The sequence below is a fragment of the Aurantiacibacter luteus genome (genome assembly GCF_001010945.1).
Taxonomy (GTDB): Bacteria; Pseudomonadota; Alphaproteobacteria; order Sphingomonadales; family Sphingomonadaceae; genus Alteraurantiacibacter; species Alteraurantiacibacter luteus.
Genome location: NZ_LBHB01000001.1, coordinates 555,696 through 613,137, shown reverse-complemented (window position 1 = coordinate 613,137; position 57,442 = coordinate 555,696). Strand labels below are relative to the sequence as shown.

The 57,442-nt window shown below is 68.5% G+C and carries 47 protein-coding genes and 1 tRNA gene (3 of these 48 cut by a window edge); 18 read left to right on the top strand and 30 right to left on the bottom strand.

What is annotated here, in order from left to right; all coding sequences use genetic code 11:
* The 4 genes from AAW00_RS02970 to AAW00_RS02955 form a co-directional block, all read right to left on the bottom strand.
* On the bottom strand, positions 1–456 hold the start of the coding sequence (locus AAW00_RS02970) for an XrtA system polysaccharide chain length determinant (protein ID WP_047002814.1). It extends 1,065 nt beyond the left edge of the window; the window shows 456 of its 1,521 coding nt (coding positions 1–456); it begins with the start codon at positions 454–456; its stop codon lies off the left edge, out of view.
* 15 nt (positions 457–471) lie between these two features.
* Complete coding sequence (locus AAW00_RS02965) at positions 472–1,116, bottom strand: XrtA/PEP-CTERM system exopolysaccharide export protein (RefSeq protein WP_047002813.1); 645 nt, start codon at positions 1,114–1,116, stop codon at positions 472–474.
* 199 nt (positions 1,117–1,315) lie between these two features.
* Complete coding sequence (locus AAW00_RS02960; RefSeq protein WP_047002812.1) at positions 1,316–2,542, bottom strand: pyridoxal-dependent decarboxylase, exosortase A system-associated; 1,227 nt, start codon at positions 2,540–2,542, stop codon at positions 1,316–1,318.
* Positions 2,539–4,041 (bottom strand): acyl-CoA ligase (AMP-forming), exosortase A system-associated, encoded by a 1,503-nt coding sequence (locus AAW00_RS02955; RefSeq protein ID WP_047002811.1) that lies wholly within the window; start codon positions 4,039–4,041, stop codon positions 2,539–2,541. Before AAW00_RS02955 ends, AAW00_RS02960 begins: the two co-directional genes overlap by 4 nt.
* Between AAW00_RS02955 and AAW00_RS02950 the strand changes: the two genes are divergently transcribed.
* From AAW00_RS02950 to AAW00_RS02935, 4 genes are read left to right on the top strand one after another with little or no spacing between them, the layout of a single operon-like run.
* Positions 4,040–5,044 carry a GNAT family N-acetyltransferase gene (locus AAW00_RS02950; RefSeq protein ID WP_063359793.1) on the top strand — a complete coding sequence of 335 codons (1,005 nt, stop codon included), beginning with the start codon at positions 4,040–4,042 and terminating at the stop codon, positions 5,042–5,044. The two genes, AAW00_RS02955 and AAW00_RS02950, sit on opposite strands and share 2 nt — an antisense overlap.
* Before the next feature lie 25 nt (positions 5,045–5,069).
* Positions 5,070–5,366, top strand: coding sequence for an acyl carrier protein (locus AAW00_RS02945; RefSeq protein ID WP_047002810.1), 297 nt, complete (start codon positions 5,070–5,072; stop codon positions 5,364–5,366).
* A 42-nt stretch (positions 5,367–5,408) separates the two neighbouring features.
* On the top strand, positions 5,409–6,032 hold the full coding sequence (locus AAW00_RS02940) for a hypothetical protein (protein WP_241461614.1): 624 nt from the start codon (positions 5,409–5,411) through the stop codon (positions 6,030–6,032).
* On the top strand, positions 6,029–6,823 hold the full coding sequence (locus tag AAW00_RS02935) for a hydrolase 1, exosortase A system-associated (protein ID WP_047002808.1): 795 nt from the start codon (positions 6,029–6,031) through the stop codon (positions 6,821–6,823). Before AAW00_RS02940 ends, AAW00_RS02935 begins: the two co-directional genes overlap by 4 nt.
* Here the strand turns inward: AAW00_RS02935 and AAW00_RS02930 are convergent.
* From AAW00_RS02930 to AAW00_RS02900, 7 genes are all read right to left on the bottom strand, one after another.
* The gene (locus tag AAW00_RS02930) at positions 6,820–8,016 is read right to left on the bottom strand and encodes a class I SAM-dependent RNA methyltransferase (RefSeq protein ID WP_047002807.1); all 1,197 of its coding nucleotides are present in this window, start codon (positions 8,014–8,016) and stop codon (positions 6,820–6,822) included. The two genes, AAW00_RS02935 and AAW00_RS02930, sit on opposite strands and share 4 nt — an antisense overlap.
* Positions 8,013–9,398, bottom strand: coding sequence for an NAD(P)H-hydrate dehydratase (locus AAW00_RS02925; RefSeq protein ID WP_082124892.1), 1,386 nt, complete (start codon positions 9,396–9,398; stop codon positions 8,013–8,015). The genes AAW00_RS02930 and AAW00_RS02925 overlap by 4 nt, the downstream gene beginning before the upstream one ends.
* 1 nt (position 9,399) lies before the next feature.
* A complete protein-coding gene (locus AAW00_RS02920; protein WP_047002806.1) occupies positions 9,400–9,723 on the bottom strand; it encodes a hypothetical protein in 324 nt (107 codons plus the stop codon).
* Complete coding sequence (ilvD, locus tag AAW00_RS02915; protein WP_047002805.1) at positions 9,720–11,558, bottom strand: dihydroxy-acid dehydratase; 1,839 nt, start codon at positions 11,556–11,558, stop codon at positions 9,720–9,722. The genes AAW00_RS02920 and ilvD overlap by 4 nt, the downstream gene beginning before the upstream one ends.
* Positions 11,559–11,631: 73 nt before the next feature.
* A complete protein-coding gene (locus AAW00_RS02910) occupies positions 11,632–12,357 on the bottom strand; it encodes an N-formylglutamate amidohydrolase (RefSeq protein ID WP_047002804.1) in 726 nt (241 codons plus the stop codon).
* A 136-nt stretch (positions 12,358–12,493) separates the two neighbouring features.
* On the bottom strand, positions 12,494–13,297 hold the full coding sequence (locus AAW00_RS02905) for a 4-(cytidine 5'-diphospho)-2-C-methyl-D-erythritol kinase (protein WP_047002803.1): 804 nt from the start codon (positions 13,295–13,297) through the stop codon (positions 12,494–12,496).
* Between the two features lie 240 nt (positions 13,298–13,537).
* A complete protein-coding gene (locus AAW00_RS02900; protein WP_047002802.1) occupies positions 13,538–15,184 on the bottom strand; it encodes an electron transfer flavoprotein-ubiquinone oxidoreductase in 1,647 nt (548 codons plus the stop codon).
* A gap of 58 nt (positions 15,185–15,242) precedes the next feature.
* Here AAW00_RS02900 and AAW00_RS02895 point away from each other — a divergent pair, with 58 nt between their 5' ends.
* The 3 genes from AAW00_RS02895 to moaB are packed head-to-tail and all read left to right on the top strand — an operon-like array spanning position 15,243 to position 18,273.
* Positions 15,243–15,986 carry a uracil-DNA glycosylase family protein gene (locus AAW00_RS02895; protein ID WP_052761734.1) on the top strand — a complete coding sequence of 248 codons (744 nt, stop codon included), beginning with the start codon at positions 15,243–15,245 and terminating at the stop codon, positions 15,984–15,986.
* Positions 15,986–17,743, top strand: a complete 1,758-nt coding sequence (locus AAW00_RS02890; protein ID WP_156169905.1) for a transglycosylase SLT domain-containing protein — start codon at positions 15,986–15,988, stop codon at positions 17,741–17,743. The genes AAW00_RS02895 and AAW00_RS02890 overlap by 1 nt, the downstream gene beginning before the upstream one ends.
* Before the next feature lie 2 nt (positions 17,744–17,745).
* Entirely contained in the window at positions 17,746–18,273 is a 528-nt protein-coding gene (gene moaB, locus AAW00_RS02885) for a molybdenum cofactor biosynthesis protein B (protein WP_047002800.1), read from the top strand.
* A 3-nt stretch (positions 18,274–18,276) separates the two neighbouring features.
* Here the strand turns inward: moaB and AAW00_RS02880 are convergent, their stop codons facing one another.
* A complete protein-coding gene (locus AAW00_RS02880) occupies positions 18,277–18,621 on the bottom strand; it encodes a VOC family protein (protein ID WP_047002799.1) in 345 nt (114 codons plus the stop codon).
* Between the two features lie 52 nt (positions 18,622–18,673).
* On the opposite strand from AAW00_RS02880, the gene AAW00_RS02875 reads away from it, so the two are divergent.
* Positions 18,674–19,753: a PA0069 family radical SAM protein gene (locus AAW00_RS02875; RefSeq protein WP_047002798.1), complete on the top strand. Its 1,080-nt coding sequence runs from the start codon at positions 18,674–18,676 to the stop codon at positions 19,751–19,753.
* Between the two features lie 112 nt (positions 19,754–19,865).
* Positions 19,866–20,990 (top strand): OmpA family protein, encoded by a 1,125-nt coding sequence (locus tag AAW00_RS02870; RefSeq protein WP_047002797.1) that lies wholly within the window; start codon positions 19,866–19,868, stop codon positions 20,988–20,990.
* A gap of 88 nt (positions 20,991–21,078) precedes the next feature.
* Here the strand turns inward: AAW00_RS02870 and AAW00_RS14175 are convergent, their stop codons facing one another.
* The 8 genes from AAW00_RS14175 to recG all read right to left on the bottom strand — a co-directional run bounded on the left by AAW00_RS14175 (position 21,079) and on the right by recG (position 32,175).
* The gene (locus AAW00_RS14175; protein WP_052761733.1) at positions 21,079–21,894 is read right to left on the bottom strand and encodes a helix-turn-helix domain-containing protein; all 816 of its coding nucleotides are present in this window, start codon (positions 21,892–21,894) and stop codon (positions 21,079–21,081) included.
* The gene (gene dnaE / locus AAW00_RS02860) at positions 21,891–25,355 is read right to left on the bottom strand and encodes a DNA polymerase III subunit alpha (protein ID WP_047002796.1); all 3,465 of its coding nucleotides are present in this window, start codon (positions 25,353–25,355) and stop codon (positions 21,891–21,893) included. The genes AAW00_RS14175 and dnaE overlap by 4 nt, the downstream gene beginning before the upstream one ends.
* 39 nt (positions 25,356–25,394) lie before the next feature.
* The gene (locus tag AAW00_RS02855) at positions 25,395–25,733 is read right to left on the bottom strand and encodes a hypothetical protein (RefSeq protein ID WP_047002795.1); all 339 of its coding nucleotides are present in this window, start codon (positions 25,731–25,733) and stop codon (positions 25,395–25,397) included.
* Positions 25,733–26,011 carry a hypothetical protein gene (locus tag AAW00_RS02850; RefSeq protein ID WP_047002794.1) on the bottom strand — a complete coding sequence of 93 codons (279 nt, stop codon included), beginning with the start codon at positions 26,009–26,011 and terminating at the stop codon, positions 25,733–25,735. Before AAW00_RS02850 ends, AAW00_RS02855 begins: the two co-directional genes overlap by 1 nt.
* A gap of 35 nt (positions 26,012–26,046) precedes the next feature.
* Positions 26,047–26,745 (bottom strand): ABC transporter ATP-binding protein, encoded by a 699-nt coding sequence (locus AAW00_RS02845; protein WP_047002793.1) that lies wholly within the window; start codon positions 26,743–26,745, stop codon positions 26,047–26,049.
* Positions 26,738–27,979 carry a lipoprotein-releasing ABC transporter permease subunit gene (locus tag AAW00_RS02840; protein ID WP_047002792.1) on the bottom strand — a complete coding sequence of 414 codons (1,242 nt, stop codon included), beginning with the start codon at positions 27,977–27,979 and terminating at the stop codon, positions 26,738–26,740. The genes AAW00_RS02845 and AAW00_RS02840 overlap by 8 nt, the downstream gene beginning before the upstream one ends.
* 292 nt (positions 27,980–28,271) lie before the next feature.
* On the bottom strand, positions 28,272–30,044 hold the full coding sequence (locus tag AAW00_RS02835) for a DUF885 domain-containing protein (protein WP_047002791.1): 1,773 nt from the start codon (positions 30,042–30,044) through the stop codon (positions 28,272–28,274).
* A 61-nt stretch (positions 30,045–30,105) separates the two neighbouring features.
* Entirely contained in the window at positions 30,106–32,175 is a 2,070-nt protein-coding gene (gene recG / locus AAW00_RS02830; protein WP_047002790.1) for an ATP-dependent DNA helicase RecG, read from the bottom strand.
* Between the two features lie 47 nt (positions 32,176–32,222).
* Here recG and AAW00_RS02825 point away from each other — a divergent pair, with 47 nt between their 5' ends.
* The 4 genes from AAW00_RS02825 to AAW00_RS02810 all read left to right on the top strand — a co-directional run bounded on the left by AAW00_RS02825 (position 32,223) and on the right by AAW00_RS02810 (position 39,594).
* Entirely contained in the window at positions 32,223–32,492 is a 270-nt protein-coding gene (locus AAW00_RS02825) for an FAD assembly factor SdhE (RefSeq protein ID WP_047002789.1), read from the top strand.
* Between the two features lie 79 nt (positions 32,493–32,571).
* On the top strand, positions 32,572–36,069 hold the full coding sequence (gene mfd, locus AAW00_RS02820; protein ID WP_047002788.1) for a transcription-repair coupling factor: 3,498 nt from the start codon (positions 32,572–32,574) through the stop codon (positions 36,067–36,069).
* A gap of 55 nt (positions 36,070–36,124) precedes the next feature.
* Positions 36,125–38,554, top strand: a complete 2,430-nt coding sequence (locus tag AAW00_RS02815; protein WP_047002787.1) for a S9 family peptidase — start codon at positions 36,125–36,127, stop codon at positions 38,552–38,554.
* 17 nt (positions 38,555–38,571) lie between these two features.
* Complete coding sequence (locus tag AAW00_RS02810; protein WP_206539312.1) at positions 38,572–39,594, top strand: NADP-dependent oxidoreductase; 1,023 nt, start codon at positions 38,572–38,574, stop codon at positions 39,592–39,594.
* Here AAW00_RS02810 and AAW00_RS02805 read toward each other — a convergent pair whose 3' ends face one another.
* Positions 39,595–40,404 (bottom strand): EAL domain-containing protein, encoded by an 810-nt coding sequence (locus tag AAW00_RS02805; RefSeq protein WP_052761732.1) that lies wholly within the window; start codon positions 40,402–40,404, stop codon positions 39,595–39,597. It abuts the gene before it with no gap.
* 110 nt (positions 40,405–40,514) lie between these two features.
* On the opposite strand from AAW00_RS02805, the gene AAW00_RS02800 reads away from it, so the two are divergent.
* From AAW00_RS02800 to AAW00_RS02790, 3 genes are all read left to right on the top strand, one after another.
* A complete protein-coding gene (locus tag AAW00_RS02800; RefSeq protein WP_047002786.1) occupies positions 40,515–41,303 on the top strand; it encodes an NAD kinase in 789 nt (262 codons plus the stop codon).
* A 76-nt stretch (positions 41,304–41,379) separates the two neighbouring features.
* Positions 41,380–41,454, top strand: a tRNA-Asn gene (locus tag AAW00_RS02795).
* An 86-nt stretch (positions 41,455–41,540) separates the two neighbouring features.
* Positions 41,541–42,527, top strand: a complete 987-nt coding sequence (locus AAW00_RS02790) for a phosphatase PAP2 family protein (RefSeq protein WP_047002785.1) — start codon at positions 41,541–41,543, stop codon at positions 42,525–42,527.
* Here AAW00_RS02790 and AAW00_RS02785 read toward each other — a convergent pair.
* The 3 genes from AAW00_RS02785 to AAW00_RS02775 form a co-directional block, all read right to left on the bottom strand.
* The gene (locus AAW00_RS02785; RefSeq protein ID WP_156169904.1) at positions 42,517–43,260 is read right to left on the bottom strand and encodes a class I SAM-dependent methyltransferase; all 744 of its coding nucleotides are present in this window, start codon (positions 43,258–43,260) and stop codon (positions 42,517–42,519) included. The two genes, AAW00_RS02790 and AAW00_RS02785, sit on opposite strands and share 11 nt — an antisense overlap.
* Before the next feature lie 64 nt (positions 43,261–43,324).
* On the bottom strand, positions 43,325–46,138 hold the full coding sequence (secA, locus tag AAW00_RS02780) for a preprotein translocase subunit SecA (RefSeq protein ID WP_047002784.1): 2,814 nt from the start codon (positions 46,136–46,138) through the stop codon (positions 43,325–43,327).
* 90 nt (positions 46,139–46,228) lie between these two features.
* On the bottom strand, positions 46,229–46,528 hold the full coding sequence (locus tag AAW00_RS02775; RefSeq protein WP_156169903.1) for a hypothetical protein: 300 nt from the start codon (positions 46,526–46,528) through the stop codon (positions 46,229–46,231).
* A gap of 369 nt (positions 46,529–46,897) precedes the next feature.
* Here AAW00_RS02775 and argJ point away from each other — a divergent pair, with 369 nt between their 5' ends.
* Both argJ and AAW00_RS02765 read left to right on the top strand, forming a co-directional pair.
* Positions 46,898–48,124 (top strand): bifunctional glutamate N-acetyltransferase/amino-acid acetyltransferase ArgJ, encoded by a 1,227-nt coding sequence (argJ, locus tag AAW00_RS02770; protein WP_047002782.1) that lies wholly within the window; start codon positions 46,898–46,900, stop codon positions 48,122–48,124.
* On the top strand, positions 48,121–48,921 hold the full coding sequence (locus AAW00_RS02765; RefSeq protein ID WP_241461613.1) for an inositol monophosphatase family protein: 801 nt from the start codon (positions 48,121–48,123) through the stop codon (positions 48,919–48,921). Before argJ ends, AAW00_RS02765 begins: the two co-directional genes overlap by 4 nt.
* Here the strand turns inward: AAW00_RS02765 and trxA are convergent.
* A complete protein-coding gene (gene trxA / locus AAW00_RS02760; protein ID WP_047002781.1) occupies positions 48,918–49,238 on the bottom strand; it encodes a thioredoxin in 321 nt (106 codons plus the stop codon). The two genes, AAW00_RS02765 and trxA, sit on opposite strands and share 4 nt — an antisense overlap.
* 80 nt (positions 49,239–49,318) lie before the next feature.
* Positions 49,319–52,783 (bottom strand): double-strand break repair helicase AddA, encoded by a 3,465-nt coding sequence (gene addA / locus AAW00_RS02755; protein WP_047002780.1) that lies wholly within the window; start codon positions 52,781–52,783, stop codon positions 49,319–49,321.
* Positions 52,780–55,758, bottom strand: a complete 2,979-nt coding sequence (locus AAW00_RS02750; protein WP_047002779.1) for a PD-(D/E)XK nuclease family protein — start codon at positions 55,756–55,758, stop codon at positions 52,780–52,782. The genes addA and AAW00_RS02750 overlap by 4 nt, the downstream gene beginning before the upstream one ends.
* On the bottom strand, positions 55,751–56,467 hold the full coding sequence (locus AAW00_RS02745) for a nucleotidyltransferase family protein (RefSeq protein ID WP_047002778.1): 717 nt from the start codon (positions 56,465–56,467) through the stop codon (positions 55,751–55,753). Before AAW00_RS02745 ends, AAW00_RS02750 begins: the two co-directional genes overlap by 8 nt.
* Positions 56,464–57,442, bottom strand: partial view of an aminoglycoside phosphotransferase family protein gene (locus AAW00_RS02740; RefSeq protein WP_047002777.1) — the 3' portion only. The gene runs 2 nt beyond the window's last position; only the last 979 of its 981 coding nucleotides appear in the window; only part of the start codon is in view: it crosses the right edge, with 1 base visible at position 57,442; the stop codon is at positions 56,464–56,466. Before AAW00_RS02740 ends, AAW00_RS02745 begins: the two co-directional genes overlap by 4 nt.
* Positions 57,441–57,442, bottom strand: a 2-nt sliver of a protein-coding gene (tsaE, locus tag AAW00_RS02735) for a tRNA (adenosine(37)-N6)-threonylcarbamoyltransferase complex ATPase subunit type 1 TsaE (protein WP_047002776.1). Its footprint extends 436 nt past the window's final position; a 2-nt sliver of its 438-nt coding sequence is all that appears in the window; its start codon lies off the right edge, out of view; the stop codon is cut by the window's right edge — 2 of its three bases fall inside, at positions 57,441–57,442. Before tsaE ends, AAW00_RS02740 begins: the two co-directional genes overlap by 4 nt.

The following is a 57,442-nucleotide window of genomic DNA, read 5'->3' as shown; positions in this document are numbered from 1 at the left end:
GCGCTGGGCGATGGCCTGCGCCAGCTCGGCGTTCTCGCCGTCGGACAGTTCGCTGCGGCCGCTCTTCGCAGTGATCTCGAAGATGTTCTCGCCCTCGGAAACGACGGTCACGTCCTTGGCGAGGCGGGCGATGGCCGTTTCCAACTCGGTGTCGGAGGTGACTGTATCGCCGATGCGCGTGGAGCGCACGACCGTTTCCAGGTTGACCGAGCTTACCAGCGTCTGGCGGATGCGGTCGATGTCGCGGCTGCGGGCGTTGGCGGCGATCCCGATCTGCTCGGCCAGCACGTCGTCGAGCTGCACGAAGATGCGCGTCTCGCTTTCGTAGGTGTTGGGGATGAAGGCCACCACCACCCAGCCCAGCAGGGCGACGCCCCAGGCGATGCCCAGCGCCAGCCAACGGCGGTTCCAGACCGCCCAGGCTCCGGCCCGCAATTCCTCGAGAAGCTGGTTCACGCTGCCATCGCCCCCTTAGAACATGCTTTCGGGGATGATGATGACGTCGCCAGGCATCAGCATGACGTTGGCGTCGCTGTCGCCGCGGCGCAGCAGGTCGGCGAGGCGCACGGTATATTCGCGCTGCTCGCCGCTCTGGCGGTCGAAGCGGATCAGGGTGGAGCGGTTGCCCGCCGCGTATTCGGAAAGACCGCCGACCGCAATCATCGCGTCGAGCAGCGTCATGTTGGCGCGGTACGGGATGCTGGCAGGCTCTGCCGTCGCGCCGACGATGCGGATCTGCTGGCTGAAGGTGCCGGCGAACTCGTTGACGATCACCGTGACGATAGGCTCCTCGATATACTGCGAGAGCTGCAGGCGAATGTCCTCGGCCAGCATCGTCGGCGTCTTGCCCACGGCGGGCATGTCGCTGACGAGCGGCGTGGTGATGCGCCCGTCGGGACGCACCTGCACCTCGGCACCCAGCTCGTCGTTGCGCCAGACGTGGATGGTCAGCTTGTCGAGCGGCCCGATGACGTATTCCTCGCCCGGCCCCTCCTGCATGGAAACGAAGCGCGCGGGCTCCAGCTCGGGGCCGGAGCCGCCCGTCGCACAGGCGGAGAGCGCCAGCCCGAGGGCGATGGTGGAAAGCAGGGTCTTGCCCGGCACTGTGATACGCATCGAATGCGTCCTTCGCGAATGTCCGGCGATCGGCTGACGCTTGCAGAATGGCAGGCGCACGCTTCTCGCCCCTTGGGGATCCGTCAGGCGTTCTGGCGGAAAAGGGTGAACATTCGGTTAGTCATGAGCCCCGGCAACGGCGGAAATCCGTGCTTTCTGAGCACCGTCCCGAAAAGAGACGCAAGTTCAGGGTCTTTTGCTAGACCAGCATTTCCCTTGCCGGGCCCTGGCCGAGGAAACTCGCGGGGCTGGCGCTGGCGCCGTAGGCACCCGCGCAGAAGACCGCGACGAGGTCGCCGACATCGGCCCGCGGCAGCATCGCCTGGTCGGCCAGGCGGTCGAGCGGCGTGCACAGGCACCCGACGACGTTCACCTCTTCCTCGGCCTCCGCGGCAAATTTGTTCGCGATCGCAACGGGATAATTGCGCCTCACCACGGTGCCGAAGTTGCCGCTGGCGGCAAGCTGGTGGTGCAGGCCACCATCGCAGACGAGGAAGGTGGCGCCGTGGCTTTCCTTCCTGTCGACGATCCTCGTTAGATAGACCCCTGCCTCGCCGACGAGATAGCGGCCGAGCTCTATGGCGAACTGCGTCTCCGCGAGGACCGGCGGCAATTCGGCAAACCGCTCCGCCAGCGCCGCGCCGATGGCAGAAATATTCAGAGGGCGATCCTTGTCGAAATAGGGAATGCCGAAGCCGCCGCCCATGTTGAGGTGCGGCACCTCGACCGCTGCCTCCTGCGCCAGGCGGGCGGCGGTATCGAGCACCTGCCCCTGCGTTTCTATGATCGCCTCGGCATCCAGCGCCTGGCTGCCGGTGTAGATGTGGAAGCCACGCCACATCGCGCCTGCATCGACGATCTGCCGCGCGAGCGCGGGCACGCGATCCTCGTCCACGCCGAAGGGCTTGGCCCCGCCGCCCATCTTCATGCCCGATCCGCGCATCTCGAAGCTGGGGTTGACCCGGATCGCGAGCCGCGGGGCGACGCCGAGTGCGCGGCCGATGTCGAGCGCGCGCTCCGCCTCGTTCTCGCTTTCGAGGTTCAGGGTGACGCCTGCACGGATGGCCGCCGTCAGCTCGCCGTCGCGCTTTCCCGGTCCGGCGAAACTGATCTCGCGCGGCAGGTATCCGGCCTCCCGCGCCAGGTCCAGTTCTCCGCCCGAAGCGATGTCGAGCCCGTCGACGAGGTCTGCCATGAATTCGAGGAGCGGACCGTAAGGGTTTGCCTTCATTGCGTAATGAATGGCCAGCCGCTCAGGCATCGCTGCCCGCAGGGCCTCCATCCGCGCGGCGATGGCGGCGCGGGAATAGACGAACAGCGGCGTGCCGCCCGCCTCCCTCACCAGCGCGCTCGCCTTGCGGCCACCGACGGCGAGTTCGCCTTCGATGGCTTCGAACTGCGGTGGAACGGGTCCGAGCGGCTTCATTGCGCTTCCCTCCTCAGCAGCGCGCGGTCGATCTTGCCGTTGGCGTTGAGCGGCATGGCGTTTAACCAGCGCACCGTGGCAGGCTGCATGAAGTTCGGCAGATCGCGTTTCAGCCCTTCGCGCAGCGCCGCCCCGTCGCCGCTGCCGCGCACGACGAGGTGGATCGCCTGGCCCAGCCGCGCATCTGGCAGGCCGAAGGCGACCGCCTCCTCGGCATGGCCGGTGGCGACGGCGGCGTCCTCGATTTCCTGCGGGCTGATACGGTTGCCCGCGCTCTTGATCATCGCATCCTCGCGGCCGAGAAAATAGAGCAGCCCGGCATCATCGCGGCGAACGGTGTCGCCCGACCAGACCGCGGTGCCGCCGTAGTGCGACACTTTCGGCGCGGGCCGGAAGCGCAGCGCCGTGCGTTCCGCGTCCTGCCAGTAGCCTTGCGCCACCAGCGGCCCGCAATGCACCAGTTCGCCCTCGCCCGCGATCTCCCCAGCCTCGTTCACCACGAGGATCTCGGCAAAGGGTATTGCCCGGCCCATCGAGGTCGGATGGTCGTCCACCAGCGCCGGGTCGAGGTAGGTCGAGCGAAAGGCCTCGGTCAGCCCGTACATGGGAAACAGCCGCGCCTCGGGGAATAGCGCGCGCAGACTCCGCACCAGCTCCTCTCCCAGCGCGCCGCCGCTGTTGGTCAAACGGCGCAACGGAGCAACGGCCTCGGCGGGCCAGTCCTGCTCCACCAGTTGCACCCACAGCGGTGGCACTGCAGCAAGCGTGGTCACGCCGTGCCGGGCGCAGGCCTTGATAACGTCGCGCGGCGTCAGGTAGTCGAGCGGCACCACGCTGCCGCCTGCATACCAGGTGGAGAAGAGCTGGTTCTGCCCATAGTCGAAGCTGAGCGGCAGCACCGCCAGCGTCACATCGTCCGCCGCCAGCCCGAGGTAATGCGCCACGCTGACCGCGCCCAGCCACAGGTTGGCGTGGCTCAGCATCACCCCCTTGGGATTGCCGGTGGAGCCGCTGGTGTAGAGAATGGCGGCGAGCGCGTCGGGATCGGCATCGGAGGGATCGAGCGTGCCCTCGCCTTCGTGCCATTCGCTGGCCGAGACCTTCTCCGCGAGCGCCTCGCACCCCTTCGGCACGTCGCCGGCCTCCAGCGAGGCGAGGCGCGCCTCGGTGGCAATCAGCAAGGTTGCCGAACAATCCGAAAGGATGTGCTTGACCTGCGCGCGCTTGAGCAGCGGATTGATGGGCACGTGGACCAGCCCCGCGCGCGCCGCGGCGAGCGGCATGAGGCATGTGAGCTCGCCCTTCGCCGCCCAAGTCGCCACCCGCGCGCCGGGCTGCGGCATCTGGCCCTGCAACCACGCCGCCATGCGCGCGACACGGCTTCTTAAGTCCTTCCAGCTAAGCGTTTCGCCGCGCAGGACCAGCGCCGCATCCGTATCCGCCCCGCGCATCGCGAGGTGGTCGAGCGGACGGGGCACGGGATCGGGCGCGGTGGACATGGGGCCTTTCGGAGCACGCGGGCGGGTGACGGCGATCAGCTATCACGACACGGTTAACGATCTGCAAGACCGCGCATGGTCGGGCAAGGGCCCCTTTACCAAGGCGGGCTGGTTCGCGCTGCTCGAGCAGGCGGGCCACAGGCCCATGCTGGCGGTGGCCGAAGACGCCTTGGGAGCCGTATGCTTGCTGCTGGAGCACGGCGACAAGGGCCTGCAATCGCTGACGAACTGGTATGCCTTTTCCTGGCCCGTCCTCACCTTCGGGGAACCCGACCGCGCACGGTTGCTGAGTGCCCTCGCCCGCGACCTGGCCGGGCAGGCGCGCCGTGTCGCGCTGGCAAAATTGCATACCGCCGATGCCGACCTGCTGGTCGAGGCCTTCCGCGCGGCGGGCTGGCGCGTCGAGGCCGAAGCCGTCGATACCAATCATCACGTCCTCGTTCCGCCTGCCGAAACCGGCGCCTTTGCCGCTTACCTCGCCGCGCGCCCGGGCAGGTTGCGGACCACGCTGAAGCGCAAGGCGAAAAAGGTCGAGGTCGCCCTCGCGACCCGGTTTTGCGCCGACGACTGGTCCGACTACGAAGCGATCTACGCCGAAAGCTGGAAGCCCGCCGAGGGCGATCCCGCCCTGCTGCGCCGCTTCGCCGAGGCCGAGAGCGCCGCGGGGCATTACCGCTTCGCCCTCGCCCGCCACGATGGCCGCGCCGTGGCCGCGCAGTTCTGGTCGGTGGAGGACGGGACCGCTTACATCCACAAGCTCGCCCATCGGCCCGATGCCGATCACCTCTCTCCCGGCACCACGCTGACCGCCGCGCTGATGGAGCACGTGATCGATGTCGACCGCGTCGGCGAAGTCGACTTCGGCACCGGCGACGATGCCTACAAGCGCGACTGGATGGATGCCGCACGCCCGCTTCACAGCCTCATTGCCCTGCGCCCCGCCGACCCTCGCAACTGGGCCGCGCTCGGCAAGGCCGCCATACGCGATCTTGTCAGGCGATGACGGGCTGGCTAGGGCGCGAAGGGAGATGGCCAGCAATCTTCCCATTCCCGTCGCGGATGCCGGCGGAGACGCCGACCTGGTGCTGCGGCAGGTGCTGCAGGACGTGCTCGGTCTTTCGCCCGAGCAGGTCGCTGCGATGGACGCCGACAGCGGTCTCTTCGGCCACCTGCCCGAACTCGATTCGATGGCTGTCGCGGGCCTGCTCACCGAGATCGAGGACCGTCTGGACATCATCGTGGAGGACGACGAGGTCGATGGCGAAATGCTCGAGACCTATGGCGGCCTCCTCGCCTTCGTCTGCGCGAAGCGCGCGGAAGGCTGACCTCCCGTGTTGAGGGCCGCCACCTGGCAGGGGCCCTCCGGTTTGACCGAATACGCCGTCACTTGCGAAACTGGCAACGCGCGCCGCGTATTGATCGTCCCGCCGCTGTTCGACGAGCACAACAAGCTGCGGCATTTCCTTGCCGAGACCATGCGCGCGCTGGCGACCCACGCAACTGACAGCGTGCTGCCCGACCTCCCCGGCACGAACGAGAGCCTCGCGCCGCTCGAAGCCCAGACCCTCGCCGGGTGGCGTCAGGCCGTGGCGAGTGCCGCCAGCCAGCTCGGCGCGACGCACCTGCTCGCGGTTCGCGGCGGGGCGCTGGTGCTGCCCGGCGAGCTGCCCGCGCTGGCCTGTGCGCCGGTATCGGGGCCTGCGATCCTGCGCGGCATGATCCGCGCGCGCGTCATCGCCGACCGCGAGGCGGGGCGCGAAAGCGAGCGCGAGGCCTTGCTGGCAATGGGGCGCAGCGAGGGCATCGAACTCGCCGGCTATCGCCTTGGCGCGGGGCTGCTGCGCGAGCTGGAAAGTGCCGAGCCTGCGGAGGCCCCCGCCATCGCGCAGGCCGACCTAGGCGGCGCGGGCTTGTGGTTGCGCGCCGAACCCGCGCACGACCCGGCGCAGTCGCTCGCCCTCGCAAGGATTGTGGCGGAACGGCTGGCATGACGCGGCGGCACCTCACCCTCGCCTGCGAGGGCGACATGCTGTTCGGCACGATCGACGAGGCCGATGGACCATCCGGCCTGCTGATTGTCAGCGGCGGCAACGAAATCCGCAGCGGTGCCTTTGCCGGGCAGGCCGCTCTGGCCGCTCGTGTGGCCGACGCGGGCTATCCCGTCTTCCGCTTCGATCGCCGCGGCGTGGGGGACAGCGAGGGCGAGAACCGCGGTTTTCGCCACAGCGGCGCAGACATTCGCGCCGCCGCGTTGGCCTTTCGCGCCGAATGCCCGGGGATGCGCCGGCTCGTTGCCCTCGGCAACTGCGACGCCGCCAGCGCGCTGATCGTGTCGGGCGGCCCGATGTGCGACGCACTGATCGCGAGCAATCCGTGGACGCTGGACGAGCATGATGTGGAAGAGGAGCATGAGGCCGCCCTTCCGCCTGCCGGGGCCATTCGCGCACGCTATCTCGCCAAGCTGCGCCAGCCCGCGGAGCTTGCCCGGCTGCTGCGCGGCGGAGTGGACCTCCGAAAGCTCGCGAAGGGGCTGAAGGGGGCCGCCGCCTCAGCTCCATCGCCGTCCGGACTGGCGCGAGAACTGGCGCAGTGTCTCGACGCAAGCGGCAAGCACTCGACGATCCTGCTGGCGGAGAACGACCGCACCGCGCAGGCCTTTGCCGCCTCGGTCGATGTCCGCCAATTCGACGTACGCCGGTGCCCCGGCGCAAGCCACGCCTTCGTCGAGCCGCACGCGCGCGAATGGCTCGAGGCGCAGGTGCTGGAGGTGCTCGCCCGTTAGCGGACGAACAGGCTGGCCAGTTCGACGTGGGTGGACCAGCGGAATTGCCCGACCGGGCGCAATTCCTCGAGCCGATAGTCCGCCGCCGTCAGCAGCGCCGCATCGCGCGACCAGCTCGACGGGTTGCAGCTGATGTAGACGACCCGCGAAACGTCGCTCGCGGCGAGCTGCTCCACCTGCGCGCGGGCCCCGGCGCGCGGCGGATCGAGAACCACGCCGTCGAAGCCGACGAGTTCTTCGGGGCGCAGCGGGTTGCGGAACAGGTCGCGGTGCTGGACCTCGACCGGCAGCCGCGCGGCCCCGGCGGCGGTGCGACAGGCCAGCATGGCGGCACGGTCGGCCTCCACTGCGGTGACCTTGCGCCCGTCCGCCAGCGACAGCGCGAAGGTCCCCAGCCCCGCGAACAGGTCCGCCACCTGCGAGGCTTCTCCGAGCCACTCGCGCGCCGCGTCCACGAGCGCCGCCTCGCCGTGCGCGGTCGCTTGCAGGAAAGCACCGGGCGGCAGCGCGACGAAAATGCCGCCGAGCGTGACGGTCACCGGCTCCGGCTCCCAGAACCCTTCCGCGCCGTAGCCGTGGTCGAGCGTCAGGCGTGCGAGGCCGTTCTCGCGGCAGAAGTCGAGCAATTCTTCGGTCTGTTCGAGGCCTTCGGGCATGAATCCCGACAGGCCGACATCGACACCCTGGTCGGCCAGCGTCAGTTCGATGCCGATGGTATATTTTCCTCGCAACCTGCTAAAATAGCGACGCAATGAATCGACGATGGCGAAGAGGTCGGGCAGCAGGACATGGCATTCGCGCAAGTCGACGACCTTGTGCGATCCGGCCTCGGTAAAGCCGATCAGCGGCCGCCCGCCGCCGTTGATGGCCCTGAGGCTCGCGCGGCGGCGGCTGCGCGGGGGCGACATCTCCGGCGGAAGGACATGGGCCGGGTCCAGTCCCTGCCCTTCCGCTGCGAACACCACGCGATCGTGCACGAAACGGGCGAGTGTCTCCTCGTCGAGGTGCTGCAACTGGCAGCCGCCGCACTTGCCGAAATAGCGGCATGGCGGGTCTACGTGATGGGGGCCGCGCTCCAGTGTGCCGTCGGCCAGCAACACGTCGCCGGGGGCGGCGAAGGCCTTGTGACGGCCCGACGCGGTGACGCCGTCGCCCTTGGCGGCGACGCGCAGGATTTCTTCGGGATTGCTCACAGGAAGCGCGCGTAGGCCGCCCGCACGGCACCGACAAGCTCGCCCGCGCTGAAAACCGGGCCAAGCTGCCGCGCAGCCTCGGAATGCAAGACGACCGCCGCCCCCCCCGCCGCCATCGGCGTATCGCCCGTCGCCATGCGGCTGGCGGCAAGCCCGGCGAGCACGTCGCCCGTGCCCGCCGTGCTCAGCCAGCGCGGAGCGGGCGGAAACAACAGCGCATGCTCAGGGCTCGCGAGCACATTGTCCGGTCCCTTCGCAAGCACGGTCATGCCCGTCACCTGCGCCAATTCGCGAGCCAGCTCCAGCTTAGGGCCATCCGTGATGGCAAAAGCCTCGCACAGCTTCGCCAGTTCGCCCGCATGCGGGGTGACGAGGATATGCGAGCAGTCGGACGGCAGCATCGCGGGGGTCAGCAACACCAGCGCATCGGCATCGAGCACGCATGGTACGCCGCGCTGCAAGACCGCTTCGAGCGCCCGGCGCGCCGCATCGCCGCGCCCCAGCCCCGGACCGATGAGCACCGCGCGCACACGCTCGTCCGCCAGCGCCTCTGCGGGATCGCCGTCGTCATGCACGAGGTCGGCGGGCAGCGCGGGATGCGAGTGCTCGCTCAGCAGCTTGACGTAGCCTGCCCCGGCGTGCTGCGCGGCGCGGGCGGCGAGGAGCGCGGCGCCGACCATCTTCCCGCCCACGACCAGCAGCAGCCCGCGCGAATACTTGTGCGCGTCCATAGCCGGCGGCGATAGGCTGGGCGGCGTGGCCAAGGCGACGCCGCTGCCCGCATCGCCGACCCCGATCTCCACCAGCCGCCGCTCGCCCATGCGCTCGCTCGCCGGCATCAGCCAGTGCGCCCGCTTCCACGCGCCGAGCGCCACGGTCACATCGTACTGCGGCAGGCCGTCATTCAGCAGCGCGCCGGTGTCGCTGTCCACGCCGCTGGGCAGATCGACGGCGATGCGCTGTTCGTGCGCGGCGGCGAGCTCCTCCATTAGTCGCGCGTGCTCGTCCGAAAGGGGGCGAGAAAGGCCGGTGCCCAGCAGGCAATCGACCAAGACATCGCCTTTAGCGGTGGCGACCGGTCGGCCGCCCCACGCGGCGCGGGCCTTGCGCGCCGCATCGGTCGCGGGGTCGAGCGGCGCGACGACTGAGACCGCAGACCCGCGCGCTTCGAGTTCGCGGGCGATCACATAGCCGTCGCCGCCGTTGTTGCCCGGTCCGCACAGGACGGTGACGGAGCGTCCCCCTGACAGCCGCCACACCCAGTCCGCCGCGCCCTGGCCGGCGCGCTCCATCAGGCTCTCGGCGCTCTCGCCGCCTTCGATGAGCGCGGCTTCCGCAGCCCGCATCTCGGCGGCGGTGAGCACCTGCTGCGATGCGAGCACGCTACTCTCCGACAGCGAGGCGATAGCGGTCCGCGCCCACACGCACCTCGATAAAGCCCTCGCCGCGCTCGACCACGGCGCTGTCCGCACCGTCGGCGGTGATCAGACCTTGCCCCGGAACCCCGAGCAGGAAGCGGCGGAAGCTGCCGTCGGGATGGCGGACGACGAGCAGGTTTTCACCCTCCCGCGTGGCGCGCTCCATCGTGCAGTCGGACGCGAAACCCGCCGCTCCGCCCAGCGCACATTCGACGGGCGAGCCAGCAGGCAGCGCCTCGCCCGAACCGCAACCGGCGAGAACGAGCACGGCCGGGACAAGAAGCTTCACCGCTCGACCTGCGACACGTCGCGCACGGCCCCGTGCGCGGCGCTGGTGGTCATCGCGGCATAGGCGCGCAGCGCGGCGCTGACCTTGCGCGGTCGTTCGGCAGCAGGCTTGAAAACTTCAATAGCGGCACGGCGGGCGGCGAGCACGTCGTCGGCCACCTGCAAGTCGATCGTGCGCCCCGGAATATCGATGGCGATCATGTCGCCCTCCTCCACCAGCGCGATGGTGCCGCCTTCCGCTGCCTCGGGCGAGACGTGGCCGATGGAGAGCCCGCTGGTGCCGCCCGAAAACCGCCCGTCGGTCAGTAGCGCGCAGGCCGCGCCCAAACCTTTCGATTTGAGATAGCTCGTCGGGTAGAGCATTTCCTGCATCCCCGGCCCGCCCTTGGGCCCCTCGTAACGGATGACGACCACGTCGCCCGCCCCGATCCGGTCGGCGAGGATGGCCTCGACCGCGTCGTCTTGGCTCTCGAACACGCGCGCGGGACCGGTGAAACGAAGGATGCTCTCGTCGACGCCCGCGGTCTTCACGATACAGCCATCGCGGGCGATGTTGCCATAGAGCACCGCGAGCCCGCCGTCCTGGCTGAAGGCGTGCTCCTTGCTGCGGATCACGCCGTGCTGGCGATCGGTGTCGAGCTCGTCCCAGCGGCGGCTCTGGCTGAAGGCGGTCTGCGTCGGCACGCCCCCCGGTGCGGCCTTGTAGAATTGCTGCACGGCGGGGTTGTTGGTCAGGCGAATGTCCCAGTCCGCCAGCGCGTCGCCCATGGTGGGCGAGTGGACGGTGGGGAGCGCGGTGTAAAGCAGCCCCGCGCGGTCCAGTTCGCCGAGGATCGCCATGATGCCGCCGGCGCGGTGAACGTCCTCCATGTGCACGTCGCTCTTGGCCGGCGCGACCTTGGCGAGGCACGGCACCTGGCGACTGAGGCGATCGATGTCGGCCATGGTGAAGTCAACCCCGGCCTCGTGCGCGGCGGCGAGCAGGTGGAGCACGGTGTTGGTCGATCCGCCCATCGCGATGTCGAGGCTCATGGCGTTCTCGAACGCCTCGAAGCTAGCGATTGCTCGGGGGAGGACGCTCTCGTCGCCCTCCTCGTAGTATCGCTTCGCCAGCGTCACTACGAGGCGGCCCGCGCGCTCGAACAGCTTCTGCCGGTCGGAATGCGTGGCGAGCTGCGAGCCGTTGCCCGGCAGCGAGAGGCCGAGCGCCTCGGTCAGGCAATTCATCGAGTTGGCGGTGAACATGCCGCTGCACGAGCCGCAGGTGGGGCAGGCGTTGCGCTCGATCTCGGCGACTTCCTCATCGCTGTATCGCTCGTCCGCAGCGGCGACCATGGCGTCCACCAGGTCGAGCGCGACTTCCTTGCCCTTCAGCACCACCTTGCCCGCTTCCATCGGCCCACCGCTGACGAACACGCACGGCACGTTCAGGCGCATGGCGGCCATCAGCATGCCGGGCGTGATCTTGTCGCAGTTGGAGATGCACACCATCGCGTCGGCGCAGTGGGCGTTGACCATGTATTCCACGCTGTCGGCGATCAGATCGCGGCTCGGCAGGCTGTAGAGCATGCCGTCATGGCCCATGGCGATGCCGTCATCGACCGCGATGGTGTTGAATTCCTTGGCGACGCCGCCCGCAGCCTCGACCTCGCGCGCCACGAGCTGGCCGAGGTCCTTCAGGTGGACGTGTCCGGGCACGAACTGGGTGAAGGAGTTGACCACGGCGATGATCGGCTTGCCGAAGTCGCCGTCCTTCATGCCGGTCGCGCGCCACAGGCCGCGCGCGCCAGCCATGTTGCGGCCGTGGGTCGAAGTGCGGGAGCGATAGGCGGGCATAGCGCGAGACCCTAGCGAAGGGGCGCGGCGGTGCGAAGGAGAAATGCTTTTCTCGGCGAAAGTCCGGTGCGGCTCAGCCGCTCTCCAGCGCCAGCTTCACCCGCCCCGCCACGTCGGCGATGATCGCCGCCCAGCGCGCCTGCCCGCGTTCGTGCGCGATGAGTTCGTTGCGGACCTCGATGGCGCAGTAGGGACGGCCGTGCGCCTCGGCATGGCGGTTCATCGTCGCGTTGAGCTGCCTGCCGGAATAGGGCTCGTTGTCGCCGACGGTGACGCCAAGTTCGCCGAAGAGGCGGATGGCGTGGCGCGCGGCACGGTCGTCCTCGTTGTAGAGCAGCCCGATCTCCCAAGGCCGCTCGGCGGGCGCGCTTTCGAGGCTGGGGGTGAAACTGTGGATCGAGAGGATGAGGCCCGGCTCCGCCTCGTCCAGCCAGCGCGCCATCGCGGCGTGGTAGGGCCGGTGGTAGAGCTCGAGCCGCTTCTCCCGGTCGGCACCGATGTTGCCGGGGATGAGGATACCATCGCTGGTGGTTGGGACGAGGCCGTCCGACTCCTCCTCGCGGTGCAGGTCGATGACGAGGCGGCTGACCTCGGCGAGCATGGCGGCGATGCCGTGTCGGCGGGCGAGGCGCTCGGTGACGCCGGCGGCACCGATGTCGATTGCGACGTGCTTGTCCATCGTGCCGGGCGGCACGCCGAGGTCCACGCCTTCGGGCACGCGGTTGCTGGCATGATCGCACACCGCCACGATGCCGCCCCGTGCGGGTTGGCCGACGAAGCGACAGGGAGCGTCGGTCATGTTCTAAGTCCCACCTTTCCATCCCCGCTCATGCTGAGCTCGTCGAAGCATTGGCTCGCTGTTGCGGACGAAGCGCCGAGACAAGAAAAGCAGCCCTTCGACAAGCTCAGGGTGAGCGGGGGGAGAGGGAAGCGCGTCACCGCAATGCTCCCACCATCTGCCACCATTCGCGCGGAATGGATGCCGCCGTCGCATCGCGCTCCTCGATCGTGTCGAACAGCGCAAAGCACGTCGCGCCCGAGCCGGACATGCGGGCAAGCCACGCGTCTGTCTCACGCAAGGCGGCGAGGACATCGGCGATGGCGGGTACGATCCCGATGGCAGGCGCTTCCAGACCGTTGGTTCCAGCAAGCGCGACCTCCCGCGGAGAGCCCTGCGGCAGAGGCCCATCGTCCTCTCCCGACCACGCCTTGAAGACCGGCCCGGTAGCGAGCGGCACGCGCGGGTTGACGAGCAGCACGGGGGTGCCGACAAGGTCGCTGTCGACGGGTTCCAGATCGGTCCCTGTGCCGCGCCCGATGCAGGTGACGCTCTCGACGCAGGCGGGGACATCCGCGCCGAGCCGCGCCGCCCGCTCGCGCCAGTTGTCGGGCAGCCCGTGCCGCTCGCGCACGATGCGGAACACCGCGCCGGCATCCGCCGAACCACCGCCGAGACCGGCAGCGACGGGGAGGTTCTTTTCCAGCGTGATCGCCAGACCATCGGGACGCGGCAACACGCCGAGCGCCTTTGCGACGATGTTGTCGAACGGGTTGTCGAGCGTGCCCGCAAACTCGCCCAGCACCTTCACGCTGTCGGCCGCGGCGGAGCGGGCCGTCAGCGCATCGCCGGCATCGACGAAGGCGAACAGCGTTTCGAGTTCGTGATACCCGTCCTCCCGCCGCCGCCGGACATGAAGCGCGAGGTTGATCTTGGCAAAGGCCGTTTCGCGCAACGTCAACTACTCGAATGTGGCTTTGAGCTCGATGAAGTGCACGCCGTGAGATGCAAGGTTTGCCAAGACCTCCGTAGTGGGCATTCCCAACCTGTCTGGATCGTTTGCGTTGATTTCCATTTCATCGAGCAGTTTCCATGGGCCTACGTCATCTGGCAGGAGCGCGACATCATCCCGCGCCAAGATAGCGTAACGCCCACCACCAGCCTTGTAGCAATATGCTTTCATGATAGCGCCGGAACCGGCTCACATATTCGGGTAGTTCGGACCCCCGCCGCCCTCGGGCGTGGTCCATTCAATGTTCTGGTTGGGGTCCTTGATGTCGCAGGTCTTGCAGTGGACGCAGTTCTGGCTGTTGATCTGGAACTTGGGCTCCTGCCCGTCCTCGATCAGCCATTCGTAGACACCCGCAGGGCAGTAGCGCGTCGAGGGGCCGGCGAAGACCTCCAGCTCGCTTTCCCGCTGCAGCTCCAGATCGCGCACCTTCAGGTGGTTGGGCTGGTCCTCGGCGTGGTTGGTGAAGCTGTAGCTGACGCTGGTCAGGCGGTCGAAGCTCAGCTTGCCGTCGGGCTTGGGATAAGGGATCGGCTTGTGCAGGTCGGCGCGCTGCAGTTCCTCGTAGTCGCGGTGGTGCTTCATGGCCGGGGCCAGCGCCGCGCCCATGGTTCGCAGCCACATGTCGGCGCCCGCGAGCACGGTGCCGATGTCGCCGCCGAACTTGGCGACCATCGGCTGCGCGTTCTGCACTTTCTTGAGCTCGGTCGCGATCCAGCTGTCGCGTACAGCGGCATCGTAGTCCATCAGTTCGGTATGCTCGGCGCCTGAGGCGATGGCGGCCGCCACGCTCTCGGCGGCGAGCATGCCGCTCTTCATCGCGGTGTGGCTGCCCTTGATGCGCGGCACGTTCACGAAACCCGCCGCGCAGCCGATCAGCGCGCCGCCGGGGAAGGCGAGCTTGGGCACGCTCTGCCAGCCGCCCTCGTTGATGGCGCGCGCGCCGTAGGCGACGCGGGTGCCGCCCTCGAGATACTCGGCAATGGCCGGGTGGTGCTTCCAGCGCTGGAATTCCTGAAAGGGGCTGACATAGGGGTTCTTGTAGTCGAGCGCCGTCACGAAGCCGATCGCCACCTGTCCGTTCGCCTGGTGGTAGAGGAAACCGCCGCCCCAGGTGTCGCTTTCCGACAGGGGCCAGCCCTGCGTGTGGATGACCCGGCCGGGCACGTGCTTGTCCGCCGGGATGTCCCACAGCTCCTTGATCCCGAGGCCGTAGACCTGCGGCTGGCAATCGGCCTCGAGGTCGAAGCAGGCCTTCATCTGCTTGGTCAGGTTGCCGCGCGCGCCCTCTGCGAACAGGGTGTACTTGGCGCGGATCTCCATGCCGGGTTGGTAATCGCCCTTGTGGCTGCCGTCCGCCGCCACGCCCATGTCCTGCGTGATGACGCCCTCGACCGCGCCGCCCTCGCCCACGATCACCTCGGCCGCGGGAAAGCCGGGGAAGACCATGACGCCCAGCGCCTCGGCCTGCTCGGCCAGCCAGCGGGCGAGATTGCCGAGCGAGCCGGTGTAGCAGCCCTTGTTGCTCATCAGCGGCGGCATGAAGGCGTGGGGCAGGCCCACCTTGCCGGTCTTGCTCAGCATCCAGTGCCAGTTGTCGGTCACGGGCACCTCGGCCATCGGGCAGCCCTGCTCGCGCCATTCGGGCAGCAGTTCGTCGAGCGCCTTGGGATCGACGACCGCGCCCGAAAGGATATGCGCGCCGATCTCGCTGCCTTTTTCGAGCACCACGACTTCCAGCGCCTCGTTCAGCTGCTTCAGCCGGATGGCCGCCGCAAGGCCCGCCACGCCGCCGCCCACGATCACCACGTCGGTCGGCATCGATTCCCGTTCGCTCATCGCTTCGCCCTGTTTTGCGAGACATTCATGGCAAGGGCACTTGCGTTGCGGGCGGGCCTTGGTCAAGACCGCCTTCAGCCCCGGCATGGACAATTCTTCCGACATTACCCTCGCTGACCGCTACGCCGCCGCGCTCGACTGGTGGCGCGACGCGGGCGTGGACTGCGACTTCGCCGACGAGGTGCAGCCGTGGCTGGCGAATGAGGAGGAAAAGGCCGAGGCCACCGCGCCCGCGAGGAAGGCCAAGGCCGAACCCGCGCCCCATGTCCCCGCCATCGTGCAGGACGCGCTGCCCGGCGATCTCGCCGCCTTCCGTGCCTGGTGGACGAGCGCGGACAACGCCCTGCCCTCGGGCCCGGCTCCGCGCATTCCGCCACGCGGCGATGCGGGCGCCAGGCTGATGATGCTGGTCCCCATGCCGGAGGCGGGCGACAGCGATGTCTTGCTGGCAGGGCCGCAGGGGGAGATGCTCGCGAACATCGCCAAGGCCATCAAGGTTGCGCCAGAAGCGGTCTATCTCGCGTCCGCCCTGCCCGCCCACCTGCCGCTGCCCGACTGGGCCGAGCTGATGCGCGAAGGGCTCTCCGCCGCGCTGCTGCGCCACATCGAACTCGCCCGGCCCGAGCGCGTGCTCGTCTTCGGGACCAGCCTGCCGCGCCTGCTCGGCCACCCCGCCTCGCCCGATACCCTGCGCGAGATCGCGGGTATCCCCGCGCTCGCCACATTCGCCCCCGAACGCCTGCTCGAACACAAGCGCCAGCGCGCGCTGTTGTGGGAGCGGCTGCAGAAATGGACCGCCTGATGCGCCTTTGCACCCTCACCGCCCTTTCCCTGTCCTTCGCGGCCGTCGCTGCCTTTCCCGCCACGGCGCAGGATACGCGCACATACTACACCGCGCGCATCGCCCAGCCGGAGGTGCCGCAGGTTCTCTCCGCCGGCGACCGCGAGCTCTACGCGCAGGTCTTTCGCGCCATCGATGCCGAGCGCTGGGGCGAGGTCGAGCAACTGCTGGCCCAGCGGCCCGACGGCCTGCTGACCGACGTGGCGCGCGCCGAGTACTATCTCCACGCCAACAGCCCGCGGGTCGAGCTCTACGCTTTGCAAAACTGGCTGCAGACCGGCAGCAACCTGCCGCAGGCGGCGCAAATCGGCAGGCTAAGCGTGACGCGCGGTGCCGCCAGCGCCCCCTCGCTGCCGTACCTGCGCGAAACCTATCCCCAGAACCCGATGCCGCGTCGCACCCGCCCGCGCTCGGTGAGCGACGGCACGATGCCGTCCGACATTGCGTCCAGCATCACCGATCGGATCGTCAACGACGACCCCGACGGTGCGCGGCTGCTGCTCGACGGGGTGGACTCCCTGCTGAGTTCCGAGGCGCGGGCCGAATGGCGGCAGAAGGTCGCCTGGAGCTATTTCATCGAGAACCGCGATCCCGAAGCGCTCGCCGTCGCGCAGACCGTGGGTGCGGGCAGCGGTCCGTGGGTTGCGGAAGGCGACTGGACCGCGGGTCTCGCCGCCTGGCGGCAGGGCGATTGCCGGTTGGCGGGCGATGCCTTCCAGCGCGCCGCCGCGGGCACAGCGAACGCCGAGCTTCGCACCGCATCGCTGTATTGGGCGAGCCGCGCCGCGCTGCGCTGCCGCCAGCCCGACCTTTCCGCCCGTTTGCTGCACGATGCGGCGAGCGACGACCGCACGCTGTACGGGATGCTGGCGAGCGAGAATCTCGGTCGCCAGCTCCCCGACCGGGTGGAGAATCCCGAGTTCACCAGTGCCGACTGGCAGGCGGTCGGTTCCATCCAGAACGTGCGCGTCGCCGTGGCGCTGGCGGAAATCGGACGCGACGGGCTTGGCAGCACCGTCCTCCAGCACCAGGCGCGCATCGGCCAGCCCAGCGAGTATCAGCCGCTCACCCGCCTCGCCCGCGCGCTCGGTTTCCCGCAGACGCAGCTCGCCATGGCCTACAACGCGCCGAGCGGGGCGGAGGCGGACCCGGCCAGTTTCTACCCCGCGCCGCGATACCAGCCCTACAACGGCTGGCAGGTCGATCCCGCGCTCGCCTTCTCGCACATCCTGCAGGAAAGCGCCTTCCGCCCCAACGCCACCAGCCCGGCGCAGGCGCAGGGGTTGATGCAGATCACGCCCATTACCGTGCGCCAGCACGCGCCCACGCTCGGCCTCAGCGCCAGCGGCGTCGACATCTACGATCCCGCTACCAACCTCGCTTTCGGCCAGCAGAACCTCATCATGCTGCGCGACGATTCGACCACGCGCGGGCGGCTGCCGGTCATCATGGCGGCCTACAACGCCGGGATGACCCCGGTGCGGCGCTGGGAATACGAGGTCGATGACCAGGGCGATCCGCTGATGTACATGGAGGCGATACCCTACTGGGAGACGCGCGAATACGTCGCCGTGGTGATGCGCAACTACTGGATGTACGAACGGCAGGCCGGCGCCACTTCGGCGACCCGCATGGCACTGGCGCAGAACGGCTGGCCGCTGTTCCCCGACGGGCGCGCGCCGACCAGCGGCCGGGTCTACATGTCGACGGGCAACTGAGCGTGGCGATCGACGAAAGCCGCGCTTTCCGCCCCATCAACATAGCTCTCCTCACGGTTAGCGACACCCGGGGGCCTGACGAGGATACCTCCGGGGACATCCTCGCCGAGCGCATCAAGAGCGCCGGTCACCGGCTCGCCAACCGCATGATCTTGCGCGACGATGCCGACCTGATCGCCGATCAGCTGCGCCGCTGGATTGCGGACGAGGGCGTGGATGCCGTGGTCTCCACCGGCGGCACGGGCCTCACCGGCCGGGATGTCACACCCGAAGCGCTCGAACGGGTGAAGACCAAGGACATCCCCGGTTTTGGAGAGCTGTTCCGCTGGGTCAGCTACCAGTCGATCGGCACCTCGACCGTCCAGTCCCGCGCGCTCGCGGTGCTGGCCGAGGGGACATACATCTTCGCGCTGCCCGGATCGAACGGCGCGGTGAGGGATGGCTGGGACAAGATCCTCGCCGAGCAACTCGACAGCCGCAACCGCCCGTGCAACTTCGTCGAGCTGATGCCGCGCCTGAAAGAGCGCTAAGGTTCAGCCTTCGACAGGCTCGTAGCAGGCAAGTTCGAGCCCTGCCGAGTCGGTAAAATGGAAGCGCCTGCCGCCCGGATAATCGTAGATGTCCGCGAGGATGGTGCCGCCGGCGTCAGAAACACGGTCCCGCGCAGTCACGATGTCCTCGACCCTGATGACCGGCAGGATCGCTCTCGATTGCTGGCTGTCCGCGGAGTCATTCAGCGCGAGCTGGCACGGCGCGTCCTCGTGCGCTGCATAATCCGGACCGTATGCCGTGAAGCGCCAACCAAAGGTTTTCTCGTAAAAGGCTACCTCTTCTGCGACCTTCTCGACAGGCAATTCGCGATAACCAAGCACAGCCATCGCCAATCTCCTGCTTGCTGCCAGTTAGCGTATGTTCTATCTATGTTCCGCCATGCCGAGTCAATCCGCCATCAAGGGTCGCGGCGCGCAGTCGGGCGCGGTGCCGCAGCGATTCGGTCTGGCCGACCGGCAGGCGGACGGCGATTGGCGCGACGCGATGGAGGCACTGGACGGCCCGCCCGTGACGCTGCGCACGACGATTACTGAGGAGCATCCCAGGACCATCCTCAGCTTCAACCAGTCGCCCGACATCTTCTTCGATCGCTCGGTCAACGCCTATCGTGGGTGCGAGCATGGCTGCGTCTACTGCTTTGCCCGCCCTACCCACGCCTACCACGATCTCTCCCCCGGCCTCGATTTCGAGACTAAGCTGTTCGCCAAGCCCGATGCCGCGCGGCTGCTGCGCGAAACGCTGGCGCGGCCGAAGTATCGTCCCCGGCCCATTGCCATGGGTACGAACACCGATCCCTACCAGCCCATCGAGGACCGCTACCGTATTACCCGTCAGTTGCTCGAGGTTTGCCTCGACGCGCGCCATCCGGTGACGATCACCACCAAGTCAGACCGCGTGCTGCACGATCTCGACCTGCTCGAAGCGATGGCGGAACAGCGGTTGGTGGCCGTGGCGATCTCGGTGACCTCGCTCGATCCGGTGCTGTCCGGCAAGCTCGAGCCGCGCGCTGCTTCCCCTGCCAAGCGGCTGGCGGCGCTCGGCAGGCTGGCGGAGGCGGGCATCCCCACTCACTGCTCGATCGCGCCGGTCATTCCCGCCATCACCGACGGCTTCATAGAGCAGATCGTGGCGCGGGCCGCCGCGCTGGGCGTCGCCAGTTGCGGCTGGATCCCGCTGCGCCTGCCGCACGAGGTCGCGCCGCTGTTCCGCGAATGGCTCGACGTGCATTTCCCCGATCGCGCGGGCAAGGTCATGGGCATCGTGCGATCGATTCGCGGCGGGCGCGACAACGATCCGGATTTCTTCTCGCGCCTGCGTCCGACCGGCGTGTGGGCCGAACTGCTTCGCGCGCGGTTCCGGCTCGCATGCAAGCGGGCCGGAATCGGCAAGGTCAGCTTCGAGCTCGACTGTACCGGCTTCCGCAAGCCGGAAACCGGCAATCAATTGCGACTGTTATAATCTTCTTCGCATCGGGAACAGATTGCTCTAAGCACCGTCTGACCAACGACGCGAGCCGGTCAGGCGGCCGCGCATGGGTTTATTTCTGGTCCCAGGAATGAGGGGAATGACAATGAAGAAACTTATGATCGGGCTGATGTCGGCCTCGGCGCTGGTGTCGACACCGGCGATGGCCGAGGATGGCGCCTTCTATCTCGGCTTGGGCATGGGCGTTGCCGATGCCGATGCCGAGTTCAACGATGGCGGCACCGGAATCGTCGATTTCGACACCGACTATGGCTGGGCTGCGGAAGCGCTGCTCGGCTACGACCTCGGCATGGTGCGCCTCGAGGTCGAGGGCGGCTACCAGGACTTCGACCTGGACAGCTTCGAGACCACCGCCATCACCGTCCAGCGCAGCATCGCGGGTGACGTGGTCACCGGCAACTTCGACCCGGTCGACGGCAGCATCTCGGTCTGGACCGGCATGTTCAACGCCCTGCTCGACTTCGGCGGCGACGACTCGGTCGGCGTGGCAGTCGGCGGCGGTGTCGGCATCGGCAATGTCAGCTACGACAATGTCACCGCCTTCGGTTCGGGCCCCGGCTTCATCGACAATAGCGATTCGCGCTTCGCCTGGCAGGCCATTGCCCAGCTCTACGCGCCGATCAGCGACAACATCGATGCCTCGCTGAAGTACAAGTACCTCAACATCAACGGCGGCGACTACACCGACCAGATCGGTCGCACGTTCGAGGGCGATTTCAACTCGCACGCGATCATCGGCTCGTTCATTTTCAACTTCGGTGGCGCCGAGCCGTTCGTGCCCCCGCCGCCGCCCCCGCCGCCCCCCCCGCCGCCGCCCCCGCCGCCTCCGCCCCCGCCGCCTCCGCCGCCTGTGGCGCAGTGCAACACGGGTCCGTACATCGTGTTCTTCGACTGGGATCGCTCGGACATCACGCCGGAAGCTGCGACCGTGCTGAACTCGGCCGTCACCGCCTACCGTGACTGCGGAACCGCCCGCGTCATGCTCGCCGGTCACGCCGACCGTTCGGGTACCGCGACCTACAACGTCGGCCTGTCCGAACGTCGTAACGCCGCCGTGCGCGATTACATGACCGGCCGCGGCATCCCCGCCGCGCGCATCTCCAGCCAGGCGTTCGGCGAGACGATGCCGCGCGTCGCCACCGCCGACGGTGTGCGCGAGCTGCAGAACCGCCGCGTGGAAGTGACCTACGGTCCGGGCTCGGGCAACTAGGCCCTAGCCCCCAAGGCAAAAAGACAGGGCCGGGAGAGCGATCTCCCGGCCCTTCTTTTATGCCGGCGCAAACAGCGCGCCCGAGCGGTTATGTGGAGCAGCCGTCTTCCGGGTGAACCACCTCGTAGTCGGCAACGCGCCATGTACCGTCTGTCTGCTGCAGGGTCACGATCTCGCTCGTCCCAGCTTCGCCGGTAAAATTCGTAGCGAAGACGAGCCTGACGAAATCGCCTTCGCCACCTGCGCCGCCGACCACCTCTTCGTCGACCAGTTGCCGAGAGACCGGCGTGCCATGATTGTTCAGGCGCAGAAGCACACCCAGTTCCCAAAGATCAGCCGAATACCGCCGCTGGAAGTCTGGCGCGGCGGCCATGCGGCTCGCGGCCGCCTCTCCCTCGTCGATCAGCGCCAGCCACTCGCGGGCGCCGCGTTCCGCTGCAGACGGCTGGCGTGCAGGAGATGGCTCGAAAGTCTCATCCCCTTGCGTGAACGGCGCCGGCACAGGCGAGTTCTCGGCATTCATGATGAAGGCCATGGCCAGGGCCACGGCGGCTACGAAAAAAGTCATGAGCAACACTCCTTTCGCTCCCCACGGGCCAGACCGCTTGTCTGCGCCATGAACGTGATAAGCCGTCTCAGGGTGTTGCGGGGAGGTCGAATTGCCACCCCCGTTTCGTGTGTGCACATCGATTTCGGGTAGCGAGCCTTCAGCCTCCCCAAGCAGGCGCGCCGCCTCCCGGCTGCTCGTGACCCCCAGCTTCCGCCGCGCGCTGCGGAGGCGGTCGCTCAGGGTGTGGACGGAAATGCCCAGCTCCGCTGCGCTCGATTTCGTGTCGTGTCCTGCCAAGAGCAGGCGCAGCGTCTGCCGTTCCTTGTCGGTCAGCCCGGCAAGCCCCGCGCTCACGCGACCAGTCGCAGGTGCCCTGCCCCGCGGATGGGCTTGAGTTCGATGCCGGAAAGGCCCGCGATCTCACCCAGCCTTTCCGCCACGTCGGTACCCAGCGCAAAATCCCGGCCGAGCAGCACCTGCGGCGCGGCATCGTCGCTCAGCCGCAAACGCACCAGCACTTCCCCGTAACCCTCTCGGCCCGTTTGCAGCGCCTCGCGCAGAGCGGCGATAGCGGTCACGTCGTGTACCTCGGCGGTCAGCTGCATCCGCGCCGCGCTCGTCACCTCGGCCAGCGGCTTGGCGCCGCGCACGGTCACGCGCGGCGGATCGTCGGGATTGGGCGAATCGAGCTCGACGTTCAGCAGCAGGCACGTGCCTTCCGCCGCCCAGCGCTGGAAACTGTCTACCAGCGCCTCCTCGAAACAGGCGGCGCTGAACTGGCCGGTACTGTCGGAAAAGTCGGCACGAATGAAGTCTGCTCCGCGCTTGGTGCGGCCCTTGTTCACGCTCTCCACCAGCGCCGCCATCACCGCGCTCTGCCGTCCGGCGACACCGCCCTCCATCAGCGAAGCGTAGGTGCGCGCGCCGTTGGCGGCGGCGATCATGCGGTATTCCTCCACCGGGTGCGCGGCGAAGTAGAAACCGAAGGTATCGCATTCGGCCTTCATCTGCTCGGGCCGCGTCCATGGATCGACGTCCCTCAGCTTGAGCGAAGGCTCGGCATGGTCCTCGCCGCCGAACAGCCCCGCCTGCCCGCTCGATTTCTCGCGGTTGGCGGCATCGGCCACGGCCAGCAGCATGTCGGCGTTGACGAGCACCTTGGCGCGGTTGGGTTCCAGCGCATCGAAGGCTCCCGCGCCCGCCAGTCCCTCCAGCTGCTTGCGATTCATCGACCCGCCGGGCAGGCGCCGGAACACGTCCTCTAGGCTCTCGAACGCGCCGTGGGCGAGGCGCTCCTCGACGATCGTCTCCATCGCCTTCTCGCCCACGCCCTTGATCCCGGCGAGGGCATAGCGCACCGCCCAGCCCTCGTCGGTCTGCTCGACCGTGAACTCCGCCTCCGAGGCGTTGATGTCGGGCCCGAGCAGGGCAACGCCGCTGCGCCGCGCGTCGTCGACGAACACCGCCAGCTTGTCCGACTGATGCATGTCGAAGCACATCGAGGCGGCGAAGAACTCTTCCGGGTAGTGCGTCTTCACCCAGGCCGTCTGGTAGCTGAGCAGCGCGTAGGCGGCGGCGTGCGACTTGTTGAAGCCGTAGCCGGCGAACTTGTCGATCAAATCGAACAGCGCATTCGCTTCGGCACGCGGTATGGCCGATACCTCGGCGCAGCCGTCGATGAAGCGCTGGCGCTGCGCATCCATTTCCGCCTGCACCTTCTTGCCCATGGCGCGGCGCAAGAGGTCGGCATCGCCAAGCGAGTATCCCGCCAGGATCTGCGCGGCCTGCATGACCTGTTCCTGATAGACGAAGATGCCGTAGGTCTCCTCGAGGATGCCTTCCAGCTTGGGGTGCGGGTATTCGATCGGAACCTCGCCCGCCTTGCGCTTGCCGAACAGCGGGATGTTGTCCATCGGGCCGGGGCGGTAGAGCGAGACGAGGGCGATGATGTCTTCGAACTTGGTCGGCTTCACCGCCGTCAGCGTACGGCGCATGCCTTCGGATTCGAGCTGGAACACGCCGACGGTGTCGCCGCGTTTCATCAGGTCGTAGACGGCCGCATCGTCCCAGGCGAGCGCATCGAGATCGACGGTAATGCCGCGCGCCGCCAGCAGGTCCACCGCCTTGCGCAGCACGCTCAACGTCTTGAGGCCGAGGAAGTCGAACTTGACGAGGCCGCTGTCCTCAACGTGCTTCATGTCGAACTGCGTGACCGGCATGTCCGAACGCGGATCGCGGTAGAGCGGGACGAGCTCGCTCAGCGGCCGGTCGCCGATCACCACGCCGGCGGCATGGGTGGAGGAATTGCGCGGGAAGCCCTCCAGCTGCATCGCCAGATCGACAAGGCGCTTTACCTCGTTGTCGTTCTCGTACTCGCGGCGGAAGTCGGCAGCACCGTTCAGGGTTCGCGGCAGGGTCCAGGGGTCGGTCGGATGGTTGGGCACCATCTTGGTGAGCCGGTCGACCTGCATGTAGGGCATCTGCAGGATGCGGCCCGTATCGCGCAGCACGGCGCGCGCCTTCAGCTTGCCGAAGGTGATGATCTGCGCGACCTTGTCGTGCCCGTATCGCTGCTGGACATAGCGGATAACCTCGCCGCGGCGGGTTTCGCAAAAGTCGATGTCGAAGTCGGGCATCGACACGCGCTCGGGGTTGAGGAACCGTTCGAACAGCAGGCCGAGCCTGAGCGGATCGAGGTCGGTGATGGTCAGCGACCATGCCACCAGGCTGCCCGCGCCCGATCCGCGGCCCGGCCCCACCGGAATGCCCTCGTTCTTGGCCCACTTGATGAAGTCGGCCACGATCAGGAAGTAGCCGGGGAAACCCATGCGGGTGATGACGTCGATCTCGAACTCGAGCCGGTCGAGGTAGGCACGCAATTCATCGTCCGACAGCTCGCCGTAATGCTCGAGCCGCGCCGCGAGGCCGCGCTTGGCGTCCTCCGCCAGCATCCGCGCCTCGCCTTCGAGGTCGCCGGCGAGGCTGGGCAGGATGGGCTTGCGCTTGGGCGGAGCAAAGGCGCAGCGCTGCGCGATGACGAGCGTGTTGGCGGTCGCCTCGGGCAGGTCGGCGAACAGCTCCTCCATCATGCTCGCGGACTTGACGAAGGCCTGCGGGTTGGAGCGCGGGCGCTCGGCGCTGTCGATATGGGTGGAGCTGGCGATGCACAGCATGGCATCGTGCGCGCCGTGCTGGTGCCGATCTGCGAAGTTCGCTGGATTGGTGGCGATGAGGGGAAGATCTTGCGCGTAGGCAAGGTCGACGAGGCCCGCCTCCGCCGCTTCCTCCACTGGATGCCCACGGCGGGCGAGTTCGATGTAGAACCGGCCCGGGAACAGCGCCGCCAGTCGCTCGGCGAGAGTATGGGCGCGTTTCTCCTTGCCGTCGGCCAGAAGCCGCGTGACCGCGCCCTCGCTCGCGCCGGACAGCGCGATCAGGCCTTCGGTGCGACCCTCCAGATCGGCCAGCGTGACGTGGGGCTCTTCGGTCAGGGGGCGGTCGAGGTGGGCCTTGCTGACGAGGTGGCACAGGTTGTTCCAGCCGTCCTCGTCCTGGGCGTAGAGCGGCAGGTAATCTACCGGCTCGCCCGGCCCCCGCGATACGCCGAGCAGGGTGCCGACGATGGGCTGGACCCCCTCCCCCTTGCAGGCGCCTGCGAACATCGAGCTGCCGTACAGCCCGTTGCGGTCGCAGATGGCGATGGCCGGGAAGCCGCGTTCCCTGGCCAGTTTGGCGATGGCCTTGGGGTCGATCGCACCCTCCAGCATGGAATAGCTGGAGGCGACGCGCAGGGGGACGAAGGGTTGAAAGGCCATGCGATCAATATGCGAACCCTGCGCGGATTCGCCAAGCCGTCAGGCGCCGATGTCCCCCGGCTGCTCGGCGATCTTGCGGCGCGTCTGGCGTACCTGCGACACCGCGCCCCAGACGATCAGCACGGCGAGGAAAATCCACACCCAGACCGGGATGTTACGCCCGGCAATCGCGAGGTAGAGGTAGGCGGAGACGAAGAAGAACCCCGCCAACATGGTCGGCAGCACCGTGGAGCGCCCGGCCCGCGCGCGCTTCACGATCCAGCCTACACTAGCGAGGAAGAACGGGATCGCGCCGACGTAAATCGCGCCGAAGATCCACGGGTTGACGCCGTAATCCTCGCCCAGCGACAGGAACCAGTCTTGCGCGGCCTCGATCATCAGGCGGCCGGAAAGTCCTCGTGCGTCGAAAGATCGGCAATCTCGGCGTACTGGTACTCGCGGTCCCCCGCCTTCTGGATGTGATACTGTCCGCGCTCGCTTTCGGGCAGCGTCATCACGAAGCGGATGAGTTCGGCGAAGGTGCCGCGGCGTACGCCCTTGGCCCCGTCGAGCACGCCGCCCCCGTCACCGTTGAGATGCAGCGAGGCGCGGTCGTCCCACTGGATGCCCTCGCGGTTGGTGTCCGCGGCGCGGTAGGTGCTGGGGTGGTCGGTCATGCTATCTCCTTTTGCCGGTCAACGCGGCAGGAGCGTCAGGGTTTCGCCTCGATGCGGCCTTCGTGCAGCACCACCACGCGGTCCATCCGCGCGGCGAGCGCCTGGTTGTGCGTGGCGACGAGCGCGGCGCTGCCCTGCCCGCGCACGAGATCGAGGAATTCGCCGAGCACGCGCTCGGAGGTCTTCTCGTCGAGGTTGCCGGTGGGCTCGTCCGCCAGTACGAGCTGCGGCTTGTTGGCGAGCGCGCGGGCCACGGCCACGCGCTGCTGCTCGCCGCCCGAAAGCTGGCTCGGCCGGTGGTCGAGGCGGTGCGAGAGGCCGAGCTTGCCGAGCAGTTCTTCCGCCCGCGCCGCCGCGACGGGGCGCGAAACGTCGTGCAGCAGCTGCGGAAGGACCACGTTCTCGAGCGCGGTGAAATCGGGCAGCAGGTGGTGGAACTGGTAGACGAAACCGAGGTGGTTCTTGCGCACCTCGGTCCGCTCCGCGCTGTCGAGCTGCGTCGCGTCGTGTCCGGCGATCTCGATCTTGCCCTGGAAGCCGCCCTCGAGCAGGCCGACGGCCTGAAGCATGGTCGACTTGCCCGATCCCGAGGGCCCGAGCAGCGCCACGATCTCTCCCGGCGCGACGGTCAGGTTCACGCCGTTCAGCACGTCGATCCTCACCCCGCCCTGCTCGAAGCTGCGCGCGAGGTCGGTCAGGCGGACGACGGGTTCGCCGGTCACAGCGTCATTCATAGCGCAGCACCTCCACCGGGTCGGTGTTCGAGGCGCGGTAGGCCGGATAGAGCGTGGCGAGGAACGAGAGGCCCATGGCCATGCCCATGATCATCAGGATCTCGAACGGATCGGTCTTGCTCGGCAGTTCGGTGAGGAAGCGCACGGAAGGGTCCCACAGCTCCACCCCGAAGGCGGTCGAGAGGAAGGTGACGATGCCGTTCCTGAAGAACAGCACGAGGAAGCCGAGCGCCAGCCCCGCAACCGTGCCCATCACGCCGATCACGCTGCCGGTGGTGACGAAGATCTTCATCAGGCTGCGCCGCGTCGCGCCCATTGTGCGGATAATGGCGATGTCGCGCGTCTTGGAACGCACCAGCATGACCAGCGAGGACAGGATGTTGAAGGCCGCGACCAGCACGATGATGGAGAGCGCGAAGAACATCGCCACCCGTTCCACCTGCAAGGCCTCGAACAGGCTGGCGTTCATCTGCTGCCAGTTGGTCACGATGGCGCGGCCGGACAACTGCTGGCCGATGGGCGCCATGATGGCGTCGACCTCGTCCGCGTCCCTAGTCTGCACCTCGATCATGCCGATGGAATCGCCCGTCAGCAGCAGGGTCTGCGCGTTGGGAATGGGCATGACGACGAAGCGCTCGTCGAAATCGTAGAGGCCGACCTCGAACACGGCGGTGACGGTGTAGCCGACCTGCCGGGGCACGGTGCCGAACGGGGTCACGCGGCCCTGCGGGTTGATGATCGTGATGGTCTCGCCCAGCCGCAGGCCGAGGTTCTGTTGCAACCGGCTGCCGATGGCGACGTTCATGCTGCCCGGTTGCAGCGTGGCGAGGTCGCCGGCGATGACGTTGGCGCGCAGGCGGTCGATGTCCTCCTGCGTCTGCCCGCGCACGAAGATCGCGTCCGCCCGGCCGTTGTAGCTGCCCATCAGCGCCTGTTCGATCAGCGGGCTGGCACGGGTGACGCCCGGGGTCTCGCGGACCTCCTCCAGCACCTCCTGCCAGTTCTCCAGCCGCCCGCCGTAGGCCTGCACCACGGCGTGGCCGTTCAGCCCGGTGATACGGTCGAGCAACTCGGCGCGAAAGCCGTTCATCACGCTCATCACGATCACCAGCATGGCGACGGAGAGCATGACGACGGTGATGGAAATGCCCGCCACCAGCGCAATGACCGCCTCGCTTCGCCCGGGCAGCATGTACCGCTTGGCGATGGACCATTCGAAAGGGGAAAGGATCACGGGTGAGGGATTATCCGGTTGAAGGCTTGGCGGCGCTTTAGGTAGCGCCACCTTGCCCTGCAATGAAAATTGCGTCGACCGCGTTCGCGGCGTGGCTGGGCACAGCGGGTTCGGCGCTTGACGAAGTTGACACCGCACTGGCCATCGTCACGATCACATTCCTTAATTTTTGCAACGCCTTAGGCCCGAAAAACGAAGTTGACAGTTTCGCGGTATGGCGGAGAAAACCGCGCGCCCGCTTTCGTCGGCCATCGCGATCCAGCCGGGCACGAATGCTTGTCTGTAGGAAAGCTCAAACCGCCGCCTGCTGCTCCGCGATCCACTCGTCGATGTGCGCTTCGAGCACGTCGAGCGGCACCGCCCCGTTTTCCAGCACGGCATCGTGAAAGGCGCGCAGGTCGAAGTCCGCGCCCAGCGCAGTCTCCGCCCGCGTCCGCAATTCGCGGATCTTCAGCTCGCCCAGCTTGTAGGCCAATGCCTGCCCCGGCCAGGTGATATAGCGGTTGACCTCGCTCTCGATGTTCTCGCGGCTGAGCGCGGTGTTCTCCACCATGTAGTCGACGGCCTGCTGGCGCGTCCAGCCGAAGGCGTGGATGCCGGTATCGACCACCAGCCGGTTGGCGCGCCACATCTCGTAGGACAGGCGGCCCATCTGCTTGGCGGGCGTGTCGTAGAGGCCCATCTCGATGCCGAGCCGCTCCGAATAGAGGCCCCAGCCCTCCACGAAGGCGGTGAAGAAGCTGCCGAACTGGCGCAGCGGGTGCATGTCGAGCTCCTGCTGCAAGGCGATCTGGTGATGGTGGCCGGGCACCGCCTCGTGCACGCCGAGCGCGGGGAGCTCCCACAGCGGGCGCTGGTTCAGCTCGGTCAGGTTGATGCGGTAGATGCCGGGCTGCCCCGTCGCCATCGATCCGCGCTCGTAATAGGCCGTGGTGTTGCCGGGCGCGCTGGCGGCGGGGATCGGCAGGACGGTATAGGGCAGGCGCGGCAGGCGACCGAAGAGGCGCGGCATCCACCCGTCGATCTGCTTGGCGAGCGCGCCGACGGCCTCGGAATATTCCTCCTCGCTGGTGGCATAGTACTGCGGATCGGTGCGCAGGTGCTCGATGAAGGCTTCGCGGCTGTCGAACCCGGCCTCTGCCGCCACGGCCTCCATCTCGGCGCGGATGCGGGCGACTTCGGACAGGCCGAGGTCGTGGACCTCGCGCGGGGTCATGTCGGTCGTGGTGAAACTGCGGACGCGGTAGGCGTAGTATTCCTGCCCCTGCGGAGTGGAGCCGATGCCTGGCGCGGCATCGGCGCGGCAGGCGGGGGCATATTCGGCGGTGTAGTAGTCGGCGAACGCGCGCAGGCCGGCAAATGCACCCTCGGTAATCGCGCTGCGGCCGCGCGCCTGGAGCGCCGTCCATTCGGCCTCCGAAATGCTGCCGGGCCGCGTGCCGAAGGCGCTCCACCAGACCGAATCCTCCGGGCTGTCGGCGATGTAGCCCGTTATGCTGTCCGCGTAGCCCTCCAGCGGCTCGCACGGCAGCGCCAGCCCGCGCTCCAGTCCGCCGCGGTTGCGGTCGATGAATGTGGCGACGTAGGCGGGAAAGGCTTCGAGCCGGGTCAGGTAGCTGTCGTAATCGGCGGCAGTGAACAGCGGGCTCGAATACTGTAGGCCGGTGATGGCATCCTGCGGGCCGCCGCGGTTGGTGAATGTCTGAAAGCGCGTCTGGTCGAAGGCCGCACCCTCGATCGTGTCGCGCAAGTCGCGCAGCATGAGCGCGTGATCGATCCGCAGGTTCTCCGGCAACTGGCCTGCATCGATCGCCTCCAGCCGCACAAGGTAGCCGCGCGCCTCGGCAACATATCGGTCGTACGCGGCCATCGAGGGATCATCCAGCTTCCCGTCGTTGCGGCGGTCGCCGATGTTGGTGGTGAGCCATGGCGAGCTGTCGAGCGCGGCTTCCCACACCTCCTCGCGCAGGTCGGTGAATCGCTGCTCGGCGCTCTGAGCTGCGGCTGGCAGCGGCGCGGCGATGGCGAGCGCAAGCGCGCTGGCGGTGATGGCGGTGCGGATCATGGCAGGCTCCCCTTGGTTTCGCGCGAGACTAGAGCGCGGCGCGGGGAGCGCAAGAGGGGCGCTAGCCGCTCCGCAGGGTCTGCACACCCCAGTCGCGTTCGAGCAGGTAGAGCACCAGCCTGGCCGCCTCGCCCCGCGCGCCGCCGTACAGCCCACCTTCCGCCTCGACCAGCAGCTTGGCATCGTCGCTCGCCATCTGAATAAGGCGGCTGACCTGTTCGAGCGTGGCGATGTTGAAGCCTTCCTCGCCGCTCTGCCGGGTGCCCAGCAGTTCGCCGCCGCCGCGCAGCTTCAGGTCCTCCTCGGCGAGGCGGAAGCCGTCCTGGCTCTCGCGCATCAGGGCGAGGCGGGCCTTGCCGGTCTCGCTGAGTTCCGCCGAGCGCAGGAGCAGGCAGGTCGATTTCTCCGCCCCCCGCCCCACCCGGCCGCGCAGCTGGTGGAGCTGGGCGAGGCCGAACCGTTCGGCCTGCTCGATCACCATCAGCGTGGCGCTGGGCACGTCGACACCGACCTCGATGACGGTGGTGGCGACCAGCAATTTCGCCCCGCCGCCGGCGAAGCGCGCCATGTTGGCGTCCTTGAGTTCGGGCGTCAGCTGTCCGTGGACGAGCATCACATCCTCCCCGAACCGCTGCTGGAGCGCGGCATAGCGCGCCTCGGCAGCGGCGATGTCGTCGGTCACGCCCTCGCTGTCGCGCACCATCGGGCAGACCCAATAGGCCTGCTGGCCGGTGGCGAGATGACGCTCCACCGCGCCGACGATGTCGTCCATGCGGTCCACCGGCAGCACGCGGGTGTCGATGGGCTGGCGGCCCGGCGGCATCTCGTCGAGGCGGCTCACCTCCATCTCGCCGTACTGCGCCAGCGTCAGCGTGCGCGGGATGGGCGTGGCGGTCATGGCGAGGGTATGCGGGGTGACGCGCCCCTTCTGCGTCAGCATCAGCCGCTGGCCCACGCCGAAGCGGTGCTGCTCGTCGATCACCACGAGGCCGAGGTTGCGGTAGGCGACCTTGTCCTGGAAGATGGCGTGGGTGCCCACGACGATGGGGATCGATCCGTCGAGCAGCCCCATGAGGATGCTCTCGCGCGCCCGACCCTTGTCGCGCCCGGTGAACAGCGCGATCTCGACCCCGGTGGGCGCGAGCATCCGGCGCAGCGTCTCGTAGTGCTGGCGGGCGAGCAGCTCGGTAGGCGCCAGCAGCGCGGCCTGCGCGCCTGCCTCCACCGCGACCAGCATGGCTTCGAGCGCCACCACCGTCTTGCCCGCGCCCACGTCGCCCTGCAGCAGCCGCAGCATCGGATGACCCTGCGCCATGTCGCCGGCGATCTCGTCGATGGAGCGCGCCTGCGCTCCGGTCAGCGGGAACGGCAGTTGCAGCCTCTCGCGCAGCCGCCCGTCGCCCTGCAGGCTCTGCCCGCGCCGCTGGCGGTTCTGCTGGCGAACCAGCATCAGCGCGAGAGCATTGGCGAACAGTTCGTCATAGGCGAGCCGGTCGCGGGCCTTCGCATCCTCCCCCCGGTGCGCGGCGGCGAGCGCCTCGCGCCAGTCCGGCCAGCCCTCCCTCGCCTTGACGCTTGGGGTGATCCATTCGGGCAGCTCCGGCGCGCGGGCGAGCGACTGGTCGACCAGCTTGCCGATCAACGGCTGGGTCAGCCCTTCGGACAAACGATAGACCGGCTCGGTCAACTGGCCCATGGCGGCATCGCTTGTCTCGGCGACATGGTCCGGATGGACGACCTGGAGCATCTGGTCGTACTGGTCGAGCCGCCCGGCCACCCACCGCCGCGCGCCGACCGGCAGCGTCTTCCTCGCCCCGAAGCTTGCCCGCCCGAAGTAGGTCAGCGCGCAGACGTTACCCGCCGCATCCTGCGCCAGCACGCGGTAGGGACTGCGGGGGCTGCGGCTGGCGCGATGCTCGACCACGGTCAGCGGCACCACCACCTGCTCGCCCACGCTGCCGGCGTCGAGATCGGGTATCGCACGCCGCGTCACGAAGCGCTCGGGCAAGTGGTAGAGCACGTCGCGCACCCGCTCGAGGCCCAGGCGCGCCAGCGGCTTCTTCAGCTTCGGCCCCACGCCGTCGAGGCTGCCGGTTTCGGCGAACATCGGGTTGAGGGCATCGGGGCGCATCACCCGCCTCTAGCGCATCGCGGCCGGTGCGGGTAGGAGCCCGCCCCATGTCCTCCACCGACCTCGCCCCACGCCTCGCTCGCGCGAAATTCCGCGCCTGGCATCGCGGCACGCGCGAGGCGGACTATACCTTCGGCTGCTTCTTCGACACCTATCACGCCGACTGGGGCGAGGCCGAACTGGCCTGGTTCGAGGCGCTGCTGGCGCACGAAGACCCGGACGTGCTCGCCTGGACGATGGGCATCGCCCCGCCGCCTGTCGAAATGCAGGGTGACCTTATGGACGCCTTGCTTCGGCTCGACTTCGTACGCATCTAGCGCGGCGACACCAGACCCACCCGAACCCCCTCTCCGAAACGGAAAGGGGGCTTTCGCGTTTGCCGGAACGACACCTGCCATGCCCGACCTTTCCCGCATCCTGACCGCCCAGCAGCCGCTCACCCTCGCGCAGGTCGCGCGCGGGGCGCAGCCGCTGGTGATGGCCGACCTCGCCCGCGCGGCAAAAGGCCGGGCCGTGTTCGTGGCGGCGGACGATGCGGCGATGCACGCCGTGGCCGAGGCCGCGCGCTTCTTCGCGCCGGAACTGCAGGTCATCGAGTTTCCCGCTTGGGACTGCCTGCCCTACGACCGCGCCAGCCCCGCCCTCTCGGTCAGCGCGGCGCGGCTCTCGGCCCTCTACCAGTTGCAGGCCGGCAAGAAGGGTGCGCAGCTGCTCGTCACCACGGTCAACGCCCTGCTCCAGCGGGCGCTGACGCCGTTCCGCATCCGCGAATCGGTGCGCGAGTTCAAGGTCGGGATTGAAATCGGGCACGAGAGCCTCGCCGCGCTGCTGCGACGGCAGGGCTACACCCGCGTCGATACCGTGGTCGACACCGGCGAATTCGCCATGCGCGGCTCCATCGTCGACATTTACCCTAGCGGCCTCGAAGCCGGGCTCCGGCTCGATTTCTTCGGCGACGAGCTGGAGAGCCTGCGCCTGTTCGATCCCTCCACCCAGCGCACCACCGGCGTCATCGACCAGCACCTGCTGCTGCCCGCCAGCGAGGCGCTGCTGGACGAGGACAGCATCAAGCGCTTCCGCAGCCGCTATCGCGAGACCTTCGGCGCGGCGGCCACGCAGGATCCGCTCTACGAGGCGGTGAGCGACGGGCGGCGGCTGGCGGGCATGGAGCACTGGCTGCCCTTGTTCGAGGAGAAGCTGGCGACCCTGTTCGACCATCTCGGCAAGGACGACGTCGTGGTGATCGACAATGCCGCCATGGCCGCGGGCGAGGAACGGCTGACCGACATCGCCGACTACTATCGCCAGCGCGGCGAGACCGCCGGACAGAAGAAGGGCAGCTACCGTCCGCTCGACCCCGCGCGCCTCTACCTGACCGGGGAGGAGTTTCACGCCGCGCTCGCCGACTGGCCGATCCACCGCGCCAACATCTTTGCCGAGCCGGAGAGCGAACGGGTGGTCGACTTCAGCTTCCGCTCGGCCCGCGACTTTACGCCGGAACGCTCGCAGGGCGCCAACGTCTACGAGGCGGCGGCGGCCTATCTCAAGTCGGTCGGCAAGGCGGGCAAGAGGCCCTTGCTGGCGGCCTACACCAAGGGCTCGCTCAGCCGCATCGCCTCGATCATCGAGGAAGCGGGCACCAAGGTCGCGACGGTGGAGACCTGGCAAGAGGCGCTGGGCAAGGCCGCCAAGGGAACGGCGGCGGCCATGGTCCTTCCGCTCGACACAGGCTTCGCCAACGACGAGCTGGAGCTGGTCACCGAGCAGGACCTGCTAGGCGACCGTCTCGTGCGCCGCCGCCGCAAGAAGAAGGACGCCGACGCCTTCCTCGCCGAATTGCAGGCGCTCAGTCGGGGCGACCTGGTGGTCCACGTCGACCACGGCATCGGCAAGTACATCGGCCTCGAACCCGTGCCCGTCGGGCAGAGCCAGCACGACTGCGTGATGCTGGAGTACAAAGGCGGCGACAAGCTGTTCATCCCGGTCGAAAACATCGACGTCCTCAGCCGCTACGGCAGCAGCGAAGAGGCCGTCATGCTCGACAAGCTGGGCGGCGAGGCTTGGCAGCGCCGCCGCGCCCGCCTGAAGGAGCGCATTCGCGAGATCGCGGGCGAACTGATGCGCGTCGCCGCCGCGCGCGCGCTGCGCAAGGCTCCCGTCCTGCCGGCGGACGAGAGCAGCTACGGCCAGTTCCTCGACCGCTTCCCGTGGGAGGAGACCGACGACCAGGAAGCCGCCATCGCAGACGTGCTGCGCGACCTCGAAAGCGGCCGCCCGATGGACCGCCTCGTCTGCGGCGACGTGGGCTTCGGCAAGACCGAGGTGGCCCTGCGCGCCGCCTTCGTCGCGGCCATGAACGGGCAACAGGTGGCCGTGGTCGCCCCCACCACCCTCCTCGCGCGCCAGCACTTCCAGAACTTCAGCCAGCGCTTCGCCGGTTTCCCGCTGAAGGTAGGTCGCCTCAGCCGCCTCGTCCCCTCAGGCGAGATGAAGGCGACGCGCGAAGGGCTGGAGAGCGGCGACATCGATGTGGTCATCGGCACCCACGCGATCCTTTCCAAGAACACCAAGTTCAAGAACCTCGGCCTCGTGATCGTCGACGAGGAGCAGCGCTTCGGCGTCACCCACAAGGAGAAGCTGAAGCAGCTGCGCGCCGACGTCCACGTCCTCACCCTCACCGCCACGCCCATCCCGCGCACCTTGCAGATGGCGATGAGCGGCCTGCGCGAACTTTCCACCATCAAGACCCCGCCCGTCGATCGCCTCGCCGTGCGGACCTACGTGATGGAGTGGGACGACATGGTGGTGCGCGAGGCCCTGCTGCGCGAGCATCATCGCGGCGGGCAGAGCTTCATCGTCGTGCCGCGCATCTCCGATATGGAGCAGGTCGAGGGCTGGCTGCGCGAGTTCGTGCCCGAGGTGAAGGCTGTCTCCGCCCACGGGCAGATGGGCGCAAGCGAGATCGAGGAGCGCATGAGCGCCTTCTACGAGGGCAAGTACGAGGTGCTGCTCTCCACCACCATCGTCGAGAGCGGGCTCGACCTGCCGAGCGCCAACACCATCATCATCCACCGCGCCGACCGCTTCGGTCTCGCCCAGCTCTACCAGCTGCGCGGGCGCGTGGGCCGCGCGAAGATCCGCGCCTACGCCTACCTCACCACGCCCGCCGATACGCAGCTGAGCGAGGTGGCGGAAAAGCGGCTGAAGGTGCTGGGCGACCTCGACAGTCTCGGCGCGGGCTTCCAGCTCGCCAGCCACGATCTCGACATTCGCGGCGCGGGCAACCTCTTGGGTGACGAGCAGTCGGGCCATATCAAGGAAGTCGGCTTCGAGCTTTACCAGTCCATGTTGGAAGACGCGATCCTGGCGGCCAAGGCGGGCGATGCCGGGATCGACACCGAGCGGCGCGGCCTGTCCCCGCAGATCACCGTCGATGCACCGATCATGATCCCCGAGGACTACGTGCCCGATCTCGCCGTGCGCATGGCACTCTACCGCCGCCTCAACGAGACGCAGGACCAGGCCGAGATCGAGGGGCTGGCCGCCGAGATGATCGACCGCTTCGGCGAGCTGCCGCAGGCAACCAAGAACCTCATCCGCCTGATCGAGATCAAGGCGCAGGCGGTCGATGCCTGCATCGCCAAGGTCGATGTCGGCGCGCGCGGCACGCTCGTCACCTTCCACGAGGATCGCTTCCCCGACCCCGCCGGCCTGATCGCCTATGTCGAGCGCCTCAACGAGGGACGCGCCGAAAGCGCCAAGCTGCGCCCCGACATGAAGCTGCAGATCAACCGCGCCTGGGGCGATCCGCAGAGCCGCCTCAACGGGCTGTTCCAGCTCACCAAGGGCCTCAGCGGCATCGTGAAGCGGGCGGAGAAAAAGAAGGCGGCATAGGCGCTTGCCTAATCTTGCGTGGTGGGTAGCCTGTCCGGCGACAGGAGAATCCATCATGCGCCGTTTGCTCGCTTTCACTGCCCTCGTGGCTCCCGCCATCGCGCTCGCCGCTCCCGCCGCGGCGCAGGAACAGGCGGAGGACGGCTATCGCCTGCCGCCCGCCGATGTCGCCGACATCGTGCTGCGCGCACCGCCACCTGCGGTCTCGATCTCGCCCGAGTACGACCGGATGCTGCTGATCGAGCGCGAGGCGCTGCCGCCGGTCAGCGAACTGGCGCGGCCGATGGAAAAGCTCGCGGGGCTGCGGCTCGATGCCTCGGTCAACGATCGCCACGGCACGCGCAACTTCGTCGGCATGACGCTGCGCGACATCACCGGCGGCAACGAGGTCGAGATCGCCCTGCCCGCCGAGGCGGACATCTCGCACGTCAACTGGTCGAACGACGGGCGCTACATCGCCTTCTCCAACACCTACGAGGACGGTATGGCGCTGATGGTGGCGGACAGCGCCACCGGGCAGGCGCGCACGCTGCTCGAGCGGGGCATGAACCCCATCTTCCAGAGCCCGCGCTGGCTGCCCGACGGGCGGCTGCTGGTCATGGTCTCGCCGTCGAACCGCGGCCCCATGCCCGTCGAATCGCGTACCCCGGAAGGCCCGGCCATCCAGAACGCCGTGGGCGGCGAGGAGGCGCAGACACGCACCTACCAGGACCTGCTGGAAAACCCCTACGACGAGGCGTTGTTCACCTGGCTCGGCACCAGCCAGCCGGTGATCTACTCGCTCGACGGCAGCGCGCCCGAGGTCGTCGGCCCGCCGCGCCTCTATCGCTACGTCGGCGCATCGCCCGACAATCAGTACCTGCTGATGGAGTGGATGGAGCAGCCCTTCAGCTACCAGGTGCCTTACTCCGACTTCCCGCTGACCTCGGCCGTCACCCGCATCGACGGCACCCCTGTCGCCACGATCGCCCAGCAGCCGCTGGCCGACAACCTGCCGGTGCAGGGCGTGCAGACCGGGCGGCGCAGCATCACCTGGCACCCGACCGAGGCGAGCACGCTGATGTGGGCCGAGGCGCAGGACGGCGGCGATCCGCGCACCGTGACCGACGTGCGCGATGCGCTATACACCCTCGCCGCACCCTTCACCGGCACCCCCCGCGAAGTCGCCCGCTTCGAGGACCGCTACGCCGGCTTCTCCGGCATCGAGGGCACGGATGACATCATCGCCGCCGACTACGACCGCGACACGCGCGAGGTGCGCCAGGCGCTGATCGACGTGACCGGCACCAATGCCCCACGCCAGCTGTTCCTGCGCAACGTGCAGGACGCCTACGCCGACCCCGGCTCGCCGGTTTCGACGACCACCGACGCCGGCTTCAGCGTGGCGCGGGTGGAGGACGGCGACCTGCTGCTGAGCGGCAGCGGCGCCACGCCCGAGGGCCTGCGCCCGTTCCTGCGCCGATTCGACATGGACACGCTGGAGACGACCGAGATCTGGCGCAACGACGGCGAGTATCTCGAAAGCATTGCCGGGGTGCTGGAGGGTGACGGCACCAGCTTCATCACCCGTTACGAAAGCCCGATCAATCCCGGCAACTATCGCCTCTACACCGGCGGGCAGGCGCAGTTCATCACCGACTTCCCCGATCCGCACCCTGAACTGACCGGCATCCGCCGCGAGGTCGTCACCTACCCGCGCGCCGACGGCACGCAGCTCACCGCCACGCTCTACCTGCCCGCCGGTTACCGCGAAGGCGACAAGCTGCCGCTGGTCGTCTGGGCCTATCCGCTGGAATACAACAATGCCGCCACCGCCGGGCAGAACCGCGATTCGCCTTACCGCTTCACCCGCATCGGCAGCTATTCCCAGCTGTTCTTCCTGACGCAGGGCTACGCCGTGCTCGACGATGCCGCCATGCCGGTGGTCGGCAGCGATCCGGAGACGGTCAACGACACCTTCATCGAGCAGATCGTCTCCAGCGCGCAGGCGGCGGTGGATTTCTCGGTCGCGCGGGGCTTTGGCGACGGATACCGCGTGGGCGTTGGCGGGCACAGCTACGGCGCCTTCATGACCGCCAACCTGCTTGCTCACAGCGATATCTTCCGCGCCGGCATTGCCCGCTCGGGCGCCTACAACCGCACGCTGACGCCCTTCGGCTTCCAGTCGGAACGGCGCGTATTCTGGGATGCGGCCCAGACCTACTACGATCTCTCGCCCTTCATGCAGGCCGACCAGATCAACGAGCCGCTGCTGATGATCCACGGCGAGAACGACAGCAATTCGGGCACTTTCCCCGAGCAGTCCGAACGCATGTTCGCCGCCGTGCGCGGCACCGGCGGCACCGCGCGGCTCGTCATGCTGCCCTACGAGGACCACGGCTATCGCGGGCGCGAGAGCATTTTGCACGTGCTGGCGGAGTCGATCGACTGGTTCGATCGTTACGTGAAGAACGCCGAGATGCCGGAGACGTCCTCCGGCGGCTGAGAAGGGACAAGCGCACCATGAGCGTACTGATGCGGGCCTTCGTGCTGACCGGCTATGGCGGCCCGGAGAAGACCGAACTGCGCGACATGGTGCGCCCCTTGCTTGGGGCGGGCGAGGTACTGGTGCGGGTCCATGCCGCCGGGCTCAACCCGGTCGACTACAAGACCCGCGACGGCAAGCTGAAGCTGCTGCTCGATTATCCCATGCCCGCGATCATGGGCAATGAACTGGCGGGCACGGTCGAGGAGGTGGAGGACGGCGTCACCGCCTTCGCGCCCGGCGACCGCGTCTTCGCCCGAGTGCCCAAGGACGCGATGGGCGCGCTCGCCGAATATGCCGCCCTCCCCGCCGATTGCTGCGCCCCGATCCCCGACGGCTGGGGCTTCGAACGGGCCGCCGCCGTGCCGCTGGCGGGCCTTACCGCGCTTCAAGCCCTGCGCGACGAGCTGGGCCTGAGACCGGGGCAACGGGTGTTCATATCCGGCGGTGCGGGCGGCGTGGGCACCTTTGCAATCCAGATCGCAAAGTGGCTGGGCGCCGAGGTCATCACCACCGCCTCCCCGCGCGGGTGCGAATTGGTGGAACGGATGGGCGCCGACCGGGTGATCGACTACACCTCCGAACATTTCGAGGATGTACTGACCGAGAAGGTCGACGGTGCCTTCGACCTCATCGGCGGCGACACGCTGATGCGGACCTTCGGCGTGGTGAAGGACGGCGGCAAGGTTGTCTCGATCGGCGGCACGCCGGAACCCACCACCGCCGAGAAGGACCTGGGCGGGGACTGGAAGCTGAAGGCGCTGTTCTGGGCCGCCAGCCTGAAACAGCGCGCGGCGGCACGGCGCCATGGCGTCACCTACCGCTACCTGTTCATGCACCCCTCGGGCGCGGAACTGGCGGAACTGGCCGCTCTGATGGAGAGCGGAAAGCTCGATCCGCAGATCGACCGCACCTTTTCGCTGGCCGATACGAAGGAGGCTTTCGCCTACCTCGAGAAAGGCCATGCCAAGGGCAAGGTGGTGATAAAGATCGCCGACTGATCAGCGCGCGGCAAACGCGGCGAATTCGCGTGAGGGCAGCGGGGCAGCCCCCAGATATCCCTGCCACATGTTGCAACCCTCGCGCGCGGCGACATCGCGCTGGGCTTCGGTCTCGATCCCTTCCGCGATCACCGCCAGGTCGAGCGCGCGGGCCATCGCCACGATGCCGCGCAGCACCGCCAGGTCGCGTGGCCTGCTCGTCACCCCGTCCAGCATGGACCGGTCGAGCTTGAGCGCGTCGAGCGGCAGCACTTTCAGATAGCGGAAGTTGCAGAACCCCGCGCCGAAATCGTCGAGCGCGACGCGGATGCCCTCGCCTGCCAGCACCTCCAGCCGCCGGGCGGAGCGGTCGAGATCGGCCACCAGCGCCTGCTCGGTGATCTCCAGCGTCAGGCGCGCGGCCGGAAAGCCCGTGTCCGCCAGCATCGCCAGCAGTTCCTCTCCGAACGTGCGGTCGAACAGGTCCATCGCCGTCACGTTGAGCGAGAGGCGGAGATTCTTAGGCCAGTGCGCCGCCGCGCTCAGCGCCATGCGCGCGATGTGGCGCGAGAGGCGACGGGCGATGCCGCCGCTCTGCGCGATGGCGACCAGTGCGTCGCCCGCCAGCGTCCCCTGCTCCGGATGCTCCCAGCGGACCAGCGCCTCGGCCCCCACCAGCGCCCCGTCCGCGGCGGCGAACTGCGGCTGGAACAGCAGGTCGATCGCGTCCGCCGTCAGCGCGTCGGCCAGCTCCGCCGTGATCGGGTGCGGCGTGGTGCGGCGACGGTCGACGCGCGTCCGGCGCTCGAATATCTGGGCGGGAATTGTCATGGCGGCCAAGTGCCGGAAGGCCCACGCAAAAGCAGCGCCCGCGAATGCCGCGTTGCAAATCGGGACGGCGCTTCATAGGGTCCGGCGCAAGGGGGAAACGGGAGGACCGCGTGGCCGAGACAGCCGCACTGCGAAAGCTGGCATTGCTCCACTCGCCGTCCGAACGGGCGAGCAAGACCGCCCGGGCGCTGGCCGAAACGCTAGATATCGTGCCCATCGAGGAGGCCGACACGCTGATCGCGCTGGGCGGCGACGGCACCATGCTCGACGCGCTGCACGCCATGCTCGACGGCGGGCGCAAGCTGCCGGTGTTCGGCATGAACCTTGGCACCGTGGGCTTCCTGATGAATCGCAACCTCGGTGTCGCCGGCCTTGCCGAGCGGATCGCCCGGGCCAAGCCGATGACGGTGCGCCCTTTGGCGATGAACGCCGTCACCCAGGACGGGATCAGCCACACCTCCTACGCCCTGAACGAGGTGAGCCTGCTGCGCGAGACGCGGCAGACCGCCAAGGTGGAGATCGCCGTCAACGGCAAGGTCCGCATCCCCGAACTGGCGGGCGACGGCGTGCTGCTGGCGACGCCGATGGGATCGACCGCCTACAACCTCTCGGCAAACGGCCCGATCCTGCCGCTCGATTCGCACATGCTGGCGCTGACCCCGATCAGCCCATTCCGCCCGCGCCGCTGGCCGGGCGCAATCCTGCCCGAAAGCAGCCGCGTTACCTTCCGCGTGCGCGAGCCCGACAAGCGCCCCGTCGCCGTCGTCGCCGACCAGAAGGAAGTGCGCGACATCGCCGAGGTGCACGTCGAAATCGCCTCCGAAATCGCAATGACGCTGCTGTTCGATCCGGGCCACGCGCTGGACGAACGCATCGTTGCCGAGCAATTCGTGCACTGATCGCGGCAGCCCCGGCAAAGGGGCTTGCAATGCCAAATCGCCGCCCATATAGGCGCACTCCTGCCGATACGGCTGCTCCCCGATAGCTCAGCGGTAGAGTAGGTGACTGTTAATCACTTGGTCGTTGGTTCGAATCCAACTCGGGGAGCCACTTTCCGCCACCAGCGCCGCACCGCGGCCCGGCGGACCTGCTAAAGTTACCGGAAATTAGGCATGACGCGCTAGCACGCGCGCCTGATGCTCGTCCTCTCCCGCCCCCTCGCCGCGGCTATCGTGGTCGCCGCATCGCTGCTGCCGGGCGTGGTGGCAATCGCCTTTTTCGGCGGCAATGCCGGGCTGTGGGAAGCGCCTCTCTCGCCGCGCGTGCTGGCCATTGCGCTTGCCGCGTCGCTGCTCGCCCTGCTGGCGCGGATGCGGGCGCTGAGGTTGGCGGGCGAGAATCCATCGCTTGGCCGCGTATTGCGAGACGACGGCGCGGCGCTGCTCGTGCCCGCCGCGCTGATCGTGCTAATCGCCTTTCCCAGCGCCGCCTTCAGCTTCATCAAGGCGAACATTCCCGCCCACGTGCCCTTCTACCTCGATCCGCCGCTGGTGACGGCAGACCGCTGGCTCTTCCTCGGCACCGATCCCTGGCGCGTTAGCCACGCGCTGCTCGGCCCCTGGGGGACGGTCGTCATCGACCGGCTCTACGTGCTGTGGTTCACGCTGTTTCCCTTCCTCGCCGTGTGGATCGGCGGGTCGCGCGACCGCACCTTCCAGTTTCGCGCCATGATGGGCGTGCTGGTCGTGCTGGTGCTAATCGGCAACGCGATGGCGCTCGCCATGTCGAGCGCGGGGCCGGTGTTCTACGAGCGGTTCTACGGCGATCCCTACTATGCCCCGTTGATGGCGCGCCTGGCCGAGGCGGACGCGGTGCAGCCGATCACCGCGCTCTCCATCGCCGAGTGGCTGCTCGCCACCTACGACGAGGGCGGCTTCGGGTCGGGCATTTCCGCCATGCCATCGGTCCACGTCGGCTTTGCCGTCCTCACCTGGCTGATGGTGCGCGACCGGGTGGCGAACCCCTGGCCGCGCGCGCTTGCTGCGCTCTACGCCTTCGTCATCTGGGTCGGCTCGTTCCACCTTGCCTGGCACTATGCGTGGGACGGGATCGTCTCGCTCGCCGTGGTCTGGGGCTGCTGGAAGCTGCTCGGCCGCGTGGAAGTCGCCCCGGTCAGCGCCTGAAGCGCAGGGCGAACTTGTCGCTCCGCCCGTCCAGCTCGCGCGGGTTGGCGGTGTGCGGATCGGCCGAATTGGCGAGGTGGTCGCTCTCCGCCTCGAACCGGAAGCCCGCGGCGGTGACCTGCTGGCGCACGGCGGTGGGGTCGATGCGGTGGAGCGTGGAGGTGGCATTCAGCCCCGTGCCTGGCGCCGAGTGGTCCTCCACAAAATAGATGCCGCCCGGCTTCAGCGCGTTGTATGCCCAGCGATTGGTCGCGGCGACATCGCCGTTGGCGAGATCGTGATAGTTCTCGGTCGTCCACACGAGGTCGACCTGCTCGGGCAGCGTCAGGTTGCCATAACCATCGACCACCACGACCTCCACGTTGCCATACTGCTCGGCAATCGCGTTGATCGCGTCGAGCCCGCCGGGTCGGCTGGCGAAGGAGGCGGGCACCAGCGCATAGACCTTGCCCTGCTGCCCCACCGCCTGCGCCAGGATGCGGGTGTAGTATCCCCCTCCCGGCGCGATCTCGGCGATGGTCTCACCCGGCGCGACCCCGGCAAAGGTGATGGTCTCGAGCGGCAGCCGCGCCTCGTCGCGGGCGACGTCCTCGGCCGGGCGCGCCGGGCTGACGACCGCGGCCATCAGCGCCTCCGACGCCTCGAACGTGCCGATCTCCCCGTCCTCGATGGTCGTGCAGCCGGCCAACGCGAGGGCCATCGCGGTGGCGGCAAGGGACAGGGAACGGATCATGGCAGGCTCTCCTTTGCCCGCACCGCTACAGCAGAGCGGCGGCGTGGGCAAAGGGAGCTTGGTGTCAGGCCTGCGCGCCGTGGCAGTGCTTGTACTTGTTGCCCGAGCCGCAGGGGCACGGGGCGTTGCGGCTAATCGCCATGCCGGCATAGGGATCGTCGACCTGCGCCCCGCCGCTGCCGGTGGAGGCCACGGGCGAGCCCGCCAGCGTGCCGAACAGGCCCGGGTCCATCGCCGAACCGTCGCCGTCATTGGAATTGTCCTCGCCGGTGAAGGGATCGACGTGGCCGGTCAGGAAGCTCGGCAGGTCCGGCAGGGCGCCCATGGGCCTTTGCGGTGGCGGCGGCGCGGCGGCGCGGAATTCCGCGGTCAGCAGCACCTTGGTCACGTCCTCGCGCAGGGTTTCGAGCATGGTCTCGAACAGGCCGAAGGCTTCCTGCTTGTATTCGTTGATCGGCTGTTTCTGGGCGTAGGCACGCAGGAACACGACCTGGCGCAGCGCATCGAGCGTGGCGAGGTGCTCCTTCCAGTGATAGTCGAGCCGTTCGAGCAGGATGCTCTTTTCCACCCGGCGCCAGGCATCCTCAGGGATGTCGCCGACCTTGCTCGCCAGCTTCTGCTCGGCAAGATCCTGCAGGCGCTCCTCGATAAGCTCGGGCTCGACCTCGTGCTCGGCCAGCCAGTCGTCGAGCGGAACCTGGAGGCCCAGATCCTCCGCGATTCGCTGGCGCAGCTGCTCGACGTTCCATTGCTCGGGATAGGAGCCCGGCGGGCAGGATTCGGCCACGATGGCGTTGATCGCATCGCGGCGCATCTCCTCGACCACGTCGTCCACGCGTTCGGAGTCCATGATCTCGGCGCGCTGCTCGTAGATGACCTTGCGCTGGTCGTTCATCACGTCGTCGTACTGCACGACCTGCTTGCGCATCTCGTAGTTGCGCGCCTCGACCTTCTTCTGCGCGGTCTCGATGGCCTTGGACAGCCACTTGGAGCCGATCGCCTCGCCGTCCTCGAGATTGGCATTCATCATCTTGGCGAACAGCGTGTCCGGCCCGAAGATGCGCAGCAGATCGTCTTCCAGGCAGAGGTAGAAGCGCGACAGGCCGGGATCGCCCTGGCGCCCCGAGCGGCCGCGCAGCTGGTTGTCGATGCGGCGGCTCTCGTGCCGCTCGGTGCCGAGCACGAACAGGCCGCCCGATGCCAGCACGCGGGCCTTCTCCTCGGCGATCTCTTCCTTGATGCGCGCCACGGCGGCATCGCGCTCGGGCCCCTCTTCCATCCCGGCGAGCTCGTCCTCCACGCGGAATTCGAGGTTGCCACCGAGCTGGATGTCGGTGCCGCGGCCCGCCATATTGGTGGCGATGGTGACGGCGCCGATGCGCCCGGCCTGCGCCACGATGTGCGCTTCCTGCTCGTGGAAGCGGGCGTTCAGCACCGCGTGCTTGACGCCTTCCTTCTCGAGGAACTGGCTCAGGAGCTCGCTCTTCTCGATGCTGACCGTGCCCACCAGCACCGGCTGCCCGGCCTCGCTCTTCTCGCGGATGGCCTTGGCGATGGCGGCGAACTTGTCCATCGTGTTCTTGTAGAATTCGTCCTCCTCGTCGACGCGGCTGACGGGGACGTTGGTGGGGATTTCCACCACGTTGAGCTTGTAGATGTCCCAGAATTCCGCCGCCTCGGTGGCGGCCGTGCCGGTCATGCCGCCCAGCTTGGGATACATCCGGAAATAGTTCTGGAAGGTAATCGAGGCCATCGTCTGGTTCTCGGGCTGGATTTCCGCGCCCTCCTTGGCCTCGACGGCCTGGTGCAGGCCGTTCGACCAGCGGCGGCCATCCATCATCCGCCCGGTGAACTCGTCGATGATGACGACCTTCTCGTCCTTGACGATGTAGTCGGTATCCTTCTTGAACATCACCACGGCGCGCATGGCCTGGTCCAGGTGGTGGACGATCTGGGTGTTCTCGACGTCGTAGAGGTTGTCGGTCGTCATCAGGCCGGCGGCGGCGAGACGCTGCTCGATCTCCTCGGCGCCATCCTCGGTCAGCGAGACGCTGCGCGCCTTTTCGTCCTTGGTGAAGTATCCCTCGCCCTCGGCCAGCGGGCCGCCATTCTCGCGCTCCAGCGCCTCCTGGTCGGCGACGAGCTGCTTCACCACCGCATCGAGCGCGATGTAGAGCTCGCTCTTGTCCTCGGTCGGGCCGGAGATGATGAGCGGGGTGCGCGCCTCGTCGATCAGGATCGAGTCCACTTCGTCGACGATGGCGAAGTTGAAGGGACGCTGCACCATCTGGCGGCGTTCCTGCTTCATGTTGTCGCGCAGGTAATCGAAGCCGAGCTCGTTGTTGGTGCCGTAGGTGATGTCGGCGGCATAGGCGTCGCGGCGCTGCTGTTCCGACAGATTGGGCACGATCACGCCGACCGTCAGGCCGAGGAACTTGTGCAGGCGGCCCATCCATTCCGCGTCACGCGTGGCGAGGTAGTCGTTCACCGTCACGACGTGCACGCCCTTGCCCTCGATGGCGTTGAGATAGGTGGCGAGCGTGGCGACGAGGGTCTTGCCCTCGCCCGTCTTCATCTCCGCGATCTCGCCGCGGTGGAGCACGATGCCGCCGACCATCTGCACGTCGAAGTGACGCATCCCGAGGACGCGCTTCGATGCCTCGCGCACGGTCGCAAACGCTTCGGGCAGGATGTCGTCGAGCGTCTTGCCGTCCGCCAGTTGCAGCCGGAACTTTTCGGTCTGAGCGCGCAGCTCGTCGTCGGAGAAGTCGATCAGCTGTTCTTCGAGAGCGTTGATGCGGGCGACGGTCTTGTCGAGCGAGCGGACGTAACGGTCGTTGGACGAGCCGAAGATGGATTTGGCGACTTGCTGCCACATGGCATGGGTTCCTGTCGGTAGTATGATGAGCGGCCGCGCCAGTCGGGCGCAGCCTGCCGGGAATGCGGGAAATGGAAGCGGGCGAAGGCCCTATTCGTGCGCGCGATCGGCCCGGAGCTGGACGGCGGGCGCCGCCACGACGACGCGCCGCTGGCAGCGACGGCTATCCGTCCGGTCCTGCTCCCTCGCCTGACCCAGCTGCATGGGCGCGACCACGACCGGCCGGCAATCGGCCAGGTCCTGTGCGGCAGCGGCAACGCTGACATCGCGCAGATCGCTGGCCGACACGGGCTCCGCCGCGAGCGTGAAGCCCGAGATGATGGCAAGGAGGGTGAGCAGCTGGCGCAGCATGAGGCGTGTCAGATAGGTCAGCGAGACCGAAAAGTCCAAGGCCATTTGCCCCTATGGGTGCGCTTCGATCAGCTGGCGAGGTGTTCTCGTGACAGACCCATGCGGAAACGCATCCGAAGCGTGACCGGATTCCTCTGGGTATCGGTGGCCGGGCGTTAGTCCGACCGACTTGCGCACGAAGCCTTTGCACGGCGCAACCTGCGGCAGGTCCATGGGGACAATCCGGAATTCCGTGACCGTGCCCGTTTTGTCGATGTCGGCCACGAATTGCATCCGCGCTGCTCCAGCGGCAGGCAGGCCGTGTTCTCGAGGATCGTATGCCCCCTGGAGGATGTGACGGGACCTCGTCGCCGTACTCTCCCGTCATCGCTTGCAGCAGCGCATCGGGCACAATAGGGCAGCAAGTCAATGGACCTGACCCGCTCTCCCCTCGCCCGGCCCTTCCCCGAAATGTCGCCCATCGCCGGCGTGAAGCTGCGCGTGGCGCGAGCCGGGTACAAAAGCTGGGACCGCGCCGACCTGACCTATGCGGAGCTGGCCGAGGGTACGACGGTCGCGGGCGTGTTCACGCGCAACGTGTGCTGTTCGACCGAGGTCGAAATGGGGCGCGAGCAGGTGCGGCTGGGCCGGGCACGGGCGCTGGTGGTGAACGCGGGCAATTCCAACGCCTTTACCGGTTACCGCGGGCGCGAAGCGGTGGAAGCGATCATGGCGCAGGTGGCCCATCACCTGGACTGCCTGCCGTCCGATGTTTTCGTCAGCTCGACCGGTGTCATCGGGGTGCCGCTGCCCAAGGCCAAGGCCGAGGCGGGCGTGGCAGCCGTGTTCGAAGCTCCTGAGGTTCCGTACGAGGAAGCCGCGTTAACTATCGGAACGACCGACACTTTCGCCAAGGGCGCGACGGCCACCGCGATGCTCGGCGAGACCAAGGTTACGCTGAACGCCATCGTCAAGGGCAGCGGCATGATCGCGCCCGACATGGCGACGATGCTGGGCTATGTGTTCACCGATGCCTCGGTCGATCCTGCCTTCCTGCAGAGCTGCCTTGCCGCCGCCAACCGCGCCACCTTCAACTGCATTACTGTGGACAGCGACACCTCGACCAGCGACACCGTTCTGGCCTTTGCCACCGGCAAGGCGGGCAACGCCCCATTGACGAGCTTCGACGATCCGGGCGCCGACGCCTTTGCCGCCGCGCTGCACGACGTATGCCGCCAGCTTGCCCATCTGGTGGTGCGCGACGGCGAAGGGGCGAGCAAGTTCATCGCCGTGACGGTGACGGGCGCCGAGAGCGACGATAGCGCCCGGCGCGTGGGCCTCGCCGTGGCCAACTCGCCGCTGGTCAAGACCGCCATCGCGGGCGGCGATGCCAACTGGGGGCGCGTGGTGATGGCGGTGGGCAAGGCGGGCGAGCCCGCGAACCGCGACACGCTTTCCATCGCATTCGGCGGGCACTGGACGGCGCGCGACGGGCTGCCGGTGAAAGGCTATGACGAGGCGCCGGTCGCTGCGCACCTGGCGGGTGAGGAGATCGACGTGCTGGTCGATCTCGGCATCGGCGAAGGCCGCGCGACCGTGTGGACCTGCGACCTGACGCACGGCTACATCGCCATCAACGCGGACTACCGATCTTGAGCCTGCTCGATCGCGAGATCATGGCGCTGATGCGCGAGGTGACGGACCGCGTCATCCTGCCACGCTATCGCAACCTCGGCGCGCAGGACATTGAAGACAAGGGCGGAAACGATCCCGTCACGATTGCTGACCGCGAGAGCGAGGCGATGCTGCGAGAGGGGCTCGCCAGGCTCGCTGACCTGCCGGTGGTGGGAGAGGAAGGCGTCCATGCCAACCCCACGCAGCGCCGCCACCTGTCCGGCGATTGCTGGATCGTCGACCCCATCGACGGCACCCGCAACTTCGCCAGCGGGCAGCCACCCTTCGGCATTCTCATTGCCCGCGCCGAGGGCGGCGTGGCGCGCAGCGGATGGATTTTCGACTGCCTGACCGGTCGCTTCTGCGCCGCGCATGAGGGGCACGGGGCCTTCGTCGATGGCGAGCGCATTGCGGCGCGCGGGACCGGCGAAAAGCCGCCCGTCGCCGCCATCTCGCTCATCTTCATGGACGAGGCGAAGCGCGCCGCCACGATCGAGCATATCTGCCCGCACTATCGACTGACCGACATACCGTACTGCGCCGCCGAGCAGTACCCGCGCCTCGCGCTGAGCACCAACGACGTCTCGATCTTCGAGCGAACGCTGGCCTGGGATCACGCGGCGGGCGTGCTGTGGCTGAACGAGGCAGGCGGGCGAGCCGCCCGGCCCGACGGCTCGCCCTACCGGGTGGACGGCGACGAATACGGCGGCCTCATCGGCGCCGCCTCGCCTGACTTGTGGGACGACCTGGCGGCGCGTCTGGCCGCCCTGCCCGCCTAGAGCTGGCTCTCGAGCCAGCCCTTCAGCGCGTTCTTGGGCGCGGCGCCCATCTGCTGCGCGACCGGCTGACCGTCCTTGAACAGCACGAGGAACGGGATCGACTGCACGCCCATCTTGCCCGGCACGTCCGGGTTTTCCATGATGTCCATCTTGGCGATGGTGACCTGCTCGCCCATCTCGTCGCTCAGTTCCTCGAGCGCGGGGGCGATCATCTTGCACGGGCCGCACCAGTCCGCCCAGAAGTCGACGAGGACGGGCTTGTCGGCATCGAGCACATCGGCCTGGAAGCTCGCGTCGGTGACAGTCTTGGTGGCCATGGGTATCTCCTGATTCTGCTTGGCCCCCCATCTGGGGAACGGGTCGTGACAAGGCAACGCGCGGGAGCCGATAGCTTTCCTTAGCCGGGCGCCATTTCGGCTTTCGGGCGCGGTCGGTTCGCCGCCAGCACCTCGGCCGGAATGGCGATGAGGCGCGGCACCTGCGTGTAGAGCACCGCCGCCTCCACGGTGCGGCCGGGATAGATCACGCCGAGCGCGGCGGCATAGGCGCCCATCTGCGCCAGCGTCGATTGCGGCACTTCGGCGAGCGAGGCGGGCGGGCGGCGGGCGGTCTTGAAATCGGCGACCAGCACCCGCTCGGCCGTCACCAGCAGCCGGTCGGCGGTGCCGGCGATCACCAGTTCGCCCACCGTCGCCGCGAGCGGCACCTCGGCCAAGGCATCGGGGCCGAACAGGTCGGACCAGTCCGGGTGATCGAGCACCGCGAGCGCCCGCTCCAGCATCTCCGCCCGTTCCTCTGCCGACAGGTCCGGCCCGTGCCGTTCGAGCCACGCCCTGCCACCCGCCTCGCGCAGGTCTGCGGGCACGTCGGGCAGGCGTTCGAGCAGCGTGTGGATCAGCACGCCCCGGCGTGCGGCCACGGCGGCCTGCTCGACCGGCAGCGGCGGGTCGGCGCTCGTGTCCTCGGCGCTGGCGGAGGGGGCAAGCGGGCGCGGCGGGCGCGGTTCCTCGCCCACGGGCCGCGTGGCCCAGTCGGGCAGCGGCTGGCGCAGGCCAAGGTCGGTCTGGAAGCGCTTTTCGACCGGCGGCGGCCGTTCGCCCAGTTCGGCCCGTGCGCCCCAGATCGGATCGTCGATCCACTCGCCGCCGAACAGTGGCGCGAGCCGGGCGTACCAGCTGTCCTGCGCGGGCGCCTTCTCGCGCTTGCCCAGCGCGCCGCCGATGAACAGCGCCTCCTCCGCCCGCGTCATGGCGACGTAGAGCAGGCGCCAGTGCTCCTCGCGCTCGGCGGCCTTCGCGGCCTCGGCTGCCTCGGCCACCCGGCCCACGCGTTCGTCCTTCGTCAGCGGCGGCAGCGGCAGAGTGCGCCCGCCGCCGCCCGGCAGGTCCTCCGCCAGCCACAGGCCGCTGGTACGCGAGGCATCGGGATCGCCGCAGGCGTCGGCGAGGATGACGATGGGTGCCTGCAGGCCCTTCGAGCCGTGGACGGTCATCACCCGCACCATGTCGCCCGCGCCCTCCGCCTCGCGCTTCAGCTCGCCCTCGCCCGCGTCGAACCAGCGGATGAAGCCCTGCAGGCTCGGCGTGTTGGTGGCGGCGAATTGCAGCGCGGCGTTGAGTAGTTCGTCGATGGGGTCGTTCGCCTCGGTGCCGAGCCGCGCCACCAGCCTGCCGCGCGCCGCCCATGGCCCGACGAGCATCCAGTGGAGCAGCGCCTGCGGAGGCTCGTAGTCGGCGATGCGGAGAAGCTGGCCGAGCTTGTCGACCGCCGCCCTGGCCTGCGGGGCATCGCTGCGGCGCAGGTGGCTCCACAGCGCACGGCCTTCGGGGCGGAAGCCGTGCTCCAGCAGCTCTTCCTGCGACCAGCCGAAGATGGGCGAGACCAGCAGGCAGGCGAGCGAGAGGTCGTCGAACGGCTGTGCGGCAAAGCGCAGCGCCGCCATCAGGTCCTGTACCGCCAATGGCGCGCCCAGCCGCAGGCGGTCCACGCCCGCCACCCGCACGCCCGCGGCATGGAGGCGCGCGACGATGAGGCCGGCGAGTTCCTTGCGCTTGCGCACCAGCACCATGATGTCGCCCGCCGTGGCGTTGCGCGGCGCGGCCTCGTCCTTGACCAGCGGATAGCCTGTGTCGAGCCACTCCTTCACCTGCGCGGCGATCCGGTCGGCCATGCGGCGCTCGGGCTCCGACACGCGGATTTCCGGGCCGCCGTTCTCGTCCTCGGCATCCTCCGGCTGGCCCGGCACCGGCTGCCACAACGTGACCAATCCCTCGCGCTCGAACCCGATATGCCGCTCGGGCGCGCGGTCAAGGCCGATGGATTCATGCCCGATGGCCGCGATGGCGCGGTCCACCACGTCGAGCACCGGCTGCGAGGTGCGGTAGGAGCGGCCCAGCCCAAGGTCCTGCAAGGCATTCAGCACGGCGACGTTGCGCGAGCCGATGGCGTTCTCCCGCCGCACCCGCAGCAGTTCGGCATAGCGGTTGCGCGCGGCGGCGAAGTTCTCGGGGCTCGTGCCCTGAAAGCCGAAGATCGCCTGCTTGTAGTCGCCCACGACGAAAATCGTGCGCAGCCGGTCCTCCGCCTGCCCGGCCCCGGCGAAGAAATCGTCGGTCAGCGCATCGATGATGGCCCACTGCGCCTCGTTGGTATCCTGCGCCTCGTCCACCAGGATGTGGTCGAAACGTCGGTCGAGCTTGTAGCGGATCCAGGCCGACATTTCGCGGTCGGCGAGCAGCGCGGCGGCCTTGGCGATGAGGTCGTCGAAATCGACCAGCCCTTCGCGCGACTTGGCCTCGTCCCAGGCGAGCGCATACTTGCGGCCCAGCTCCAACGCGGGGGTAATGACATCGACCAGCGCCAGCAGGCTGGCCTGCGCGGCGACCCCGGCCAAACGTTCGCGCGCCTCCTCGGCCAGCGCGGTGACGGCGGAGTCCTTCTTCTCGAGGTTGGACTGGTATTTGAGCTGGCCCTTGTCGTTGAACAGGTCGGCCAGCAGCGCGCCGGTGGCGGCAAACCGCTCTTCGGGCGAACCCAGCAGCCAGTCGCCAATAAGGCTCGCAAACTTCTGCCCGCTCGCCGCGCCCCAGCCATCGTAGGCCCACATCACTTGCTTGAGCAGCGCGGTGCACTCGGCCTCGTCGTGGCAGAGCTCGCACAGACCGGCGGCGGAGGCATCCGAGGGCAGACCCAGCAGTTGCCGCACGCGCGGCGCCATCGGCGGCTGCCACGCGCCCGGCCCGAACCAGGCCGCCCGCGCCTGGGCACAGCGCAGCAGCCATGCGCGCGCTCCGTCCGGCCCCATGCGCAGTGACAGGCCCTCGAGCGCGGCGACGGCCTCGCGGTCGGTGCGCTGCCAATCGACCAAGAGGTCCGCCAGCACTTGCGCCGCCAGCAGGTCGCGGTCGCGGTCTTCCATCGGGCGCGTGCCGGGGACGAGGCCCGCCTCCTCCGGAAAGGCGGAGAGCAACCACTGGGCAAAGGCGTGGATGGTATCGATGCGAAGCCCGCCGCCCGGGCAATCGAGCACGCTGGCGAACAACGTGCGCGCCCGGGCGATGGTAACGACGTCTCCGGTCGCGCCGATGGCGTCGAGATCGGCGGCGAGTTCGGTCGCGGGCATCCGCACCCAGTTCGCCAGCACCTCATTCACCCGGGTCGCCATCTCCGCCGCGCCGGCTTTGGTAAAGGTCAGGCACAGGATCTGCTCGGGCGCGACGCCGTCGGTCAGCAGCAGCCGCAGCACGCGGGCGGACAGCACCTGCGTCTTGCCCGTGCCCGCGCTGGCCGAGAGCCACACGCTGTCGTGCGGCGCGACGGCGGCCGCCTGGTTGTCCTTGAGGCGATAGACCTTCCCGCTCACGCTTCCGCCTCCCGGCCCTGCCACTCGGCGAGGCGCATGAGCTGGTCGTAGGTCGAATAGCCCGGCGCATCGGGATTGAGCCGCGCGACGAAGGGTTCGTTACCAAGGATCCACGCGTCGAGCGCGCCCAGCAGGTAGCGCTCGGTTTCCGGCAGGAACTCGGCGGGCGGAATGCCGGTGCGCTTGTTGCCCTCGAGCAGCGGGGTGGTGACGTAGCCGAAGCCCGTCGCGCTCTTGGCGTCGCGGCCCAGCGACCAGTATTCGAACGTCTCCGGCGCGCCCTGCAGGCCCTCGAACCCGCCCGCGCGAGCGATCAGCCCGATGGTGCCGAGCTGGAGCGCATATCCGGCCTCCACCTCCGCGCCGGAGGGCGGTGCGCCGGTCTTGTAGTCCACAACCGCCAACCCGCCGCCGGGCATCCGGTCGATGCGGTCGGCCTTGCCGAAGACGCGCACGCCCTTGGCCTGCATCTCGCCCCAGGCCTCGACCGCGACCGGCTCGCGGCCGGGCTGCTCGTCGAGCGAAAGCGCCACCCATTCGAGCGCGCGCAGCAGGCGCGGCCGCCACAGCGCGCTGAGCAGCGGATGGGCGGACAGTTCCTCGAGATGCCGGTCGGCCAACTCTTCGAGCGTGCCCTTTTCCTTGTGCCAGTCCTCCAGAATGGCGTGGGCGAGACTGCCCTGCCACGCCGGGCCGGGATCGGCATCCACGCCGTCGAGCTCGCCGAGGCGGAGGATCTTGGCGGCGTAGTACTCGTAAGGGTCCGAGCGCAGGCGATCGAGTGCGGTCACGCTGATGCCCTTGCTTGGCAGGCGTTGCTCGGCGCTCGGCACAACGCACGGCTGAGGATGCGGCGGCACGGGCGCGGGGTCGTCGATGGCCCGCGCGAGGGTGACGAGCGCGCGGTCGCTCGCCTCCTCGGTCATGTGCTGGCCCAGCAGCGCGCGCACGCGCAGCAGGAAGCGGCTGGCGATGGCGGGGCCGGAGACCTCGCGCCGCGCGCGGCTGAGCACCACCTCGGGCGCGCCGAGCGCTCCGGCGAGATCGTGCGCGGAAAGCCCGATGCGGAAATCCGCGCCCGGTACGCCGAGCGCGCGCAGCACGCCGGGCGCCAGCAGCGGATCCACAGACGGCGTCGGTGGCCATGTGCCCTCGTTCAGCCCGGCGCAGATGACGAGGTCGGCGCGGGTCATGCGCGCCTCCAGCAGGCCGTAGATCGCCACGCGCGGATGGCCGCCGTAGGGCGGACGCACGGCGACCTGGTCCATCGCATCGCGCAGCACGGGCGGCAGGTCCGCCGGTTCGAGCGCCACGGGCACCTCGCGCGCCTGCAGGCGCAGGTCCTCGATAAAGGCGGCGAGCGCGCGCCCGTCCTCGCGCGCCCACAGTTCGGTGCCGCACAGCGCCTCGCCCGCAGCAGCGAGCAGGTCGAGCCAGTTGGCCAGCCCGCGCGCCTCAACCTCTTCAACCAGCGGCGCGAGGATCGCCTCGACGCCCTGCCACCAGTCGGCGACCTTTGCCTCCTCGGCCACCACCCGCAGCGGCTCCAGCCCCGGCTCCTTGCGCGGGCCGCGCAGCTCGAGTTCAAAGGCGCGCGCTGCATCGAGCCAGTCAGGCCGCCCCTCGCCAAAGGCCGCCAGCGGGTGTTCGAGCAGCGCGATCAGCGGCACCGGCGCGGCGCGCTCGGCGGCGACCTCGGCCAGCAACAGCGCCACGCGCCCCGCCGCGGTCTGCGACAATGGCCGACCGGCCGAATCGTCGGCACTCACGTTCCAGCGCCTGAGGTGCTGCACCACCCGCGCCGCAAGCCCGCGATCGGGCGTGACGACGGCAACGCGCTTCTCCGGCACCTCCAGCGCCTCGCGCACCAGCAGGGCCACGGCCTGCGCCTCCTCCTCCGGATTGGCCGCCTCCACCAGCCGCACGCCCGCCATGCGCCGACGGCTGGCAGGCAAGTCGACCCAGGCCTTGCTCGCCTCCGGCGGCAGGAACAGGCTGGAGATGGCATGGCTGCGCTCGGGCGGGCCCTTGCCCAGCCCCGCGCGGTGCCACGGCTGCACCTCGGCCCGCGCCACGCCCATGCGATTGAGCAGCAGCTTGAGGTGATATTGCGGATGGGTGACGGCATCGCCGCGCGCGAAAGGCGTCTCCGCTTCCGCATCGCCCGCGCCGCCAAGCTCGTCCCAGACGGCATCGCTCATCGACAGGTCGAGATCGGGCAGGATCACCGCGCCCTGCGGCAATTCGCTGACGGTCCGCAGCAACCGCGCGAGCGCGGGCGCGGCGCTGGTGACGCCGGCGGCGACGTAGGGCGTGGCCGGCGGGTTCTCGCGCATCCGCCGTGCCGCCTCGCGGAACAAGAGGTTGCGCCGCGCCGCGGCATCCAGCTCGCCGCGCGCCGCCAGCTCGGCCTGCCACATCTTCGTGACGGCGTAGAACAACTTGGTGTTCTCGCGCCAGTGCTCGGCATTGTCCTGCAGCGCGCCGAGCACGCGGTCCTGCCACAGGTCCTCTAGATCGATCTCTTCGACCAGCAGCCGGTCCATCGAGGCGGCGATGTCCTGCGCCAGCCGCAGCCGCGCGCCCGCCGTCAGCGGCTGGCGGCCCAGCTCACCGCCCGCGATCTCCACAAACTGCGCGAGGCGCAGCCACCGCCGCGTGGGGTCGGCGGCAGGCGGGATGGCGGCCCCCGCGCCCAAGGAATCGAACAGCGGGCCAAGCGCCTCGTCGAGGTCGAGATCGCCGACCATGACCATGCGCGGCATTAGCAGGCCCGGCGTGCCGCTGGCGCCTGCATGGCGCACGAAGGCCTCGGACACGGTGCGCGCGGCGCGGGCCGAGGGCAGCAGCAGCGTCAGCCGGGCTAGGCCGAAGTCGGGATCGGCGTAGCGCGGCACCAGGCCGGCGACGAGCGCATCGGCGAACCCGCGGTGCGCGGCAATGGAATAGACCTGCGGCCCAGCCCGCTCAGCCATCGCGCAGCACGGCCTCGGTCGGCTTGATGGCCTCGGGCGTGCCGACCTCGAACCACTCGCCGGTGAAGGGCACGCCGTAGAGTCGGCCTTCCTCGATGGCGCGGCTCCACAGCAGGTTGGTGGAGAACGGCCCTTCCGGCGCGTCGCGCAGCAGGCGCTTCGCCACCAGCTGGATGCCGGTGTAGATATAGGGCGCGATGCGGCGTTCGCGGCGGCGGCTCACCCGGCCCGCGCCGTCCATGTGGAAGTCGCCGTGCCCGCGGAAGTTGTGCGCGCGGGTGTGCGGCACCAGCAGCAGCAGCGCGTCCATCCGCTCCGCGTCCCAGTGGGCGGAGAGATCGGCAAAGGCATCGCGCGGCCCCTCCAGCCAGACGTTGTCGGCGTTGAGGCAGAAGAACGGGTCGGGCAGCAGATCCTGAGCCTTGATCAAGCCGCCGCCTGTTTCCAGCAGCAGGTCGCGCTCGTCGGAGACGGTGACGGCGGGCGCCTTGCGGTCCTTCAGGTGCGCTTCGAGATTGTCGGCGAGGTAGTGGACGTTGACCACCGCCCTGGCCACGCCAGCCTCCTGCAGCCGGTCGAGCGTGTGGTCGATCAGCGGCTTGCCGGCGACGCGCACCATGGGCTTGGGCTGGGTGGCGGTGAGCGGACGCATCCGCTTGCCGAGCCCGGCGGCCATGACCATGGCGGTGTCGGAGGCGAGTTCGCTCATTCCCCCAGCCCTGCCCCGCGCCGCTCGCGGATGTCGGCGGGCACGTTAGCATCGAACCACTGCGCCACTGGCGCCAGCGCAGAATGCGCCAGGTCGCGTTCCATCGCCTCCCAGACGCGCGGGATCAGCCCAAGGTACTTTGGCTTGTCGTCGCGCTTCCACAGGCGGGTGAAGATGCCCACGATCTTGGCGTTGCGCTGCGCGCCGAGGCGGGCGTAGTCGGCCTCGAAATCGGGTCCGGTCTCGATCCGCGAGCGATAGAGGTCGAGCATCTCGGCCTCCAGCGCGGGCGAGACCTCGCGCCGCGCATCCTGCAGCAGGCTGACGAGATCGTAGGCCGGGTGGCCGACCAGCGCATCCTGGAAGTCGATCAGGCCCTGCCGTCCGTCACCCAGCAGCATGATGTTCTCGGCATGATAATCGCGCAGCACCGTCACGCCGGGCTGCTGGCGCAGCAGCAGGGGTGCGAGCGCCTCGCGCCAGGCGGCGAGAAAGCCCATGCCGTCCACCTCGATGCCCGCGGCGGGGCAGAACCAGTCGGGGAACAGCGACACCTCGCGCAGGTAAGTCTCCAGCGAGTAGGGCTCGAACGGGCCGGGCGGGCAGCGATGCAGCGCCACCAGCGCCTCGATGGCGTCGGCATAGGCCTGCCGCTCGCCCTCGGGATGGTCGTCGAGCCAGTCGCGCATGCGGTCGGTGCCGAAATCCTCAATCAGCACGAGTCCGCGGTCCGTGTCCTCCGCGTAGATTTCGGGCGCGCGCAGGTTCTGGCCGCACAACCATTTTCCGACGTGGAGGAACGGGCGCGGGTCCTCGTGCGGCGGGGGCGCGTCCATCAGCAGCGCGCCGCGCGGACCATGCTTCACGCGGAAATAACGGCGGAAGCTGGCATCTCCGGGCAGCGGATCGATGCTGGCGTCCTGCCATCCGGCGGCGGAGAGGAAGTCGTGCACCCCTGCGGGCAAGTCGCTCGTC

What these genes read in the sequence shown, in the direction of transcription:
- AAW00_RS02965 (WP_047002813.1), bottom strand. Translation starts at nt 1,116, where the DNA reads ATGCGTATCACAGTGCCGGGCAAGACCCTGCTTTCCACCATCGCCCTC.
- AAW00_RS02960 (WP_047002812.1), bottom strand. Translation starts at nt 2,542, where the DNA reads ATGAAGCCGCTCGGACCCGTTCCACCGCAGTTCGAAGCCATCGAAGGC.
- AAW00_RS02950 (WP_063359793.1), top strand. Translation starts at nt 4,040, where the DNA reads ATGGGGCCTTTCGGAGCACGCGGGCGGGTGACGGCGATCAGCTATCAC.
- AAW00_RS02955 (WP_047002811.1), bottom strand. Translation starts at nt 4,041, where the DNA reads ATGTCCACCGCGCCCGATCCCGTGCCCCGTCCGCTCGACCACCTCGCG.
- AAW00_RS02945 (WP_047002810.1), top strand. Translation starts at nt 5,070, where the DNA reads ATGGCCAGCAATCTTCCCATTCCCGTCGCGGATGCCGGCGGAGACGCC.
- AAW00_RS02935 (WP_047002808.1), top strand. Translation starts at nt 6,029, where the DNA reads ATGACGCGGCGGCACCTCACCCTCGCCTGCGAGGGCGACATGCTGTTC.
- ilvD (WP_047002805.1), bottom strand. Translation starts at nt 11,558, where the DNA reads ATGCCCGCCTATCGCTCCCGCACTTCGACCCACGGCCGCAACATGGCT.
- AAW00_RS02910 (WP_047002804.1), bottom strand. Translation starts at nt 12,357, where the DNA reads ATGACCGACGCTCCCTGTCGCTTCGTCGGCCAACCCGCACGGGGCGGC.
- AAW00_RS02900 (WP_047002802.1), bottom strand. Translation starts at nt 15,184, where the DNA reads ATGAGCGAACGGGAATCGATGCCGACCGACGTGGTGATCGTGGGCGGC.
- AAW00_RS02890 (WP_156169905.1), top strand. Translation starts at nt 15,986, where the DNA reads ATGCGCCTTTGCACCCTCACCGCCCTTTCCCTGTCCTTCGCGGCCGTC.
- AAW00_RS02880 (WP_047002799.1), bottom strand. Translation starts at nt 18,621, where the DNA reads ATGGCTGTGCTTGGTTATCGCGAATTGCCTGTCGAGAAGGTCGCAGAA.
- AAW00_RS02875 (WP_047002798.1), top strand. Translation starts at nt 18,674, where the DNA reads ATGCCGAGTCAATCCGCCATCAAGGGTCGCGGCGCGCAGTCGGGCGCG.
- AAW00_RS02870 (WP_047002797.1), top strand. Translation starts at nt 19,866, where the DNA reads ATGAAGAAACTTATGATCGGGCTGATGTCGGCCTCGGCGCTGGTGTCG.
- dnaE (WP_047002796.1), bottom strand. Translation starts at nt 25,355, where the DNA reads ATGGCCTTTCAACCCTTCGTCCCCCTGCGCGTCGCCTCCAGCTATTCC.
- AAW00_RS02855 (WP_047002795.1), bottom strand. Translation starts at nt 25,733, where the DNA reads ATGATCGAGGCCGCGCAAGACTGGTTCCTGTCGCTGGGCGAGGATTAC.
- AAW00_RS02850 (WP_047002794.1), bottom strand. Translation starts at nt 26,011, where the DNA reads ATGACCGACCACCCCAGCACCTACCGCGCCGCGGACACCAACCGCGAG.
- AAW00_RS02845 (WP_047002793.1), bottom strand. Translation starts at nt 26,745, where the DNA reads ATGAATGACGCTGTGACCGGCGAACCCGTCGTCCGCCTGACCGACCTC.
- AAW00_RS02835 (WP_047002791.1), bottom strand. Translation starts at nt 30,044, where the DNA reads ATGATCCGCACCGCCATCACCGCCAGCGCGCTTGCGCTCGCCATCGCC.
- recG (WP_047002790.1), bottom strand. Translation starts at nt 32,175, where the DNA reads ATGCGCCCCGATGCCCTCAACCCGATGTTCGCCGAAACCGGCAGCCTC.
- AAW00_RS02825 (WP_047002789.1), top strand. Translation starts at nt 32,223, where the DNA reads ATGTCCTCCACCGACCTCGCCCCACGCCTCGCTCGCGCGAAATTCCGC.
- mfd (WP_047002788.1), top strand. Translation starts at nt 32,572, where the DNA reads ATGCCCGACCTTTCCCGCATCCTGACCGCCCAGCAGCCGCTCACCCTC.
- AAW00_RS02815 (WP_047002787.1), top strand. Translation starts at nt 36,125, where the DNA reads ATGCGCCGTTTGCTCGCTTTCACTGCCCTCGTGGCTCCCGCCATCGCG.
- AAW00_RS02810 (WP_206539312.1), top strand. Translation starts at nt 38,572, where the DNA reads ATGAGCGTACTGATGCGGGCCTTCGTGCTGACCGGCTATGGCGGCCCG.
- AAW00_RS02805 (WP_052761732.1), bottom strand. Translation starts at nt 40,404, where the DNA reads ATGACAATTCCCGCCCAGATATTCGAGCGCCGGACGCGCGTCGACCGT.
- AAW00_RS02790 (WP_047002785.1), top strand. Translation starts at nt 41,541, where the DNA reads ATGCTCGTCCTCTCCCGCCCCCTCGCCGCGGCTATCGTGGTCGCCGCA.
- AAW00_RS02785 (WP_156169904.1), bottom strand. Translation starts at nt 43,260, where the DNA reads ATGATCCGTTCCCTGTCCCTTGCCGCCACCGCGATGGCCCTCGCGTTG.
- secA (WP_047002784.1), bottom strand. Translation starts at nt 46,138, where the DNA reads ATGTGGCAGCAAGTCGCCAAATCCATCTTCGGCTCGTCCAACGACCGT.
- argJ (WP_047002782.1), top strand. Translation starts at nt 46,898, where the DNA reads ATGGACCTGACCCGCTCTCCCCTCGCCCGGCCCTTCCCCGAAATGTCG.
- trxA (WP_047002781.1), bottom strand. Translation starts at nt 49,238, where the DNA reads ATGGCCACCAAGACTGTCACCGACGCGAGCTTCCAGGCCGATGTGCTC.
- AAW00_RS02750 (WP_047002779.1), bottom strand. Translation starts at nt 55,758, where the DNA reads ATGGCTGAGCGGGCTGGGCCGCAGGTCTATTCCATTGCCGCGCACCGC.
- AAW00_RS02745 (WP_047002778.1), bottom strand. Translation starts at nt 56,467, where the DNA reads ATGAGCGAACTCGCCTCCGACACCGCCATGGTCATGGCCGCCGGGCTC.